Below are 57,671 nucleotides of genomic sequence, written 5' to 3' on the forward strand. Positions count from 1 at the left end.
AATCAAAAATAGAGGTTTACAAAATGTTGCGGTAGGAACTATCGTGATGAAACAGCCCAGTAATGGCGTTCTGTCAGGGGCGAAAGCCTAGATAAGAGTCTATATGGGAATCCCCTCGCCTTCAGGCAGGGGAGGTTCAAAAATCGTATTTAGCAGTAAGCACCTGCATTTTAACCATTAATTTGAGCAAAATTAAAAACTTTCTCCGACTCTTAAACTAAGGGATTGATTATTACGATTAATGATTACTTCATTGTCAAAAATACTGCCCAATGTCCATCCCGTAGAGGCGATCGCACCGCCCACAGCTACCCTTTCAGTGATATTATTAACATTAAAAAGGGCAAATCCGTTTCCATCGGGTAATTGAATCACACCGACTAAACCATTTTTCTTCTGACTATTATCTATGGGTGAATTTCTCGCCCCATTCTCCACGGAAGAATTAATCGGTGGTGGTGGCGGTAAACTACTTCCATTTAAGGTTGGCACGGTATCAGGACGACTAGGGGTTATGGGAGTAGGGGGAGGAGGAGTAGGTAAAGACTGGGGATTTTGATCGGGAATGATTATACTAGATTCTAATAGGGGAGGAGGTTGCATATCAATTCCTGTGGGTAATGGAGGGGGTACAGGGATTGGGAGGGCTGATATTTCGGGGGGAGACTCAGAGGAAGGAGAAGGTAAAGGGGGTATTTCTCCGGGGTTAAGGTTTGTGGGTGTTTCCCGTAGGAGGTTACTATCTTCTAAATTTTCTTGAGGGGGGTTAATATTTTCTTGGCTGGTTTCAGTCAGAGGTTGATTATTGGTAATTACTGATTGTCGATATTGTCTATATAACCAAGCACTAACAATAATTAGATAGGTAGCTGCACCTAAAAAAATTAGCCTATCAAAATAAGGAGGATATTTAATTTTTGTCTTTAACTTTAATCTATTCATTGCCTCTTCCTCGTACACCACAAAACTATAATAATCAATTTTTCAGCTTTGCTAAAATTTTAAACCAGATTATTTACACAAACAGTTTAGTCACAGAATTTGATTAATCATCCCTTGGGCTTGACTGGCATAACTTCCCCCAAAAAGGTTGTAATGGTTGAGGATGTGATAGAGGTTGTAAATAGTTTTTCTTTGTTGATAGCCAGAGTTTAATGGCCATTGTTGATTATATCCTTCATAGAAAGCTGAGGGAAAACCGCCAAAAAGTTCGGTCATGGCAATATCTACTTCCCTATCTCCATAATAGGTTGCGGGGTCAAAAATAATAGGGATTCCTCCTGCTAAAAAACTAGCATTACCACCCCATAAGTCTCCATGGACGAGGGATGGTGAGGGTTGATGGGGGGATAGTTTTGCCCGAATAGCTTCTACAATATCATTTTGATTACCGAAGGTTGCTCCTTTACGTTTGGCTAGTTTTAGTTGATAACCAATTCTTTTTTCGGCGAAAAAGTCTGCCCAGTTTTTTTCCCAGTCATTGATTTGAGGGGTTGAACCTATGGTATTATTATCATCCCAGCCAAATTTATCAGCTTTACCTTGTTGATGGAGTTGGGCGAGGTGTTTTCCCATGGTGTGCCATGATTGATTATTATTACTTCTGCCAAATTCAATCCATTCTAGGATGATGTAGCTATGGTTATCGGTGCTTCCCGTGCCGATGGGTTTGGGTACTCTAATGGTATTTGTATCATACATTTGCCTGAGGGCGATCGCCTCTAAGCGAAACATTTCCCATTGGTGAGGGGTATTGAGTTTGACAAAATAATTTTCATTTTCTCCTATCAGCTGATAGGCTTGATTGATACAACCTCCCCCCACACTACGAACATTTTTGAGTCTAAATTCTATTTTAGTATGGTTGCTAAGGGCGATCGTAATTTCTTTCCACATAGTACAACATTCAATAAAAAAGTCTTGTTATTAAAGTAGGGAATGATCATAATATCTCAAATACTGATTTATTTATATAATTCAGTCGTGTTCCATACCATGGCATACTAATGTCATAATTTTTATTATCAATTATCCATTAATCATCTTCCGTTTGAGGCTCAATGATTTCCATGGGTAAGGGTTTTTTCTCCTGTTTTCTATTTTCCAACTCTGCCCTTAACTCCACTTTAGAGGAATTATTAAAATTCACAGGCACTTTTTCCAACTCAGGCAAAGCAACCAATTTGCGACGGGATGGGGTACGTTTTTTCTTCGCAAAATTTGGTAATGGCTGTTGTTTATCTTCTTCATCTAACCAGTAATTAGCGACAGGTAAAGTATGCTCTAAATCTTCTAGTAAACGAGGAATAATCATCACCGAATTTAACTCCCCAATCCTTTCTGCCTCTGCCATACCTGCCTCGATAGCTACCGCCACATTGGCAACAGTGCCTCTTATGATGGCTGTACATAGTCCACTACCGATGGTTTCATAGGAAGCTAGTTGTACATCCGCAGACTTCAACATCATATCTGCCGCCCCTACCATGGCAGGAAAACCCCTAGTTTCAATTAAACCAATGGAGCGATTACTAAGACGACTATAACCCCTCTCCTGTTGAGCTAATTCTATTAAACGACTACCGATGGGAAATACTGCTTCTAGGTTGGGCATAGGACGGGCTATGACTAGCTTAGTATGTAGTTGTCCTATTTGTTCCGCCATTCTTGCCCCTTCTTCCACCGCTAGGCGTACATCTGCAATATTACCCCGAACAATAGCAGTACAATGTCCACTACCGATTTTTTCGTAACCCACCAAAATTACTTCCGCTGACTTCAACATCATGTCTGCCGTGCCGACAATGGCGGGAAAGCTGAGGGTTGAGACTAAACCGAGGGCGCTATCTGGGCTAATATGCTTTTTTCTCATTTAAAATATTTGAGAAACTGTTAAATTTCTGTAACTATATGAAGGTTAAGATTGGCATTAATCTTGTCCTATTATCATATCATTAATTTCACTCAAGTTCGGATCATCGTCCATAGAAAAGAAAAATACTATTAATATTAAATTTTTATGAGTTTATTTGCTTTCCGTTTTCAATCTCCGGGCTCAATTTTATTTGAAATAGGGCCTGTGGCAGTGCGTTGGTATGGTTTTTTGATTGCGATGGCGGTAATAGTTGGTTTACTGATTGCCCAAAATTTGGCTAAGAGAAAAAATATTGATCCAGAAATGATCAGTGATTTGGTATTGTGGTTAGTGATAGGGGCGCTACCTTGTGCGAGAATTTATTATGTTTTGTTTGAGTGGGAGAGATATGCCCGGCGCCCGGGGGATATGATTGCTATCTGGCAAGGGGGTATTGCTATCCATGGGGCAATTATTGGTGGTACCATCGCTACGATACTTTTTGCTAAGGTTAAAAAACAGTCTTTTTGGGCGTTAATGGATGTGGTGATGCCTTCTTTGATTTTAGGTCAAGCTATTGGTAGATGGGGTAATTTTTTTAATTCGGAAGCCTTTGGAGTGCCAACGAGTTTACCTTGGGGATTATATATTCCTTCTAATCGTCGTCCTGCGGAATTTTTGCAGTTTGAATATTTTCACCCTACTTTTTTGTATGAGTCGGTATGGAATGGGTTAGTTTTTGTGTTGTTAATGGCTCTTTTTTTCTGGGGTTTACGTCGCAAAAATAATTTAAAAACTGGTACTTTAGTTTTTGTTTATCTAATTAGTTACAGTGTGGGTAGGCTATGGATTGAGGGTTTTCGTACCGATAGCCTGATGTTGGGAGATTGGCGGGTGGCTCAAATTATTAGTGTAAGTGCGATCGCCCTTGGACTTTTTGGGTTATTCTGGTTATATATTGCCAAACGTCCTTTACCATTTAAGTTTGATCAAGAAACCCAGAAAAATATCTCCCATTAACGGTATTTTATAGCCCTATCCTGAAAAAAAATCGAGCTTGAGAGCCACTATTAATGAACTTGTCTATGGACGGGAAATAGCATTGTGTCTTATAATGAAAGATGCTGTTTTTTTACTAAGGATTAATGAGTAAACATACTTTAAACGGAACTAGACGTAAACAAAAAAGAACTTCAGGTTTTCGCGCTCGTATGAGAACCAAAGATGGACGCAAAGTTATTCTAGCTCGTCGTCGTAAAGGCAGACAAAGATTAGCGGTGTAAATACCATTGATTCTTTTTTCATCATTCGTCCAATTTATTTATCCTCTAAATTCAAGTGGGATTACCGTCACGACATCGACTTAAAAAGCGGTCGGATTTTCAAACTGTTTATCAACAGGGTGTTCGCCGCTATAGTCGTCATCTAATTATTCGGGCATTGCCCATGGTTTCAGACTCTTTGGTATGTCCCATTTCTACAAAGCTAGGGATTTCCATTAGTCGCAAAGTTAGTAAAAAAGCCGTAGTGCGCAATCGCATCAAAAGACAGATAAAATCTGCCTTCAGGTCTTTACTTCCCGAGATTTCTTCTAACTGGCTGATCGTGATTACAGTTAAATCTGATGCCGGGGAATGCAATTATGAGCATTTTTTGAGAGAATTAAAAGAGTTACTAATTAAAACAGATATTATCTATGGGAATTAAAGAAGAAGTTTATTATGAAGGTGGCCCTCATGTTGGGGATCTTATTTTTAATGTGTTATTAGCTTTTACGGTTATTTGTTTACCTTTGACTGTGGGTGCTATTGCCCGGGCTATTTGGTTACGTTATCGTATTACTGATCGTCGTATTTCTGTTACTGGGGGATGGCAAGGGCGCGATCGCACCGATATTATTTACTCTGAAGTGGTCAAAGTTGCTAAAATCCCTAGAGGTTTAGGTCTTTGGGGTGATATTGTTGTAACTCTCAAAGATAGAAGTCGTTTAGAATTGCGCGCTATGCCCGATTTCAGAAACGTTTCTGATTATATCGCTCAAAAAGCAGCCGATAAAACTGGTAGATCCCTAGAGGCGATCGCATCTTAAATAATTGAAAATGGATAGTTGAAAATGGATAATATTATTCTTTGTCTATGTTATGACTTACAAATGTGCTGAAAAAGTCGAGATCAATTTTAATAATCAATTATTAACTATCAATTATCCATTAATTTGTCAATTGCCCATCGTACATTGTAAATTATTAGCATATAGTAAGGAAATAAAATAAAAATGGATTTTGGTATAGGTTTTATATCAACAAATATCATGTTGCCAATCCTAGACTTTTTCTACGGGATTGTGCCAAGCTATGGTTTTGGAATTATCGCTCTGACATTAGTAGTACGTTTGGGAGTGTATCCCCTCAGTGCAGGGCAAATTCGCAACATGAGAAAAATGCGCATCACCCAACCCCTGATGAAGCAGAAACAAGACGAAGTCAGAAAAAAATATAAAGATAATCCCCAAAAACAACAGGAAGAAATGGGGAAAATTATGCAAGAATTTGGGAATCCCCTCGCTGGATGTTTACCCCTTTTACTGCAAATGCCCATCCTTTTCGCCCTTTTTGCAACCCTCAGAGGATCACCGTTTGCCAATATTAACTACAATGTTGACTTACAGATTTTCCCCCAAGAGCAAATAGAGCGCATCGTACCCCAATCCTATAGCACCAAAGCTCAAAACGTCTTTGTGAGCGATGGAGTACATAATAAAATTGCCGCTATCATCCCCACAGGAAATAAATTAGTAGTGGGTGAAACAGAAAAAATAGAATTTCAAACCCCCGAAGGTAAATCTCTCCAAGAATTATTAACCCAATACCCAAACGGTGAAGATATTTCTCCCCGTTGGGAAATTACCAAAGGACAAGAAAGAATTTCTATTGACGAAAACGGAAACATTACTGCCCTCGCCACAGGAGATGCCACCATTCAGGTAAGTTTACCCGGTATCGCTGCTGACAAGGGCTTTTTATTCATTGAAGCCTTAGGACGTATTGGAGTTACGGGAGAAAACGGTAAAATTCACTGGGATATTTTGGGCATGATCATCTTTTTTGGGGTTAGCATTTACCTCAACCAAGAGTTGTCTGGGGCTGCCACACCCAATACTGGTAACGATCAACAAAAAAATATCAATAAAATTACTCCCGTTATTTTTTCAGGAATGTTTTTATTCTTCCCTCTTCCTGCGGGGGTGTTAATGTACATTGTATTGGCTAACGTTTTTCAAACTATTCAAACCTTAATTTTGATGCGTGAACCTTTACCAGAGAATATCCAAAAAATTCTTGATGATCAAATTAAAGCCACCAAAGGCAGGGAAGTAATTCCATTTGAGAAAAAAAGTAAAAAGAAAGAGAAAACTTCAGGTTAAATAATACAGATTATGGATGAACAAGTCCAACGGGGCAAACAGTGGTTAGAAACTCTACTCAAGTTAATGAACATTCCTGCGGATGTGCAACTGGGTAGGGTAGAAGAAAATGATAAACAGGGAGTTTCTTGTTGGTTAACCATTGATGAGGCTAATCTGGAGCAAACTCAGATTAATGCTTTAGTGGGGAAAAAAGGAGATACCATCGATGCTATTCAATATTTGGCTAATTCTTTGTTAAATGTTGGCTTGGGTGATTCTTCTCCTTGTTTTTTCACGGTGGAGTTGAATGGTTATCGCATTCGTCGTCAAGCAGAATTAGTGGCGATCGCCCAAACTGCCGCTGCTAGGGTTCGGGAAACTGGTACACCAGAGGAAATCAAATATTTATCCTCCGTAGAAAGACGACAAATCCATAGTATCCTTGAATCTTCTGATGATTTAACCACAGAAAGCCAAGGGAATGAACCAGAAAGACGATTAATTGTTAAATTACGCTAATTTATACTTAAGACGGGCTTCTTGCCCGTTTTTTTTATGCACATCATACACCTTAGAAAATTAGCAATTTAACCCTGACGTAACTTTACACCTTAAGACTTAACCCAAATCTGCTAAATTAATGATTGACGAATCAATGATGGTTAAAAGGATGGAAAGAATATATATTCCCCAATTGCTAAAAATGCCCCAGCAAATGGATAAGTTTACCTTTAAGGAAAATATTAAGGGTTTTAAGACCTTAACCCCTATCAAAGGTAGTTTGGCCGTTTATCATCGGGGTGGTTTTTTAGAGGTGGAATTAACCGCTGATACTATTTTGACCCTAAAGTGCGATCGCTGCCTAAAAACCTTTAACCATCGCCTAGAAGTAGATACATCAGAAATTATCTGGCTTAGTGATCAATTTGAAGATCCAAATAATTTACCCTTAGAAAGAGAAATATCAGGGGATGATTTGTGTGAAAGTTTGCCCCCCGATGGTTATTTTGAGGTGCAAGAGTGGATTTATGAGCAACTATCCCTCGCCCTACCCCTAAGACAAGTTTGTAACAATGAAGATTGTGAACCTCCCACTATTAAGGAAACTTCCACTATTACCGATGGTCGTTGGGCTGCCCTTAGCACCCTTAAATCCATAGGAGATTAACCATTACCCTTTAAGGACTAAATTCTGCGTCCTCCCTGGGGAAATTTAATGAAGGGTTGCTCAGATGATCTTGCCACCATCACAATCTTTTTTTTACATTTAAGATAGATATAGTTATTTCAACTTATTTAGTGAATTAAGCCTTAGTACAAAAAATAGAAATGTTAAATCATAATTCCCGTAAAAGAAAAAAATCTAATCGAATCCTTACCCTAGTCATTAGTAGTCTTTTGTGGGGACAAGCCTTTGTCACGGGGGCTGGAGTTGCCGTTGCCCAAAATAGTAATCAAGAATTGAGTTATAGCGATTTACTCGATAAAGTGAGAAATCAAATACCCAATAACGAAACCCAAGAAGGAGGAGAGGATGATATTCAAGAGCAAATGGTGAATATAGAAAGAATCCTAATCGATCCTGAAACCAATGTGGCAAGAATATTTTTGGCAGGAGAAGATGAAAATAGCCCTAGGATAGTTAACCTATTCAATGACAATAGGGAATTAGTCAGTCTTATCGGCAGAACTAACATTGATTTTGCGGTACAATCTTCGGGGGCTTCGGCTTCGGCTGTCATAGGCAGTGTACAGTTAGCATTACTATTATTTTTAATAATTGGCTTATTTGTCTTAATCCGTAAATCGGCTAACTCCGCAGCGGGGGCGATGAATTTTGGTAAATCTAAGGCTAAATTTCAAATGGAGTCCCAAACAGGGGTAGAGTTTAAAGATGTGGCGGGGGTTGAAGAAGCCAAGGAAGAATTAGAAGAGGTGGTAACTTTTCTCAAAACTCCTGATAAATTTACTGTTATTGGGGCAAAAATTCCTCGGGGTTTGTTGTTGGTAGGACCCCCCGGAACTGGTAAAACCTTGTTAGCAAAGGCGATCGCCGGGGAGGCAGAAGTTCCATTTTTCAGCATTTCAGGCTCAGAGTTTGTGGAAATGTTTGTGGGGGTTGGGGCTTCACGGGTAAGAGATTTATTCCGTAAGGCGAAGGAAAATGCCCCTTGTTTGGTGTTTATCGATGAAATTGATGCGGTGGGCAGACAGCGGGGTAGTGGCATCGGTGGGGGTAATGATGAGCGGGAGCAAACCCTTAACCAATTGTTGACGGAGATGGATGGTTTTGAAGGTAATTCAGGCATTATTGTCATTGCAGCCACCAATCGCCCCGATGTCCTTGATAGTGCTTTACTGCGCCCCGGACGGTTTGATCGTCAAGTAATTGTGGATTATCCTGATTTAGAAGGACGTTTGGGTATTTTAGATGTCCATGGGGCTAATAAAAAAATTAGTGAAGAAGTGGATTTAAAGGCGATCGCCCAGCGCACCCCCGGATTTTCGGGAGCAGATTTGGCTAACCTCCTCAACGAAGCAGCCATCTTAACAGCCCGTAAACGTAAAGATGCCATCACCATGGCAGAAATTGATCAAGCCATAGATCGAGTTATTGCAGGAATGGAAGGTACTCCCCTTGTGGATAGTAAAAGTAAACGGCTCATCGCTTACCATGAAGTAGGTCACGCCGTCGTTGCCACCCTTACCCCCGGACACGATCCTGTGGAAAAAATTACCCTCATTCCCCGAGGACAAGCCAGAGGACTAACTTGGTTTACCCCCGATGAAGAACAGGGCTTAGTATCCCGTAGCCAACTATTTGCCCGTATTACGGGGTTATTGGGAGGTAGAGCCGCCGAGGAGATGGTTTTTGGGGAAGATGAAGTAACCACCGGGGCCAGTAACGACATCGAAAGAGTGACCAACCTTGCCCGTCAAATCGTTACAAAATTTGGTATGTCAGACTTAGGTCCCATCGCCCTAGAAGGGGATGAACAACCCGTTTTTCTGGGGAATGACTCCATGAGTCGTACGGAATACTCTCAGGATGTGGCTCAAAAAATTGACTTACAGATTAGGGCAATCATTAATCAGTGCCATGAAAATGCTAAAAACATCATCAATGAATATCGCCCCGCCATAGACTCCTTAGTGGATTTACTAATTGAGAATGAAACCCTTGACCGCAGGACTTTTGAGAAGGTTTTAAAAGTGGATGGATAATAATTCAATATCTAATAACTGAGAATATGAGTTAAATTTGAGATCAATAAAAAAAACGAATAATATCTTAACCCCAAAGAATAATGAAAGCTCTTTTAATTTATCCAATTTTTCCCCCTACCTTTTGGTCCTACGAAAAAATCTTAGAATTAGTCAATCGCAAGGTTTTATTACCCCCCCTAGGGCTAGTCACCGTGGCGAGTATTCTGCCCCAAGAGTGGGAGTTTAAGCTAGTAGATCGTAATATTCGAGCGGTTACAGAAGAAGAATGGGCATGGGCTGATGTGGTCATTATGTCGGCGATGATTGTTCAAAAAGAAGATCTCATCGACCAGATTAAGGAGGCTAAAAAAAGAGGAAAATTAGTGGCAGTAGGCGGCCCTTACCCTACTTCCGTTCCCCACGAGTTGGAAGAGGCAGGGGCAGATTTCTTTGTATTGGATGAAGGGGAAATCACTTTACCGATGTTTGTAGAGGCGATAGAAAAAGGAGAAACTTCGGGGGTATTCCGTACCACAGAAAAACCCGACGTGACTTCTACCCCTATTCCCCGTTTTGATTTATTGGAATTAGATGCTTACGATTCTATGTCGGTACAGTTTTCTCGAGGCTGTCCTTTCCAGTGTGAATTTTGTGACATTATCGTTCTCTATGGGCGTAAACCAAGGACAAAAAGCCCTGAGCAGTTATTGCAGGAGTTAGACTATCTTTATGAGTTGGGATGGCGCCGTAGTGTCTTCATGGTGGATGATAATTTCATCGGCAATAAGCGTAATGTGAAGTTGTTATTAAGGGCGTTAAAGGAATGGCAACAGGAGCATCAATATCCTTTCCGTTTTAATACCGAGGCTTCGGTGGATTTGGCGGATGATCCAGAGTTGATGGAGTTGATGGTGGATTGTTATTTTGATGCGGTATTTTTAGGCATTGAAACCCCCGACGAAGATAGTCTCGCCATGACCAAGAAGTTTCAAAATACCCGTAGTTCCTTGACTGATGCGGTAGATAAAATTATTCGTACAGGGTTACGCCCCATGGCTGGTTTTATTATCGGTTTTGATGGGGAAGAAAAGGGTGCGGGCGATCGCATCGTACGTTTTGCCGAACAAGTAGGCATTCCCACCACCACCTTTGCCATGTTACAAGCATTACCCAACACCGCCCTATGGCATCGCTTAGAAAAAGAAGGACGCTTAGGCTCAGGCAAGTACGGCAACATTAACCAAACTACCCTAATGAATTTTGTCCCCACTCGCCCCGTGGAAGACATTGCCAACGAATATGTAGATGCTTTTTGGCGACTCTATGATCCCCATGCTTACCTAGATCGCACCTATCGTTGTTTCCTCAAACTCGGCGCCCCCAAGGCACACCCTCCAGCCAAACTACCTACTCTAGTGGATTTAAAAGCATTGGCCATCGTTGTATGGCGCCAAGGCATAAAAAGAGATACTCGCTGGAAATTTTGGCACCATCTGTTTAGCATTATTAAAAATAATCCTGGAGTATGGGAACACTATCTCACCCTCTGCGCCCACAATGAGCATTTCTTGGAATATCGAGAAATAGTTAAAAATGATATTAATACTCAGCTAAAAGAGTATTTAGAAAACTATCGCTCTCCTGATGAAGTGGTTAATGATAAAGAACAATTAGTGGCATAACTACTAATAAAACGAACAATGGGCTTAAGCCCATTGCCCATAAACTATCATTAAATTTCGTTCACATCTTCAGAAAAACCATTATAGGCTTCCATGCCATGCTCTCCAATATCCAAACCAAAATATTCCTCCTCTTCAGAAACTCTCAACCCTAACAATGCTTTGAGAATAGACCAAACAACATAACTATATATCACCATAAACGCTCCCACACTCACAACTCCCAACAGTTGAGTACCCAAGAGAGAGAAACTACCCGTGGTAAATAAACCCTTGATATTGGGATCTTCTGAAATAATCGGACTGGCAAACAAACCCACCGCAATAGTACCCCAGATACCATTAACAAGGTGAACTGACACCGCACCCACAGGATCATCAATTTTAATACTATCTAGGTAGTAAACAAATACTACAACCAAAGCTCCACCCACGATACCAATAATAATGGCATCACCATAGCTAACAAAAGCACAACCGGCGGTAATCGCTACTAAGCCAGATAAAACACCATTGATAATGAGAGATAAGTCTGGTTTTCCTGCCAGTACCCAACTGATGATGGTGGCAGAAATAGCTCCCGAGGCGGCTGCTAGATTGGTAGTTAGGGCAATATAACCAATATTCTGTGAGAGTTCTAGGGTTGAACCAGCGTTGAAGCCAAACCAACCAATCCACAAAATAAAACAACCTAAGGTTGCTAAACTCAAGTTATGACCCGGTAAAGGCATTATTCCCCCTGATTCCCGATATTTTCCTCTTCTTGCTCCCAATAAAATTGAACCTGTTAGGGCGCTCCATCCTCCCACAGAGTGAACAACGGTAGAACCAGCAAAATCTTGGAATCCTAGTTGGGCTAACCATCCATCTCCCCAAATCCAATGTCCTACAAGGGGATAGGCGATCGCCACTAAAAACACACTAAATAGAATAAAATCAATAAACTTAATCCTTTCCGCCACTGCCCCAGAAACAATTGTCGCAGCAGTACCCGCAAAAGCCACTTGGAATAAAAACTTAGCCGCTAAAGGAATATTTACCGAAGCCAAAGAACTATAAACCCCAATATAATCACTACCAATGGCAGGGCTATTGTCTGCCCCCGCAAGGAAAAAACCACTAAAACCAAAAAAGTTCGTACCATCACCAAACATGAGGGCAAAACCTACCGCCCAATAGGCAATGGTAGAAATGGCGAACACAATCAAGTTTTTAGAGAGCATATTAACCGCATTTTTACGGCGACATAAGCCCGTTTCCAACATGGCAAAACCAGCGTTCATGAAAATTACTAAAATCGAAGCAAATACAACCCAAAAAGTATCTAAACCGACCTTTAATTCTTTACTAATATCTGCCAAATCTGCCAGACTATCCTGAGCCGAAACGGAACTAGCACAGGAAAGCAACAAAAATACACTTAATACGATACATCCTTGCCAACTAGGGGAAACATTTATTTTTCGAGCAATTCTTTTGATTCTCTTTTTTGTCGTCTGAAGTCTGAACATTCTATTTTTATTTCTCTAATAACCTAAATATTCTATGCTTGAAGGAAAGCAATTATAGCATCATTCACTACAAAATATAAATTGTAATAATATTGTTATATTTTCCTTTTCACAATATGAAAGTTATTCCTAAGCTAGGGCATATTTAAAATTAGTAGAATATTTGATAATGTCTTTCAGCACAAGCTGATTATTCTCTACTTTAGTTTTTTTACGGTATTGATGAATTGATCAATTTAAGTTACCGTCACTATTTTTTTTAGAGCAATGTTTGTTTTTCAGAAAATAAAATAAAAGTATTTTACCCTTAAGTAATTTCAAGTAAGTAAGGTGCCGCTAATTTACTTTATTTCAAAAATAATACTACTTTTAAAAATTAATATTTTCATAACTCCTATGGTACGAGAAATTATGATTAGTATATTAGTATTAATCATACCTAACAATAAGTATTTGTTGAGGGTTATAAACCTCTAGGGGCATTCCATATTTCGAGCTTAGATAACGATAATTTTTTTCTACTTGGCTGATGTGATTGATTAAAACATCGGTTTCATTATTTGCTCTATGGGCTGATTGCTCTGTAATTCTGGCAATATTTCGTAAATAATCACTAGTTAAGGTGACTTTCATGCGGTTGTTTTCCACGGAGTAGTCACAAATTTTTCCGCTACCTTCACATATTTTTGCTAATTCTTCTCTGGCATTTTGTCGGTTGATGGCTTGTTTTAATTCTTCTTGGGCTTGGGATAGTTTTTGTTCGGCGGTTTGTTTTACGTTTTCAAGTTGTGGTTGTTTAGATGTATTTTCAGGAAATTGAGCAATGAGGTTGGTAATTTCTTGCCAGTGGTTAACGGCATTTGTCCATTGATTATTGGTTTCTGCATTTTGGGCTTGGATAATTTTATTTTGTATTTGCCCATAAAGATTATTGGCTATTTCTTCTTGTCTAATGGTTGCTTGTATTTGAGTTAAGGACTGATTATATTGTTCTATTAAATCTTCTCTTTGGGTTTCGGCGGTGGTAAGGAGGGGAATTTCTCTTATTTTATCGATCGCACTTTGCCAGTTAGTTGCAACGATTTTTAATTCTTCTAAGGAGGATATATTATTAATTAATTCTTCATTTTGTTGAGCAAGTTGTTGGGCTTCTGACAGTAGCTGATCTGCAATTATTTCTTGTGCAATACTATCTTGTACTGCTATTAATATATTATTATATTCATCTAATTTATTATTGATCCATGGGGTTAAAAATGGGTTATTTACTGACTCCATAAGGGCGATCGCCTCTACCCAAAAATCCTCTACCCTAGTCCATTCATCCTTAGATAAAGGTAATTTTGCACTCATCTGTTGAGCATTTTCTGTTAACTGTAAAGATTGTAATAAAATTTCTAAATCATCAATAACAACTTGATTTTCTATAATTAAAGTTTGAGCTTGATCATAACTGTCTGACCAAGAGGGAATATTACCTAACTTCAAATTTATTGCAATTAAATTTAGCTGTAATTCTGCTAAATCAGCCCTAGTCATGTCCTCATTTATGGTCAATAAAGAATTATCAACACTTTCTTGGGCATCAGGAATTAAGAGGCATTCACCCACCACACAGGGACGGGTAAAATAAAATACAAGCGCACCCCCTATCATAAAAATTAGCCCAATAGTTAGGGAAATAATACCTACGGAAAAATTACTGGATTTGTATTTTTCTGCAGTAGTTTCTGATTCAAGGGATATATCTTTATTTGATAGGTTATCCATAAAAAAAATAATGAATAATAAACAGTTAATAATTAGTATTTGAAGAGAATATTTTAACTCTAGGGCATAAATTCTAGCATCTAATAGCTATTTTTTATAACGGGTTAAAAGTTCTAAACATTTTTAATAATTGCAGTAAAAAAATCGTGTGTCGTACATCCTCACTAAGGGCAGGAGAAAATTTTGACTTCCTCAAAGACTCTTGTAACTGTGCGTATTCCTGAGCCGACAGTGGTTTATTATCTAAGGGCGATCGCCCCTCCACAATAATTTCCGTGCGTAACACCTCCTCTGGAATATGCTCTGGGGGTGGTAAAGCCTTTGCCCCTTGCCCACAAAAACCTGAAAAAAGTATCAACAAACCAGACATTAAAACCAGTCTGCCAGACAAAACAACCAAAGAAAAATTAACTACCATAATTACTAATGTACCACTGCCCATCAAAACAAAAAACAAACAACCCACCCATTTTAACTTGAGTTTTAAAAATAAACCCTGCACGTGCAATAAACCGTTTGCATCTTAACGTCTTTGGAAATTAGAACCATAAAAACCAAAAAAACTGAGAAAATCATGAAAAACATCAGACTTAAGGACAAAAATATGATTAATTAGATATTTAGTTATATAATTTATAACTATCAACATCTTGAGCTACATAAAAAGTAAGGAGGTAGCTATTTCCGAACAACTAAACTTGACAGTGAGCCTTAGAGGGACTCGTGAAGTCAAAAAAAATTGCCAAATCTTTCATCTACTAGGTCAGTTAGATGCTTTTTCTGAGCCAACATTTCAGAAAGTTATCCTGAGTTACGTAAAAGAAGGAGCCAATCAAATTATCCTCGATTTATCTCAAATCGACTTTATCGATAGTTCTGGTTTAGGAGCCTTAGTTCGTATCGTAAAGGCGATCGAACCTATCAAAGGAAAACTACAAATCGTGACTAATCCTAGGGTTACTCAAACCGTAAAAATGGTGCGATTAGAAAAATTCCTCAACCTAAGAAACTCTCTTGACGAAGCCTTAGCGGATATATCCTAATCAAAAAAACAATGTTATTGTGACTCAGAACGAAATTGATGTGCGATCGCCACCTAAGTCTAACTTAAGAGAAACCGATGACAATGAGGTAATCAATGTGAGAGAAAATTACTCTCTTGCAAAAATACCTCAATCATCCCTAAAACAACTTTCCCCCGTCTCCCTAGCATATATCGGTGACGCAATTTATGAACTCCACGTCAGGACTCATTACCTAATACCCTACCTAAAAATAGTAGATCACCATCACAAAGTAGTCCACCAAGTAAGAGCCGAAAGTCAGGCAAAGCACCTACAAGCCATTTATCCCCTCCTCAGCGAAGAAGAAAGAATATGGGTAAAAAGAGGAAGAAACTCCGTCAAAAAATCTCCCCGCAGACTTGCCCCCGGAATCTATCAACAAGCCACAGGATTTGAAACCCTTTTAGGGTATCTATATATCGCTAAACCCTCCCGACTAGACTATATTCTTAGGCAAATAAAACTAACCTAAAAAGTAGGGTGGGCAATGCCCACCACAAAAAAATATTCTAAACTTAGATAGCCTCTAAATTTTTCTCCCCAGTTCTAATACGAATGGTTTGATCCACAGGAGAGATAAAGATTTTACCATCTCCAATTTCTCCAGTGCGGGATGCCTGAACAACCTTTTCTACCACCATATCAACCTGATCATCATCCACAACAATCTCAATTTTGAGCTTCTGTAAAAACTCTACAGTGTACTCAGAACCACGATAACGTTCAGTTTGTCCTTTTTGACGACCAAAACCACGAACTTCCGAAACCGTCATGCCAACAATACCAGCATTAACGAGGGCAATTTTGACCTCATCTAGCTTAAATGGGCGAATAATAGCTTCAATTTTTTTCAACTTAATAACTCCTCTTCAAAATTATTTACTTATATAGCTTAATCTATAGCTTATACAATTTTCCTGTTATTTTCTAACACTCTTATCCCATGGTTTTTTGTCAAATACACTACATTTCTCCAATTATCAAAAACCGATAGATATTACAATGTTAATAATATTTATCAAAATTTCATCCGTAAAAACCAGATTTACAAAACCTCGAAGATTTGATATAACTTAATAAATTTAAACGGAAAATCGTAAAAACTAAGAGGAAAAAGCTCTCTATGTATATTGTTCATATTGCTTCAGAGTGCGCACCTGTCATCAAAGCAGGAGGGCTAGGAGACGTTATCTATGGTTTAAGCCGAGAAGTAGAAAACCGAGGTCATTCCGTAGAAATTATCCTACCTATGTATGATTGTATGCGTTATGACCATATCTGGGGGCTTCACGATGCTTATAAAGATTTATCCGTACCTTGGTACGATGGCACCGTTCATTGTTCCGTCTATTGCGGATGGGTACATGGTCGCCTTTGCTTCTTCATAAAACCCCATTCTGAAAATAACTTCTTTGATCGGGGTTGTTACTACGGCTGTGATGATGACACCATGCGCTTTGCTTTTTTCAGTAAAGCAGCCCTAGAGTTTTTATTCATTACGAATAAACGCCCCGATATTATTCACTGTCACGATTGGCAAACGGCATTAGTACCAGTCATGTTGTACGAAATGTATAAATGGCACGGTATGGCAAATCAAAGGGTCTGTTTTACCGTCCATAACTTCAAACATCAAGGCATCACAGGCAAGGAGATTCTCGAGGCTACGGGATTGAATAATGAAAAATATTACTATGATTACGATCGCCTCAGGGACAACTTTAACCCCTTTGCCCTGAACCTAATGAAAGGAGGGATAGTCTATTCTAACCACATCAACACCGTATCCCCCCACCATGCTTGGGAAGCCAGATATAGCGACGTGAGCTATGGCTTAGGACATACCCTCAAACTGCATCACTACAAATTTGATGGCATCCTTAACGGTATTGACTACAATATTTGGAACCCTGAAATCGATACCCTTATTCCCCATAAATATACCATCGATATATTTGAAGGAAAAACAAAAAATAGAAAAGCCCTACGGGAAAGACTACTGTTAAGGGATGAAAATAAACCCATTGTGGCTTTTGTGGGTCGTTTAGACGGTCAAAAAGGGGTTGACCTAGTCCACCATAGTATTTACTACTCCATCCACCATAACGCTCAATTCGTCCTCTTAGGATCAGCCACCGAGCCGAGGATTAATAGTTGGTTTGCCCATGAAAAAGGTTTCCTGAACGACAACCCAGACTGTCATTTAGAATTAGGATTTAACGAAGAATTAGCCCACCTCATCTATGCAGGGGCCGACATTATTGTGGTACCTAGTGTTTACGAACCCTGTGGCTTAACCCAGATGATCGGATTGAAATACGGCACTATCCCCGTGGTGCGTGGGGTAGGAGGTTTAATGGATACAGTATTCGATAAAGACTATGATCAGTACCATAGCCCCGATAAACGTAATGGATTTGTATTTTATGAAAATGACCATCACGCCCTAGAGTCTGGACTAGAAAGGGCTATTTCCCTATGGCATCACTATCCCAAAGAGTTTGAACTACTGCAAAAACAAGGGATGGAGTATGACTATTCTTGGAATAACCCAGGAAGACAATATGTAAGTCTTTACGATTACCTGCGCCATAAGTAGGATTTTACCATTGAGAGGGTAGGTGAGGGTTAAAAATTATTCAACCCCCAACCCCAACTCCTAACCCCCACAGGGTGAGTTACTTATTATCTAAATCAGTGACAGCACCAAGACTACTAGAAGATACTAATTTAGCGTATTTCCCTAGGATACCTCTACGGTAACGAGGTTCGAAGGGTTGCCAATGCTGACGACGTTGATTAAGTTCTTCTTCAGATACATTAATCTGTAATAGTTTTTGTTTCGCATCGATGGTGATACTGTCCCCTTCTTTTACTAGGGCAATATTTCCACCCACCGCAGCTTCGGGGGCAACATGACCTACCACTAAACCATAGGTACCACCAGAAAAGCGTCCATCGGTGATTAAACCTACTTTATCCCCCAATCCAGCTCCAATGATAGCGGAGGTAGGAGCTAACATTTCTCGCATACCAGGGCCGCCCACAGGGCCTTCATTACGCACGATGACCACGTCCCCTGCCACAATTTTTCCATCAAGGATGGCATCGAGACACTCTTCTTCCGATTCAAATACCCTAGCAGGACCTGTGATAACGGGGTTTTTTACACCGCTAATTTTTGCCACAGAGCCTTCGGAGGCAAGGTTTCCTTTGAGGATGGCAAGGTGTCCTTCTTGGTATAAAGGATTATTCCATGGACGAATTACGTCTTGATTGCTGGGGGGGGTATCGGGGATGTCGGCTAAGACTTGCTCAAGGGTTTGTCCGCTAATGGTGAGGGCATCTCCATGGAGAATACCGTTAACCAGTAACATTTTCATTACTTGAGGAATGCCCCCTGCTTTGTGTAAATCTACGGTTACATAGCGTCCAGAGGGTTTTAGGTCGCAAATTACGGGAACTTTTTGACGGATGGCTTCAAAATCATCAAGGGTTAATTCTACGCCGATGGTATTGGCGATCGCCAATAGGTGTAGTACAGAATTAGTAGATCCCCCCACAGCCATAATAACTGCGATCGCATTTTCAAACGCTTTACGGGTAAGTAAATCTTTAGGTAAAATTTGCTGACGAATAGCATTAACCAAAGCCTCTCCAGACTTTCTCGTGCTTTCCACCTTCTCATAATCTTCCGCCGCCATGGTAGAAGAATAAGGCAAACTCATGCCCATCGCTTCAAAAGCAGAAGACATGGTATTAGCGGTAAACATACCACCACAAGAGCCAGCCCCCGGACAAGCATTTTTTTCTACCGCCGTTAATTGGGCTTCGTCAATCTTTCCAGCGCTATATTGTCCTACCGCCTCAAAGGCACTAACTACGGTCAAATCTTCCCCATTAAGATGCCCGGGTTTTATCGTACCCCCATAGACAAAAATTGCAGGAATATTCATTCTCGCCATGGCAATCATCGCCCCCGGCATATTCTTGTCACAACCACCGATGGCAATTACCCCATCCAGACTCTGCCCTTTACATACCGTCTCGATAGAATCCGCAATCACATCCCTAGAAACTAAAGAGTATTTCATCCCCTCCGTACCCATGGAAATACCATCACTAATGGTAATGGTACCGAACATCTGAGGCATTCCCCCAGCTTCCTTGATACTTTTTTGAGCTTCTATGGCAAGGTCATTTAAACCCATATTACAAGGAGTAATGGTGCTGTAACCATTGGCAACCCCGACGATGGGCTTAGTAAAATCATCATCTCCAAATCCTACGGCCCTGAGCATTGCCCGATTAGGCGCCCTTTGTACTCCCTTCGTAATCGCTTGGCTTTTAAGGTTTTCTGTCATTCTCTATAAATGTTAAATTAGATACTATTATTTTCCCATGTTCTGAAATACAGTGGCTATTATGGCACAAATATTTTTTTAAGATTCTACTTTTGCCTGTCTCAACCGTTGATGAACGTTGGCTAAATACCACATATAATCATCTGTTTTATATTTTATCGCTTCATTGATGTGAAAACGGGATTTTTCGATATTACTAGAGATGACTTTACCCACTTCTAGCATGGGAATTTCTCCCCGATGGGCTTCATAAAATAATCCTAGATAGAGATGAATGTAAAGATTATCTCGCACACTATTGGTTTTTTCCGAGAGTAATAAGTTTTCGGGGGAATAGTGACCAGCAAAAAGTTGATATATTTTTCTCATCACTGACCTAGGGTCATATTTTACAGGTAAAAGACTTTCCTTGGCTTCTTTTATGCCTTCGAGTTGAGCAATACAAAGAAAATTCCAGATAGTTTCTTCTATATCTTGGGAATTAACACTCAAATCAACTTCAAATTGCCTTGCCCCTTGGGCATATTTTCCTAAGTAATAGTAAGATAAGCCCCTTTGCCAAAGATAGGGGGTTAATTGAGGGTTTAATTCTTCTGCTTTATTGTAATCTCTCAGGGATTCTACCAGACGACCTAGTTTAAAATAAGTCATGCCACGATGGATGTAGTTACTGGCATCGAAGGGATAAATTCTTAATTTTTTATTCCACCGAGTTAATTCCTTTTCTATTTCATCGTTGTTATTCATTCAAGTAGTTGTTTTATAAGGTTTTAGCTTTATTTTATTTTACTTTTGAGGGCTAAAAAATTATTATATAAAGACATTTTTGATTATCTAACCATATTTTTCTGAAAAGATTTAAAAATGGGTAAAAAAATATAATATAACCATGAAAGGGTCTTTTTTTACAATTTATTTAATGGTACCGATAAAAAGATTGGGAAGATTTACATAAATCAGTATATCATTATAAGCAAAATTATTAATATCAACTAGTGTAGTGTTGAGGAGAGCGAAAAAGTGAATACCATAGATCTAAACGGGAAACCATTTCATTTTATCGGTGTGGGTGGTATCGGTATGTCTGCCCTCGCCCATGTTTTGGCAAAAAGAGGTATTCCGATTTCAGGCTCAGATCTCAAATCTACTCACATTACTGAACGTTTAGAGTCCATGGGGGCAAAAATCTTCTTTACCCAGCAAGAAAGTAATTTAGATCAACTGTACCAGATAAATGGGGGAAAAGAGCAAAAAAATCTTCAGGTGGTATGTTCAACGGCTATAGATGAAGATAATTCAGAATATCGAGCCGTGGTTGAGAGGGGTTATCCCATTTTTCATCGCTCGGATTTGTTGTCGGCTTTAATACAAGATTATCAGAGTATTGCGGTGGCGGGTACCCATGGTAAGACTACCACCAGTAGCATGATTGGTTATATGTTATTACAGTGTAAGCTAGATCCTACGGTGATTGTGGGTGGTGAGGTGAGCGCTTGGGGTGGTAATGCGAGGTTGGGGGATAGTGATTTATTGGTGGCAGAGGCTGATGAGTCCGATGGTTCTTTGGTGAAACATTGTCCTAGTATGGGTATCATTACTAATATTGAATTGGATCATCCTGATCATTACAAAGATTTAGGGCAGTTGGTAGATATTTTTAATCAATTTAGCCATCAATCGGATGTGACCATCGCTTGTGTGGATTGTCCTGTGGTGCAAGAAAATATTAAGGCTGATATTACTTATAGTATTAATCCTGATTCTGGGGCAGATTATATCGCTACAAATATCGTTCATAGCCCCACGGGTTCCCAAGCCCAAGTATGGGAAAATGGAGTGTTATTGGGTCATCTATCTTTGTTGTTGTCGGGTAATCATAATGTTAGTAATGCCCTAAGTGCGATCGCCATTGGACGTAAATTAGGACTTAATTTTGCTACCATTGCCAGTGCTTTGGCTACCTTTGATGGGGCGAAAAGACGTTTTGAATATAAGGGGAAATTTCAAGGGGCTACCCTCATCGATGACTATGCCCACCATCCTAGCGAAATCCGTTGCACCCTCGAGGCGGCACGTACCAGATTGCCTCAATATAATGCTAATCGAGTGGTAGCGATTTTTCAGCCCCACCGTTATAGTCGCACCGAAACATTTTTAGATGAGTTTGCCCAATGTTTTAAAGCGGCGGATGTAGTCATTTTGACAGACATATACAGCGCGGGGGAAAAAAATGAAACAGGTATTACGGGGAAAGTATTGGCACAAACCATGGAAAAATATCATGATAAAGTGTTGTATCATCCAGAATTATCTTCTTTGAAAGACTTTCTCACAGATTTTCTGCAATCCAAGGATTTAACCCTATTTTTGGGGGCAGGAAACCTTAACCAAGTAATACCCCAACTATCACCCATTGAGCAAGAATCCCTATTGGTTGCTTAACTTTTATTCTTACTCTGTTTTTTGTAATTTAGCTTAATAATTTTTGTGTAAAATGGCGATCGCACTTAATAAACCCATATCCGACTCTCTCACAAGTCCTATCACCCTCCCCCATACAGACTGTGTCATCCATCAAAAAGTTCATCTAGCCCCCTATACATCCTACCGAGTAGGAGGAAAAGCCCGATGGTATGCTGAACCAAAAGCATGGGATGATATTCAAGAAGTCTTTAATTGGGTAGATAAACAACAGATTCCGTTCACTTGTTTAGGAAAAGGTTCAAACTTGCTCATTTGTGATAGCGGTATAGAAGGATTAGTCCTCAACACCCGTCACCTCAATGAATATACCGTAGATGAAAACAACCAAACCATTACCGTGGGGGCTGGTTATTCTCTCCCTAAATTAGCTTGGCAGGTGGCAAAAAAAGGCTGGGAAGGCTTGGAGTGGGCTGTGGGTATTCCCGGTACCCTTGGGGGGGCTGTGGTGATGAATGCTGGGGCGCATAAAGGTTGTATCGCCGATGTTTTGCTAAGGGCGATCGTTGCATACCCCGATGGTACCATTAAAGAATTATCAGGCAAAGAATTACAATACTCCTACCGCACTTCCAAACTACAAAAAGAATCAGCCCTCGTATTGAGTGCCACTCTCCAATTAACCCCCACTTCCACCCGAGAAAACGTAATGGCTATTACGGGGAACAATTTCAAGCAACGCAAACAAACCCAACCCTACGATAAGCCCAGTTGTGGGAGTGTTTTTCGCAACCCCCAACCCCAAGCAGCGGGGTGGTTAATTGAGCAAATAGGCTTAAAAGGCTATCAAATAGGAGGAGCTCAAGTTGCCCATCGTCATGCTAACTTTATTCTCAATGCGGGAAATGCCACTGCTCAGGATATTTATAATCTAATTTATCATGTACAAGAGCAAGTACAAAATAGTTGGTCGATTCTCCTTCATCCAGAAGTTAGGATGTTAGGGGAATTTTAGATCATTTTGGGGGATAAATTTCCCCTCTATTAGAAGTTATCATTAAGCAACAAAGAGTTATAAAGACTGAATAACCCTACCATAACTCCATAACTCCTGATAATAGTTAAGACTAACTTGATCAAAATCATCCCTTAATTCATTAATACCAATACCATTATTTCCCATATCTTTCCCTGAACTATGGATATAGCGATTATCTCCTAGATAAAGGGCTACATGGGTTACCTTCTTGGTGCCAAAAAAAATTAAATCTCCCTTTTGCAACTCCTCTCTCGTAATCTTTTGACAAAAAGCCTCCTGTTGATAGGAATCCCTCGGTAACCAGATGCCTTCACTAGCAAAAGCTGACTGCATTAAACCCGAACAATCATAGTTAGGGGCAACGGTGCCACCCCAAAGATAATAGTTAGGTACTTTGTGGGCTTTTAAGCAAAAATCGATGATAGCAGGAATTTTCTGGGAAATATACTCACGAAAAATAGTCTTTTTTTGATAGGCTTCCTCCGCAGGTTGTAAATACTGTAAAGAGGATAATGGTAACCATGCCCGATAATTGTCTTCACATAAACATACTTCTACCGCTTCATTTTCTGGAATATTAGAAATCAATTTTAAATGTCTTCCCTTTGCCCCTTGGGTGGATAACTCTTGGCAATTAGGGTTAACAAATAAATCTATATCTTTTAAACAAATATATTCCCCAGTATTAGATGAAAGTACCAACATGGTTAATTAATAATTGATAAGGGATAATTGAGCATTATCAAGAATTTTGGGTATAAAACCCCGTCATTCAGGACGGCTTTATGTTAAAGTGTTAGCAAGGTTTTTAACCGATGTAGCTACGGACAGTAAATAGGCAAAAACCAAGCCAATTTCAAGTATAACGTCTGTGGTATTTTTGGCGGTAGGGCATATCGCTACGGCTTCACCGAGAGAGAGTAAGACCAAGTAAAAAGTTTACTTTTGAAAGGCATCACTTAGTGAAGGAAGAATCCTCTCGTCTTTAGGCAGAGGAGTTGTCAACTAGGGATTCAGTATCATCACCACTGAACTTGATAATGGTAGTTTAAGATTTATTAAGATTTCGTTAATATAGGATAAGTAACTCAAACGTAAATCACCCTACCATCAACCATGCTCGATTTAGATAATTTCGGTAACAGTTATTCTCAATCTGCGGAGAATGACACCTTGAGTCACGGTCAATCCCCCCTAAGTTTAAGACAAAATAATCAGTTTAAAGTCCGTCATATCGGTATCGATGAACCTAGTGCGAAAATAATGATAGATGCTCTAGGCTATGATAGTTTAGAGCAATTAATTGATCAAGCTGTACCCCCATCCATTCGCCTCAATCAGTCTTTAAAGTTACCTTCTGCTAGTTCAGAAAATCAAGCCCTTGACCAGTTAAAGGAAATTGCCCAACAAAATGAGGTATTCACTAACTATATTGGCATGGGCTACAGTAATTGTCTTACCCCCCCAGTTATTCAACGCAACATCCTCGAAAATCCTAACTGGTACACTGCCTATACTCCCTATCAGCCAGAAATTGCCCAGGGAAGGTTAGAGGCTTTGTTGAATTATCAAACCATGATTATTGATTTGACTGGTTTAGAAATTGCTAACGCTTCTTTGTTGGATGAAGGCACGGCTGCGGCGGAAGCGATGACCATGAGTTATGGTGTGTGTAAAAATAAGTCTAATAAGTTTTTTGTCGATATTAACTGTCATCCTCAAACCATTGCGGTAATTGAAACTAGAGCCAGATATTTGGATATTGAGTTAATTATTGCGGATTTTGCTAGTTTTGATTTTAGTACCCCTATTTTCGGGGCTTTGTTACAGTATCCTGCCACTGATGGGGCAATTTATGACTATCAAGGGGTAATTGATCAAGTTCATGGTCAAAAAGGTTTAGTTACCCTCGCCTGTGATTTGATGAGTCTTGCTTTGTTAAAATCCCCCGGGGAATTAAATGCTGATATTGCGGTGGGAAATACTCAACGTTTTGGAGTACCATTGGGTTATGGTGGCCCTCATGCTGCTTATTTTGCGACAAAAGATCAATATAAAAGACAGGTGCCGGGGCGTATTGTGGGGGTTTCTCGGGATGTCCATGGTAAACCCGCCCTACGGTTAGCTTTGCAAACTAGGGAGCAACATATTCGCCGTGATAAGGCGACGAGCAATATTTGCACGGCACAGGTATTGTTGGCGGTGATTGCTTCTACCTATGGGGTATATCACGGGCAAGAGGGTATCAGAAATATTGCTACTACTATCCATAATTTAACGAAGGTATTGGGTGCAGGGTTAGAAAGATTGGGTTATGGGTTAAGGAGTAATTGCACTTTCGACACTATTACTATTGATTTTGCCGATATTAAGTTAATTGATACTATTCGGGAAAAAGCTGAGGCTCATAAGATTAATTTTCGTTATTATGAAGGTGCTATTGGTATTAGTCTTGATGAAACTACTACCCTAGAAGATGTCCAAAAAATCTGGTCAATTTTTGCCCCTAATGGAGAGGTAGATTTTACCGTTGAGGAATTAAATACTTCTAAGTTTGATTTACCTAGTAGTTTTTTGCGTAAAACTCCTTACCTCACCGAAGCTGTCTTTAATCAATACCATTCAGAAACCGAGTTATTGAGATATTTACACCGTCTCGAAACCAAGGATTTATCCCTCACCACTTCCATGATTGCTTTGGGTTCTTGTACCATGAAACTCAATGCTACGGCGGAAATGTTGCCTGTAACTTGGGCTGAGTTTAATCAAATCCATCCCTTTGCCCCTCTTTCTCAAACGAAGGGGTATCAAGTCCTTTTTTCTCAATTGGAGGCATGGTTAAGCGAAATAACGGGGTTTGCGGGAATATCTCTCCAGCCCAATGCTGGTTCTCAGGGGGAATATGCAGGGTTACAGGTAATTCGCAAGTATCATGATAGTCGTGGGGAGGGCGATCGCAATATTTGTCTGATTCCTGAGTCTGCCCATGGTACTAATCCAGCTAGTGCGGTGATGTGCGGTTTAAAGGTGGTACCTGTGAAGTGTGATAGTCAGGGAGATATTGACATTGAAGATTTACAGGCTAAGGCGGAAAAACATCGGGATAATCTTTCGGCGTTGATGATTACTTATCCTTCTACCCATGGGGTTTTTGAGCAGGGTATTAAGGATATATGCGGTATTGTCCATAGTTATGGTGGGCAGGTGTATCTTGATGGGGCGAATATGAATGCTCAGGTGGGTTTATGTCGTCCGGGAGATTTTGGGGCGGATGTGTGTCACCTCAATTTACATAAAACTTTTTGTATTCCCCATGGTGGCGGTGGTCCGGGGGTGGGTCCTATTGGGGTGATGCCTCATTTAGTTCCTTTCTTGCCTTCTACGGATGCTCCCGTAAACCCCCTTGATAAGGACGAAAGATCCCCCCTAACCCCCCTTAATAAGGGGGGAATCAATGCTGATTCTATGGGGATGGTGTCGGCGGCGCCTTGGGGTAGTGCGAGTATTTTGCCTATTTCTTGGATGTATATTGCTATGATGGGGCCTGACGGGTTGACGGAGGCGACTAAGGTGGCGATTTTAAATGCGAATTACATTGCCCATCGTTTAGCTTCCCATTATCCAATTTTGTTTACGGGTAAGGCTGGTTTGGTGGCCCATGAGTGTATTATTGATTTACGTCCGTTGCGTAAGTCTGCAAACATTGAGGTGCAGGATGTGGCGAAGCGTTTAATTGATTATGGTTTCCATGCTCCGACTATGTCTTGGCCTGTGAATGGTACGATGATGATTGAGCCGACGGAAAGTGAGTCTTTGGCGGAGTTAGACCGTTTTTGTGAGGCTATGATTTCTATTCGTGATGAAATAAGGGCGATCGAGGATGGTAAGGTGGATATGGAGGATAATCTACTGAAAAATTCTCCCCATACTGCTTTGAGTTTGATTGCTTCTGATTGGAGTCATCCTTATTCCCGTGAGGAGGCGGCTTATCCTGATAGTTGGACGAAGGAGCATAAGTTTTGGAGTGCTGTGGGGCGTATTGATAATGCCTGGGGCGATCGCAATTTAGTATGTTCTTGTGTGGGTATGGAAAATTATCAGTAAAATGAAAAAAATCCCCTTCCGTAGAAGAAAGGGGGTTTCAACATATATTATTCAGCTTTACTATCCACTGAAATGCTGGAAGATTCTTCTATTTCTTCAGTTTTTTCTTCTTTTCCTTTTAACTTTAAATCTTCTAAAGTTTGTTCATAATCATCCTTGATGAAATCTTTAACGATTCCAATGCTTTGTCCTAGTCCTCTGCTATATTGAGGGGCATTTTCTATGGCTTGATTATCGGCAATAACACGCTTATCGGTAATGGTAAGTATATCTTCTGGGGCAAGGGAATAAATACCTTCTTTAATACCTTTCCAACCACTAGAGCTAAATAAATAGTTAATTACTTTTCCTGTTTCTTTGGATATGATATAGTCAACGATTTTACCTGCTTTATCTCCTGAGTTTGACCATAATTGAGCCCCTATCAAAAAAGTGTCCCATTCATCTAGTTGAATTTCTATTTCTTGATCGTAGTGGACGATGATACTATCTTTGCCGATACTTTCTATTTGTTTCCATGAAAAACCATGTTTATCTCTACCTAGTAGTCCAGCTTTTGAGATGATTCCTTTTACTTGATGGGTTTCTAGTTCAAGAACAAAATTATCTAATTTTCCAACGTTTTCTGTGGTGGAATAATTAATAATTAAACGGTCAATTAACTCACTGCGTTTTAATTCTAGGTTTGACATAATAATAGAAATTTTAATAAATGAAAAATATACTGTAATTATAGCTAAACATGATTATTTCTAGCGTTTTTTACAATAATGAAGTACGTTTTTTTATTGCCTTTTGCCTTTCAACTAAAATTTTTGGACAACACCAAAACGGGCATTTCTATATTTAGTCTTGCCAAAGATTACTCAGGGCTAAAAATATAAAACCGATCGCCGCTAGACTTTTTAATAGTTTAACAGGTAAAAATTCACCAATCCCTACCCCCACAATGACTCCGACAAAACTAGCAAGGATAAGGGCAGCAATGGAACCTAGGAAAACTGCTTGGGGTGATTTGGAACTACCGCTAAGGGCGATCGCCGCTAACTGACTCTTATCACCTATCTCTGCCACAAAAACCGTAATAAAAGTCAAACTGAAAATATCCCAATTCATATAAGATGATAACTATTTAATTAGTAAAAAATAAGGAAAAAAAGCCAATTCAAAAATAAAGATAAATAAAAAATAAAAATTGGCAAAAATCATCATAACCGCTAAAATTATATAACAAATTGAAATGATTATAAATAATTAAATGAAAATTTTAGTTACAGGGGGTGCAGGATTTATCGGCTCTCACCTCATCGATCGCCTCATGGAACAAGGTCACGAAGTATTATGCCTCGACAACTTTTATACAGGGGAAAAAAGCAATGTAGATCATTGGTTAGACCATCATAACTTTGAATTGATTCGCCATGACATCACCGAACCCATTCGCCTAGAAGTAGATCAAATTTACCATTTAGCTTGTCCAGCTTCCCCCGTTCATTATCAATTTAACCCCGTCAAAACCATAAAAACTAACGTGATGGGAACATTGAATATGTTGGGTTTAGCAAAAAGAACAAAAGCCAGATTTTTACTAGCTTCCACCTCCGAGGTATATGGAGATCCTACCGTACATCCTCAAACCGAAGAATATCGGGGTAATGTGAACTGTATCGGGCCTCGCTCCTGTTACGACGAAGGAAAAAGAGTTGCCGAAACCCTTGCCTTTGACTATTACCGAGAGCATAAAGCCGATATTAGGGTGGCTCGTATTTTTAACACCTATGGGCCTAGAATGCTCGAAAAAGATGGTCGAGTGGTTAGTAATTTTATCGCCCAAGCCATTAGGGGAATTCCTCTGACGGTTTATGGAGATGGTAGTCAAACCCGTAGTTTTTGCTATGTTTCTGACCTTGTGGCTGGATTAATGGCTTTGATGAATGGTGATTATATCGGGCCTGTTAATTTAGGTAATCCAGGGGAATATACCATCCTAGAGCTAGCTAAAACCGTACAAGAGATGGTTAATCCTGATAGCGAGTTGGTTTATAAACCTTTACCAGAGGATGATCCGATGCAACGTCAGCCCGATATTAGTAAAGCTAAACATTATCTTAATTGGGAACCCACTATTCCGCTACATGATGGCTTAAAGATGACCATTGAAGATTTTAAGCAAAGAATTGAAGGATAAAATAGCAATAATTAATGGACAAGGAATTTTAAATAGTTCTTTGTCCGTTTTTTTTCTGCTTGACATTCACAATAGTATTTTTTGTTATAAACTTCCATAATATGAAAGCCTTTTAGAAATGTAAATTTATTATGAAAGTTTGTGTTATCGGTACGGGTTATGTTGGTTTAGTAACGGGGGTATGTCTTGCCCACATTGGTCATGATGTTATCTGTATCGACAATAATGAGAACAAAGTTAATTTAATGAAACAGGGGCAGTCTCCCATTTATGAACCGGGTTTATCGGAGTTGATGCGCTCTTCTATGGACTCGGGGCGATTGTCTTTTTCTACGGATTTGGGAGCAGGGGTAAACCATGGCGAAATTTTATTTATTGCGGTGGGAACTCCTCCTCTACCTACGGGAGAAAGTGACACTCGTTATGTGGAGGCTGTGGCTAAGGGCATTGGGGCGAATTTGAATGGTGGGTATAAGGTCATTGTCAATAAATCTACGGTGCCTATTGGTTCAGGGGATTGGGTGCGGATGATTGTTTTAGATGGCATTAAGGAAAGGTTGGGGGTGACTCAGGGGGATGGCTTTACCATGAGGGAAGAGGCGGAAACTTGTTTTGATGTGGTGAGTAATCCTGAGTTTTTGCGAGAAGGTAGTGCGGTATATGATACTTTTAATCCCGATCGCATTGTATTAGGTGGCTCTAGTGATCAGGCGATCGCTCTGATGACGGAACTATATCAACCCTTGGTAAATAGAACATTTTCTGAGGATAAATCTTTGCCCCCTGTACCCGTGGTGGTAACGGATTTAAATTCTGCTGAAATGATTAAGTATGCGGCCAATGCTTTCTTGGCGACTAAAATTAGCTTTATTAATGAAGTGGCGAACGTGTGCGATCGTGTAGGGGCAGATGTTACTCAGGTGGCGAAGGGCATCGGTTTAGACTCCCGTATTGGTAGTAAATTCCTTCAAGCGGGTATTGGTTGGGGTGGTTCTTGTTTTCCCAAGGATGTATCAGCCCTCATCCACACGGCGGAGGACTATGGTTATAATACTGAATTACTCAATGCCGCCGTTAATGTGAACAAAAGACAACGGGTAATGGCCATTGAAAAATTACAGCAGGAGTTAAAAATTCTTAAGGGTAAGGTTGTTGGTTTACTGGGTTTAACCTTTAAGCCCGACACCGACGACATGAGGGATGCCCCCGCCCTAAATATCATTGAGGAGTTAAATCGCTTGGGGGCGAAGGTGAAAGCCTATGATCCTATCGTATCTCAAACGGGCATTAGTCATGGTTTATCGGGGGTCATCATCGAAAGTGATGCTTCTATGTTGGCTGATGGTTGTGACGCTCTGGTGTTGGTGACGGACTGGCAGGAGTTTTTGGAGCTTGACTTCGAGAAAATGGCTAAAGTTATGAAACAACCTTTGATTATTGATGGGCGTAATTTCCTTGATAAAAGGGCGATCGAGGAATTGGGTTTCCGCTATGTGGGTATGGGTAGATAGTCTTGAGAATGGACAATTATTCTTTTTCCTTTAATTCTTCCATTAGAGTGATCCATTAATTAGAATTTTTGTATAGTATTTCGGGCTTCTAGCCCGATTCTTGGATCGGCATATCAAAGAAAGTGAACTAAATCTGATTGGTAAAGTGTACAAAACTGAGGTTATTTTGCCTTTTTTTGTCCAATTAGCTGTAAGGCAAAGTCCGCCATGATTTGATGGGTTCTTGCCGTGGGGTGAATCTCATCCCAAAACAAAAACTGGTCAGGATTTTCACAACCAATCATCAAACATCCTTGGGTAGTGTTCACCAGTCCAAATTCTTCTGGATAGGTAGTTACCTCCTTAAAGATAGTCTCTAAATCGAGAATTTTAATCTTTTTGTCCAAATCTTGGTTAATCTCGTCTATGACTGTTTTTAGCCTATTATTATGGTTGGAGGACAGGGCATTTAAGGCGGTAGAAATTTCTGGATCATCGATGGTGGCGGGAAGTTGACCGAGGGCAGGAAGATTGGCGACCATAATATTTTCAGCTCCTTCTTCTATTAAGAGCAATATAGACTCTCTCAGGTTGTTGATGGTATGGTTAATGAGTTCTTCTGGTTCTTTTTCCCTATGGTCTGGGGAGAGGTAATCATTTGCTCCCCCTAAAATTATATATAAATGCTTCTCAGGGGCGATCGCCCTTGGATGATGCTGAACCTGTCCTAATACCCCCCTGACTTCGATGGGTTCAGGAAAATCATCATTCTGATAAAAATTAGTTAAGCCACTTTGGGCGCTAGCAATGGCAAAATTAGTGGCAGGGTTGACGGTTATACCTAAATATTGAGCTAATATTTCAACCCAAACAAACTCATTAGTAAATCGACCTTGGGGATAAGCCTCAGAAGGGGGAAAATCAATACTCTGTCCTAACTCCCTGTGAACAATTTGGGCTAAATTACCCGTATCAGAGAGGCTATCACCAAAAACATATATATCAGTATATGGAGATTGAGCTTTGACCGAAAATAGTGCAAAAAAAGCAGTGGTAAAAACAGAGGCAATAATTACTTTTAAAATCATCAATAATTGTTTATTTGGCTCGATACTTTATCTTATTCAATTTTCAAACAGAGAATAATTATATTATTACAAAATTTTAAGTTTCCTATAACGACTCTTAATTTGGTAAAGTATATTACGATAAATCTAACGACACTTAGATCAGCTAATTTGATTTTCATGGCAACCGGAAAAAAAAATTAGTCATCATAAGTAAAATACAAGATTTAAAATTAAAAATTTAGAAAAAATCAGAAGAGAGGTCAAATCATGAGGTTTCGCAACCTATTAGTAGCTTTCTTGATTGTATGCTTAGGATTTTTAGGAGCTTGTAGCGATGGACAAGCAAAAGCCTACGATCCCAAGACAATCACCTATGATGAAATTGTTAATACTGGATTGGCAAATAAATGTCCCCAAATTAATGAGTTTACCCGTGGTTCTATTGATATTAGCCCAGATCAGCCCCTAGCGGTATTTGATATGTGTTTAGAGCCTGAAGAGTATTTTGTTTTAGAAGAACCTGTTAGTAAAAGAAAAGAGGCGGAGTATATCCAAGCCAAAGTATTAACTAGAGATACCACCAGCTTAGAACAAATCAGAGGAAGTATTGTCGCTGATGAGCAAGGAGTTTTAACTTTTAAAGAGTTTGATGGTATCGATTTCCAAATCATTACTGTTTTATTACCCGGTGGAAAACAAGTACCCTTCTTCTTCACCGTTAAACAATTAACTGCTCAAACTGAACCCGGTTTTACTTCTGTTAATAGTTCCACTGATTTTAAAGGAGATTATAAAGTACCTTCCTACCGTGGTGCTTCTTTCATCGACCCTAAAGGACGTGGTTTAACCATTGGTTATGATAATGCTGTGGCTCTTCCTGCTGGTGCTGATAACTCTGAATATACCCGTAGCAACCTTAAGAAAGCGGAGAAAATGAAAGGTGAAATGTCTTTACAAATTACCAAAGTTGATGCTGAGACTGGGGAAATTGCTGGAATCTTTGAAAGTGAACAGCCTTCCTCCACTGACTTAGGTGCTGAAGATCCTGAAGAGGTTAAAATTCGTGGTTCTTTCTATGCTCGTTTAGAACCTCAAATTTAAGTTTAATATGGATTTGACAATGTACGCATAAAAAAAATAGTTGGGTTTTATATATTAAGCCCAACTTTTTTATTAAATTTTTGGTGTTGCTTATTTTTGGTATGCAACATTATTGGACTACAGCAAAGATATAATACTAGAACTATTATTACTATTGCCTATTGATGAACTAAGCTAAAAATCATAATTTAATTCACCAACGCCAAATTTTTATTTATAACCCCTGACGGTTAGATTATCTCTGTTTCTATGTCAAGGTTGGATTCAGAAGGTTGATATGGTTCGCTTTGTCGGTTTCTGACCGTTGCAAGTCCTTGTTGTAGGGCATAAAGGCGATCGCCCATCCAATTATGAGCAGGAATTAGTCCAGCCAAACCTAACTTTTCAAGACGACTTCTAACCTTACCCGTAGCCCCCACAATAATCACCTCATTATTTTGATCAATAGCTTCTTTGATGGCATTTTCGAGGGCGAGGGAAGATGTAACGCCCAAAATAGGAACTTCAGATAAATCAACAATTAACACATCATAATTATTAATGGCATTGTGTTCCCGCTCAATGGCCTTTGCCACCCCAAAAATCATTGGTCCACTGAGGTGGAAAAGTAACATCCGACCCCCAGCCAAATCCAATATCTGTTTTTCTTCACTATTCAAAACAATGCGATCATCCGCATCACTAACCATTTTCACTGATTTAGAACGGAACTCCGATAGTTTCTCAATGGTCATCACATTAGCGATAAATACCCCTACACCTACCGCTACCATCAAATCTACCAATACCGTTAAAAGAATTACCCCATAGACGATACCTGCGGCTTTCCAAGAAATTTTGTGAACCCTTTTAAGAAAACCCCAGTCCATAATATTAAGACCCACTTTAAAAGCAATACCAGCCAAAACAGCCAAAGGAATATTCGCCGTTAAAGGAGCAGCCCACACTACCACCACAAATAAAATAGAAGCCCTCGCAATACCCGATAGAGCAGTTTTACCCCCCGTTTGGATATTTACCACGGTTCCCATGGTTGCTCCAGCCCCAGCAATACCACCAAATAAACCAGAAAATAAATTACCTAAACCCTGTCCAATTAACTCCTTATTAGAATTATGTTCAGTACGAGTCAAGCTATCTGCCACCACAGAGGTAAGAAGGGCATCAATACAACCCAACATCCCCAATACCATGGCATCAATGACCATCACCCTAAACTGATCAGCCTCAAAGGTGGGTACTTGTAAAGTGGGTAAACCTGTGGGAATTTCACCAATACGACGAATATCCACATCTCCGAAAAACACCAAAGAAACCAATGTCCCCGCCACAAGAGCCAAAAGTTGAGGAGGACAATATTGACGATAACGACGAGGTACTACGTATAAAAGAACCACGGTCATTAGTGCTAAAACTGTTTCTAAAGGGTTAATGTCACCGATGAGAGCAGGAATGTTTTGAATCGTGCCAATGACTCCTCCAGAGGGGGTTCCCTGTCCCAAAAAAGGAGCTATTTGCAAAATTACGAGGATCAAACCGATACCTGTCATAAATCCAGAGATGACGGTATAGGGCATCATGGTGACGTATTTTCCGAGCTTTAACAAACCGAAGATGATTTGGAACAGCCCTGCCAACATAACTACGGTAAAGGCCATGGCCATACCATTTTCAGGGTTACTGGCGGTTAGGTTAGCAATAACAGCGGTCATAATTACGGTCATTGGGCCGGTAGGTTCAGAAATGAGGGTAGGAGTACCACCAAAAAGGGCAGCAAAAAATCCTACTAATACTGCACCCCATAACCCTGCGCTCGCTCCAGCCCCAGAAGCAATACCAAAAGCCAATGCCATGGGCAAGGCAATGACTGCGGCGGTTAATCCTCCTAATAAGTCTCCCCTTACATTGCGAAAATGTATTTTATTAGTAATTTGCATCCACTTTTTTCCCTTTCATTTTTATATAGGTATTTTTCTATGAGTCTTTGTTTAAATATTTTGTTATTGCTATGATAATGGAGTTTAAGCACAATAACAAATAAGTTTGACTTATAGCTTTATACAGAATAGGTAAAGAGAAAAAGGGTTTTAGGAATTTGGAGGATGGTTAAGACTAAAATCTAAATTTTAACAATTTATCCCCCCATTAATGCTTGGGCTAGTCCAATGTAAAGTGGTATTCCTAGGGCGATCGCCACGGGAGTCCCCACCGCCGTAGATGCTCCTATGTAAGCGGAAGGATTAGCCGAGGGGATACCTGCCCGTAAAGTGGGAGGGCCAGAAATATCTGAGCTAGAGGAGGCAATAACCGCCAAGATAACCACGCCCCCAAGACTAAATCCCGTAAGTTGATGAGCAATCATGCCAAAACCAAAGGCGATAAATCCGTGTAACAGGGGAGCAATAAAAGCATATACAGCATACCACTGAGCTACTTTACGCAGTTCCCCAATTCTTGCGGTGGCTTCCATACCCATTACCAGCATTAAGACTGATAGCAGACCACGAAAAAGAGGGTCATAAAAACTCTCATAAACGCTTTCAGGGCGGGTTAGTAAACCGAGGGCTAAACCAAGCAATAGCGCTGATAGGGCGGAACCTTGGAGACTCTCTTTGACGATAGGCCATATCTCTACTCTTTCTTTGCCAGAGTGAGTCCGTTGTTTAGCTAAATATTCTTGTCTGGTGGCAGGATAGTCTTGGTTACTAGAATAATCCCCTGCTGCCACTGGCTCTTTTTGGGGATACTCATCGACGATTTTATTTTTTTGTGTTTTGGTGTAAATACTAGCTAAAACGATCGCACCTACCAATGCAGGAATATCCATAAAAGGATAAAGTGCGCCCGCCCATGGCTCATATTGGATGCCTTGTTCTTCTAGTAAGGTTAATGCCGCTGCTAAGGTAGAACCACTGACCGCCCCAAATAAACCCGCCGTTGCGATCGCATCTACCACTTTTACACTGGGTAACTTAGCCAATGTATAACGCCCAATAAAAACAATTATAAGACCAATGGCCACGGCAAAAACTGCGGGTAAAAGCATTTCTGTCAGATTTGAATTGCGAATAGCAATACCTCCACTCAAACCTACTTTTATCAGCAACATAAATACAATAAATTTATAAACCGCATCGGGAATTTGCAGTTGACTATTAAAAGCAGCAATAACCATACCACCAATCAGAAAGCCAAGGGTTGGAGATTGTAACTGAGATAGAAAGTCACCCATGAAACGTGATAAAAAATCCACTTTATGATTCCTCCTTTTTTAGATACTTAAAATTACGCAGGATAATACACAACCAAAGCCCACTGTCTTGAAAACACCCCTTTAAGATGTATTTTTTTTGACTCACATTTACATAGATAAAAACCTATGCAAAATATATAACCTATATATTTATATATATCCCAAAAATCCTCGAAATAACAACTTCTAAAGCCAAAATAACTAAGTTATATTAAATTTAAAAGATAATTAAAACTTATACTTGAAGGGATTTCGCCTTGGAGTATTGATCACTGCGTTGAATAGAGTATTACAAAAGCTAGTTTTTTAACCTAAAACTTTTTCCATGGCAGAAAGAAGTTCCTATTTCAAAGGATAAGCGATAAGTTATTTTTATTAAAAACCTCTCTAAATCTGATAGGAGTTGTTCCACGAAATGTATTTTTATATATATACTTATGAGTATGGTTGCATTAAAAACCATAGATTTTTTATTATTTTTATTGCAAAATATCTTGGGAGGTAGTTCAAATGAGCCAGAAAGCCAATAAACTTGTCATTGTCACGGAAAAGCTATTGCTAAAAAAAATTGCCAAAATTATCGATGAAGCAGGAGCCACAGGATATACAGTAGTGGCAGCAGGAGGTAAAGGGAGTCGTAATGTGCGATCGTCTGGACAACCCACGGTTTCCGAGACCTATTCAAATATAAAAATCGAAGTCCTTACCCCCAGTCGGGAAATAGCCATAAAAATTTCTAATGAGGTTGCAGAACGTTTTTTTGAGGATTATTCAGGTATTATTTATCTCTGTGAGGCAGAAGTATTACACGCACATATATTTTAAATCAGCGTTACCAATTTTGGACATGATGCACTATTCAATTACATTACATACTCAATATTAAAACTATTGCCCATTCCCCAACGCCTTTAAATCTTCTTTCCTTCATCACCATCTCTGAAAATCTAATCCATAATAAGAGTTGATGAGTAAGAGTTTTTCATGAAGCAAAAAATGAGTTTGGGTACAAGGCTGTTTCTATCTCACTTGGCAGTAATGGTGGTGGGTTTAAGCACTTTTATTGGTGTAGCGAAAGTATCTTCTCCTCAATTTTTTGTGGTGAGATTGGAGCAGTTGGAGAGAAAGGGATTTTTGACGGTGAGATCTGCTAAAACCTATTTAATCGATGGTTTTGAGACGGCTTGGAATCGTAGTGCCATGTGGTCATTAGTTTTGGGGGGGGTAACGGCAGGGGGAGTTAGTTATTATTTGACTCTTAGGATTATGAAACCTTTAAAACAGATGAAAAATATTACCCATAATTTTGCGGCGGGCCATTGGGAGCAAAGGATGCCGGAGAGTGAGATTCCTGAGTTAAATCAACTTAGTGTTAGTTTTAATCGTATGGCCAGCAGTTTGGAGGATGTGGAGCGCCGACGAAGGGATTTGGTGGGGGATTTAACCCATGAGTTACGAACTCCTTTGACGGTGGTTAGGGGTTATTTGGAGGAGTTGGCTTCGGGGGATATTGATGGCTGTCCTCAGTTATATCTTAATTTGGTTAGGGAAACTAGGCGTTTGGAGAATTTGACCAGTGATTTACAGGAGTTATCGAAGGCGGAAGCGGGTTATTTGTCCATTGATGTTAAACCCATTAATCTTTTGCCTCTTTTGAGGGGGTTAATTACGAGGTTTCGGGATCAACTTTTGGATGATGGCCCTGTTTTAAAGTTATCTTGTCCTGATAGTTTACCATTGGTGATGGCAGATGCCGATCGCACTGAGCAGATTTTAGTTAATTTACTAGGTAATGCCATCCGTTACACTGAAGTAGGTTCCATTGAAATATCCACCAAGGTAGTTAATAAATATTTATGGATAACAGTGCAAGATACTGGAGTGGGTATTGCCCCCGAAGATTTACCCCATGTATTTGAGCGATTTTGGCGGGGCGATCGCTCTCGGAACAGTTATTCTGGGGGTAGTGGTATCGGTCTTGCCATCACTAAAAAGCTGGTAGAATTGCAAGTAGGGGCGATCGAAGTAACCAGTCAACTTCACCAAGGCTCAACCTTTCGCTTTTCCTTACCCCTTGCATAAAATGGATTAGTTTACCTGCCAATTTTTCCACGCCTGAAAACTGATAATATAGAAAAACCCCTCAAAATATATTGTTTCTGGATAAAAACTGATGAATCAAATGATAAATAGACAGTGGTGGGTAGAAAAATGGCTCGAATTATTAGACTCCTATCGCTTCAAAAAAAGATTAGAAAGGGCGCGCAACTACGCCAGAGAAGGAAACGTTCTCAACATTGAATTTAAACAAAATCACCTCATTTCCGAAGTACAAGGAAGCGAATCTCAACCCTATCGAGTAACCCTTTCCCTCGACGCATTTTCCGATGAAGACTGGGGCTATGTCATTGGAACAATGTCAGAAAAAGCCCTCCTCGCCGCCCAACTATTAGTGGGGGAAATGCCCTCAGAAATTGAGCAAGTATTTATCAAAAACGGTTTAAGCCTATTTCCCTTTAACCTAACCGATGTCAAATCCCGTTGCACCTGTCCAGACAAAGCAAACCCTTGTAAACATATTGGCGCCGTTTACTACCAATTAGCAGATCGTTTTAGCGAAGACCCTTTTATCATATTCCAGCTGCGGGGCAGAAGTAAGGAACAAATTTTAGAAGCCTTGAGGGTGTGTCGTGGCATGAAATTATTAGGAAAAGAGCCCCAACCTGAGATGTTAGGCAAAATTAAATCTTTACCCAAGAGGAAAGCTAAGGCAAATAAAACCTCCGTACCTCTTAGTATCGATAGTTTTTGGGAGTATGACGAACCCTTAGACTCCTCCTTAGTTGTGATTACTCCCCCCACGGATAATAAGAATATATTGGATGTATTGGGGGCAATTCCTCTACCCTATAACGATTCTCAGGCGGTAATGCAGTATTTACAACAGGTTTATAACGCCGTACCAATGAAGGTGATGGAAATCGCCCTAACGGACAATAGCTAGATAGGAAAACGCTTCATCTTGGCAAAGGCATCCCTTGCGGTGTCCGCCAATCGGGAATTAACCCCCGGCACTTGGGGTATTTGCCACAAAACATCAACGGTACGCCGTAAAATGCGGACAATATCCCCCTCGTCAAGGGTAGTATTAGAACAAAGTTCATCCCAGGTTACCCCCAAACACCAAGCCTCGGATAAGCCGATTACATCCCTTTCTAGGTAAACGGGCATGGTAATATCTTTTTTGGTTTGGGCTTGATATAGTTTACGGCGGGTTTCGGTTAATTGCTCTTCGGGATTATATTCATCATCTATTTTCACCAAACCCAAAGCATCTAATACCTGCGCTGAGGGCTGGTAAGCCACCCAAGTATCGAACCTAGGGGGATCTGTAATGAGGGCCGTAATGGCAGGGGCGAGGTAGTGGGGGGGTAAAAAGTCTAAATGTCCAGAGGTAAGGGCGAGGGCTAACCATAGTTCATTTTCTCCCCTGATGACGGCGGCCGCTTCTCCGAGGGTGGTGGGTTCAAATTCTTTTAATGCCCCAAATTCTCGCAATATTTCCACGAGGGCTAAAAATTCTTGCCAATAGTAAGAACTATTAGATTTTACTTTTTGATATTGATTTTGAATGGTGGTCAATTCTTGTTTAAGGGTTTGACGTTTGCTGTTGTTGCGCATCAACTGCCCTATTTTTTCGACTTTGTCGAGGGGATGTTGTTTGATTAGGTTTTCTACTGCTTCGATGCGTTTTTCTTGGGCGCTGATTTCTTCATTAACGGGGGTATATTCTTTTTCATAATCAGCAATGATGGTACTTATGGCTTCACTGGCACTATCTCCTGCACACAGTGGCCCTGCACAGATATTTTCGATGTCGGGCAAATAAAGATTTTCTACTAGGTTGGGGGGCATTGTACCTGAGTTAATATCAATGATGTCACTGATAGAGGCGATGTACCAATGGTTATCTTTCCCTAAACACAGGAAAAATTCTTGGTTATTGTTAGATATTTTCGCCACCATGATTCCTTCGGCTACATAGGCATTTTTTTTGCCTTGGCGGTTAAGGCTGAGAATATTCCCCGGAATTAGTTTTTCGATAGAGGGTTTTAGGGTTTCTACTCTTTGTTGGCGCCAGTTTTTTTGGAATAGTTTGAGAATTTTTTTCTCTTGTTTTAGTCTTTCTTTTAGTTTTTCGTAAGAGGCTAATTCTTTACTGTTATATCCTGCTAAACCTACATCTAATCTGGTTATTTCTCTAGTGTAGGATGCGATCGCCTCTTCCTGGGGATTTAGTTGCTCTTGGGCTAAATATTCAGCGAAACTTAATTCTAGTAGCTGTTTAGCTTCCTCAATGGTATGTTTTTGTAGGAGATTTAACACCATACCATAACTAGGGGTAAACCAACTACGCAACGCCTCTGGCTCTGCTTTTGCTAACTTAGAAGCAATTAACACCCCTTCATAGGGAGTTTGTACCGTCACCACATAACCCACATCATCCATGCCTCGGCGCCCAGCCCTTCCTGCAATCTGTAAAAATTCTGAGGGGGTAAGGGTACGAATACCATCATCACCCCTTTTGCGTAGGGCAGAGATAACGGTGGTACGGGCGGGCATATTTATCCCTGCGGCGAGGGTAGCGGTGGCAAAAACAATTTTGATCAAACCTTTTTCAAATAAACGCTCCACTAATTCTTTCCAAGCGGGTAAAATTCCAGCATGGTGGGCGGCGATACCTCTGGTAAGGGGTTCGATTTGGCTACTTCTAACTAATTCGCTATTATCTCCTAAAAAGCGTAAAATTCTCTCTTTTAATAGGGGTTTTTCGGTCAAAAATTCGATTAATTCTACTTCTGCATTTTCTTTTTTGTTAATAAAATTAGTAATTTTGTCATAGGTAACTTCATGCTCTTTTCTAGCAAATTCAACTATTTTATCTTGTAATTCAATGCTTTCTAAAAGTAAAAATCTTAGTAAGTAAGATAATATTTTTTTGCTCTCTTCTATGGAAACTAAGTTAACATAGTTTAAAGACTCTACCGATTGATCACAGCCTTTTCTACTAAATATGATATAAATAGCAGGAAGCATTTTTTGGTTGTTTAACTGCTGAGTTAATCCTTTAACCGTGGGGCAAGTTTTACGGTCAAATCTTCCCCTTTTATTGGGGCGTAAAAGACTTTTTAATTGAGGGTTGATTTTATCAGTTTTATCTTTAAATAAATTTTGTAACCCCTTACTATGGCTAAAGTAAAATTTGAGTGGTACGGGGCGAAAATCGGAGTTTACTAACTCACAACGGCTAAAATCTCCCTGTTGAAAGTGACAGCGTCTCACATGGTTTATCCAGTCGCACAGTTGTTGGGGGTTGCCCACGGTGGCGGAAAGGGCGACTAATTGGATATGGGGGGGGCAATAAATAATGGACTCTTCCCACACTGTACCCCTACCCGGATCATTGATATAATGACATTCATCAAGGACAACACTTTGGACGTTGCGAACCGATGTACCTACTTCTCCGATGGGGGTACTATACAGCATATTACGGAAAATTTCGGTGGTCATTACCACAATGGGGGCTTCGGGGTTGATGGAAACATCCCCTGTAATTAGACCGATTTCTTTGTACAATCCCGATTCGGGAATTATAGTTTGACCAAATTTTTCTTGAAAGTCTCTAAATTTTTGGTTAGAAAGGGCTTTTAATGGTGTGGTATAAAATACCCTTTGTCCACTGTTTAAGGCTCGATAGATGGCATACTCCCCAATGAGTGTTTTTCCTGAGCCAGTAGGCGCGGTTACTAAGACGGATTTTCCTGCGTCCAAAAGTGCGATCGCATCTACCTGAAAATCATCTAATTGGTAAGGAAAAACGGTTTTAAAATCTAAATTCAAGGGAGGCATTTTTATTGCTTGACTATGCTGTATATAATGATTCTAACGACTTTTTCCTGTAAAATGGAAAACAATTATTATTTCTGACATTCTAACAGGCAAAAAAAAATACCCCTACCATATTATTGGGGGGTTTGCAAGTAATAAGAAACAATCAATTGCCCGAAAAACGACAATCAATTGCTTCCCCGACTCAAAAATTACCTAGTACAAATCTTCTTCTTTGTGGGTTTCGATTTTACAATCAGAAGTAGGATAAGCAACACAGGTTAAAACATATCCAGCTTCAATTTGATCATCATCTAAGAAAGACTGATCAGACTGATCGATAGTACCAGAAACGATTTTACCAGCACAAGTAGAACAAGCACCAGCACGACAGGAGTAAGGTAAGTCAATACCTTGTTCTTCAGCTACATCAAGGATATACTCATCATCGGGTACTTCAATAGTTTGTTCGCCGTCTTCAGTTACTAGGGTAACGTTATAAGTTGCCATGTTTTGTTTCCTTTAATAAATAGTTTGCAAATGCTATTTCTTACTATATTAGTAAGCCTATTATGAATATTAAAGGATAAATGTCAATTATGCTCTACACATTAGCAATGAAATTCTTATCCCTTTAACACATAAGTTTTTTTAATATTATAATTTCAGTCTCAGTTGTCCTAATGAATATATTTGTTTTTCTAATAAAGTACGGTAGATAGGGCTTTACAGGTTCGGTTATCCTCACAGATTACTTTTTTTATTACTGATTATGTATATTAGTTTTTTTTATTGATAAAAGGCTATGGAATCATTGATAACACCAATTAAATTAATCCTTAAATAGTTGATTATGTAAGGCATTTGTAAAAGCTTGTGCTTCTTTTCTTTGCCAAGGCCATCCACTTGAATGAGTTGTTATTCGTTTAGTAGTAACGACATTAACGGTTGGAAAACCCCATAACATAAAAATACCAAAAATCAGAGGAATGATACCAATAATACTTTCTAAAAATACTAACCCTAAAATAATTGAGAAAAGACCTGGAAATATCATCTTATCGGTATAGCATTGAACTGAAACAACTTGTTTAATTGGAATAGTTTTCTTAACCACAGGCGTATAATTTTCTTCGATCTTGTAAGTAACTGTTTTGGTAGTGACTATACCGAAACAATTCTCAATTATTATTTGCTCTGATGAACCTGAAGTCATTTTTCCTTATGATTTAAAGTTTGCAAAATTTAGGAAGCCAGTTCTCTTGGTTGCTTTCTGGGTAACACCTTCTCTACCGCCATTTTAATTACTATATAAAGAATAGGAACCACAAATAGGCTGAGGAAAGTTGCGACTAACATTCCCCCAAATACGGCTGTACCAAGGGATTGACGACTACCAGCCCCCGCCCCTGTGGCAATAACGAGGGGAAAAATACCTGTGAGGGTAGAAATGGCTGTCATGAGGATGGGGCGTAGTCTTTGCTTTGATGCTTCGATGGCGGCTTTAACGGTGGACATCCCTTCATCCCGTAGTTGGTTAGCAAATTCCACAATCAGGATGGAGTTTTTACTGGCTAAACCGATCAACATTACTAAACCGATTTGGCAATAAATATCATTACTAAAACCCCTCAAACTTTGGGCAAGTAATGCCCCTAATATAGCTAAGGGTACCGCTAGAATGATGATCAAGGGATCTATATAATTTTCATATTGGGCAGACAAGACGAGGAAGACGAAAACGATACCTAAACCGAAGATGATTATAGCCACATTTCCTGCGCTGATTTCCTCCAAAGAAATCCCTGTCCATTCGTAGCCGAAGCCTTGGGGTAATACTTGAGATGCGATCGCACCTACCGCCTCAATGGCATTACCCGAACTAAACCCGGGGGCAGGAGAGCCGTTAATTTCGATAGAACGGAATAAATTATAATGGTTAATAGTCTGGGCGCTCACCGTAGGAGTAAGAGTAACAAGGTTTGAGAGAGGTATCATCTCACCATTGCCAGAGCGCACAAAAAAGTTTTTCATACTCTCAGGATTTGCCCTAAACTCCTTATCTCCTTGTACATAAACTCGGTAAGAACGTTGTTGCATGGTGAAATCATTAACATAAGAGCCACCCATCATGGTTGCCATGGTGCTAAACACATCATCCATATTGACATTCAACACCTTCGCCCTTTCCCGATTCACCTCCACAATTAATTGAGGACTATTGGCCGCAAACTGAGTAAACACCCCAGCCAAAGCATCATCTTGGTTAGCCGCCCCTAAAAATTGTCCCATCACCTCCACCATGGACTCCAAATCAGGACTAACCCTTCTATCTTGTAAATTAAGGGTAAAACCACCAAAAGTTCCTAATCCTTGAATAGCGGGGGGATTAATGGGGATAATTCTTGCTTCAGGGATCATAGCAAACTTGGGAAACAGTTGCCCTATAATGGCTTGAACCGATTGATTTGGATTAGGGCGATCGCCCCAGGGCTTAAGGGGAGTAAAAATAACCCCCTGATTAGGAGAACTACCCCCAAAAGAAAAACCACCGATAGCAAAAGTACCCAACACATCAGGAATCGCCAAAATTTCCTCCTCCGCCTTGCGCATCACCTCGCTAGTATATTGAAGGGAAACCCCTTGGGGTGCTTGAATAATAGTGATAAAAAACCCTTGATCTTCTTGGGGTACAAAAGCCGTCGGCACAGTATTATATAACCAGCCAGTAACGGCAATTAACACCGCAAAAATTCCCACCACAAACAACTTAAAACGAGCTAAAAATTTTAAAGAGCCTTCGTATTTCAGGGTTAACCAATCTAAAATAGAATTAAACCCATTAAAAAACGGCTCAATCCAAGCAGGGGGATGTTGTCCTTTCTTCAGCAACAAAGCACAAAGGGAAGGAGTTAAAGTTAGAGCCAAAAAAGTAGAAATAACAATAGAAAAGGCAATGGTTAAAGCAAACTCTCGATATAAAGCCCCCGTAGTACCCGGGAAAAAAGTAACAGGAATAAACACCGCCATCAACACCAAAGAAGTCGCAATAACAGCGCCCGTCAACTGTTTCATCGACTCACTGGCCGCCTGATGGGATTCCATATCCCGATCCTGAATATAACGGTAAATTTGTTCTACCACCACAATGGCATCATCCACCACCAACCCTGTCGCCAGAGTTAAGCCAAAAAGAGTGAGACTATTAATCGAAAAATCAAACGCCCTCACAAAAGCAAAAGTACCCACCAAAGAAAGAGGAATAGTTAGAGAAGGAATTAAAGTGGTACGCCAATCTTGCAAAAATACCAAAATAATGAGAATTACCAACCCCACTGCCATCAATAGAGTGACAATAACCTCATTCAAAGACTCCTCAATAAAACCCGTCGTATCAAAAGCCAATTGAACATTAATACCATCGGGAAACTGTTGTGCCAACTCCGCCATCTGGGTTTTTACATTTTCCGCCACCTCAAGGGCATTAGAACCGGGTAACTGATATACCCCAATCCCCACCGCTTCTACCCCTCGAAAACGCACAAAAGAATTATAATCCTGCGCCCCTAACTCAACCCTACCCACATCTCGAAAACGAATCAAAGACCCCGTTTGCTCATCGGTACGAAGAATTATATCCTCAAACTCCTCTGGCTCAGTCAACTGACTCACTGCCCGTAAGGAAATCTGTACTTCCTGCCCCTCCACCGCAGGTTCAGCACCCACAGCACCAACCCCCACCTGAACATTTTGTTCCCGCAGGGCATTTTCCACATCCATTGTGGTTAAACCACGGCTACTAAGGCGATTGGGATCAACCCATAAACGCATGGCATAACGTCTTTCGCCAAATACCGTTGCATCGGAAACCCCATCAATCCTTTTGAGGGCATCTACTAAAAATCTTTCCGCATAGTTACTTAAAAAGTCATTGTCATACTGTCCATTTTCACTAAACAGACCAAAACCCATCAAAATATTGTTAGACTGTTGGCTTACCCTTACCCCCGTGCGTTGTACCACATCGGGTAACTGCCCTTCTACCACTGAAATTTGATTCTGCACATCAACGGCGGCCAAATCTTTATCCCGTGAAGCATCAAAGGTGGCGGTAATACTGCTTGTTCCTGTGCTGGTACTACTAGAGGATATATATTTTAACCCTTCTACACCATTAATTTGCCTTTCGAGAATATTAGTAACGGTATTTTCTACCACTTCCGCATCAGCCCCGGGATAATTAGCGATTACTTGGATTTGAGTGGGTGCTATTTCTGGAAAACGAGCAATAGGTAGAGTGACAATACTGATACTTCCAATCAAAAGGATGATAAAGGCACAAACGGTGGAAAATACTGGTCTGCGAATAAAAAAATCAACGAACATCTTTTCTTAATGGATAATGAATAATGAATAATTAAAACTTGGGATAATGGACTATTTAATATCTCGGTCTTATCTGTTCATCTCTCCATTTTGCTGAGGGGGTAGGGGCATGATGGGGGCGCCATCTCGAATGTTTAAAATTCCCGCACTAACTATCTGCTCTCCTTCTTCTAAACCATTTAATACTTGATAACTGTTGCCCTGTAAACTACCCAATTCTATGGGGCGTTGTTCGGCAACTAATGAGGGTTCATCCCCTTCCCCATTTTCTGCACTTTTAGCGACAAAAACAAAGTTATTTCCTCCCATTCTTGAAATAGCGGAGGATGGCACGAGAATCCCTAAACTTTCTTCCCAGATAATTCTAGCTCTTACGGAGGTTTGATTAAATAAACTTCCTCTACTTTGATTGAGGGTGGCTTTGGTGAGAACTAATTGGGTGGAGGGATTTACATCGGGGGAGATAAAACTGATTTCTCCTGTGGTAAGAATTTCCCCTTGATTATCGAGAATTTCTACGGGTAAACCTAGTCTTAGTCTTTCGGTTTGTTCTAGGGGTAGGGAAAAGTTTGCTTCTAGGACATCGTTTTCGGTGATGGTGGTTAATTCTTCCCCAGAGGTAATAAAGTCTCCTACTCTTACGGGAATATTACCTACGATGCCTGTAAAGGGGGCGGTAATTTGAGCTTTTTCTAGTTGCACTTCCACTCGGTTTACCCTAGCGGTGGCTTGGGATACTTCTGCTTGGGCTTGGTCTATTTCTTCTGTCCTTGTGCCATTTCTGACAAGTTGTAGGTTTTGCCTAGCTTCTTCTACGTTGGCGTTAAGTTCTGTTAAATCGGAGGTTCTACCCCTAGTTTGACCGTCTAAACGTCTTTGGGCTTGGGTAACGGCGGAGGAGGCTTGACGTTCTATTTTGACAAATTCTTGGTATTCATCCTGAGAAATTGCCCCTTCTTCAAATAGTATTTTATATCTTCTGGTTCTTTCTTGGGCTAGTTCTAATTCTGCTCGGGCGGAGTCTAATTCTGCTCTTGTTTCTGCTATTTCTTGGGGACGGGAACCTTCTCTGGCGTTGTTTCTACGGGCGATCGCACTTTCTAACCGTGCTTGGGCTTGGGCTATCTCTTCGGGACGACTCCCTGCCCTGAGTTGAGCTAGACGGGAACGGGCGCTTTCTAGTTGGGCTTGGGCTTCCCTCAATTCCGCTTCTAGTTGCTCACTTTCCACCGTTGCAATTAACTGCCCTGCGGTAACTGCTTGTCCTTCTGTTACCAAAATACTCCTAATTCTGCCATTAATTTCTGACCTAGCGGTGACAGCCCTAGGGGCATCTAGCCTTCCGACAATGGTAGTAGTATCTTGGACTATTTCCGCTTCTAAGGTACTTAGACTTACGGGGGAGGCTTGGGGTTGCCCTGCCATTGCTCCTCCTGCGGGGTTATTTTCGTTGCCATTATTAAAAAGTAACATTCCGCCACCTCCGAGAATAGCGAGGATAGCCACTGTACCCACTATCCACCAGGGAGATAATTTTTTCTTTGACTCATCGGGGTTGGGGGTAATGGCATCTACTTCTTTTTCGTCAACATTGGATGTTTCACTAGGAGCAGAATTAGGATTAATCATATTTGGTACAGATTAATTGATGTTGATGGTAAAGTTTTATTAAGTTCCCATTATATCAATAAAATATATCAATCTGATATAAAAAAGTAAAAAAAAAGAAATATGTTAGAGTTGGCTACCCTTGGTTTATTACAAAAAGAGCCGTTACATGGTTATTTGCTCAAAAAACAGATGGAGTTGTTTATGAGTGGTTGTATCAGTGTTAATTATGGAGCTATTTATCCTTTACTAAAACGGTTGTTGGATAGGGGATTAATTGAGGAGCAGGAAGATGATCATAATAATCGTAAAATTTATAGTATTACTTCTGTCGGAAAAGCGAAATGGTTGGAGAAAATGTTGGAACATCCCCACGAAAGTTGGGTTAATGCCCGTTCTCGTTTTATGATTAAGTTTTGCTTTTTTAGTTATTTAAAACCTAGTCAAAGATTGGAATTAATGGAGCATCGCTTAAAGGTTTGTCAGTTAAAGTTGGACGATGAAGATTTACAGATAGTCTATGATGATTCTTTTCAGGCAAGGGCTTTAGAGCGTTATAAATCAGAAATTGGGAAGGAAATTGACTGGTTAAGGGAACAGGTTAACATGGAGAAGGTTAAGACAACTCGATAAGCCATGGGTTATTGTCAAAAATGGCGTTGCTGATTTGAGATATGATTTCTCGTTTACTGGGGCATCTCGACTTTCCCCGATAACCATAGAAAATAACAAGATTTGAAAAAGGTGCAGATAACCGTATTAGCACTCAGACCAGAAGAGTGCTAAATTTATTTATGGAGAAAAAATATATCCCTATGAGAATTATTATTTATGTCTAAAATTGTATCTTTTAGAGAAGAGTCAAGAAGAGCCTTGGAAGAAGGCGTTAACGCTTTAGCTAATGCAGTTAAAGTAACTTTGGGCCCTAAAGGTAGAAATGTATTATTAGAAAGAAAGTTTGGAGCTCCTGAAATTGTTAAAGATGGTATCTCCGTTGCCAAAGAGGTTGAATTAGAAAACCCTTTACAAAATGCTGGAGCAAGATTAGTTAGAGAAGTTGCTTCCAAAACTAATGATGTGGCTGGAGATGGTACTACCACCGCTACGGTTATCGCTCAGGCTATGATCCATGAAGGATTAAAAAATGTTACCGCAGGGGCTAATCCCGTGGCTTTACGTCGTGGTATCGATAAGGCGATCGCCATTGCCGTTAAAGAAATTTCTGACATGGCACAACCTGTACAGGGTGATGTCATTGCCCAAGTGGCTTCCGTGTCTGCGGGTAATGACCAAGAAATTGGTGATATGATTGCCCATGCCATGGATAAGGTAACTAAGGATGGGGTTATCACCGTAGAAGAATCCAAGTCTTTAGCTACTGAATTAGAAGTAGTAGAAGGGATGCAACTAGACAGGGGTTATATGTCCCCCTACTTTATCACTGACCAAGAAAAGCAAATCGTTGAGCTTGAAAATGCTTTAGTCTTAGTTACTGATAAAAAAATAAATGCGATCGCCGATCTCGTCCCCGTATTAGAAGAAGTTGCTCGCGCAGGCGCTCCTCTATTAATCATCGCCGAAGACATCGAAGGGGAAGCCCTTGCCACCCTCGTAGTAAATAAAGCCAGAGGTGTGTTAAATGTAGCAGCTATCAAAGCTCCTAGTTTTGGCGATCGCCGTAAAGCCATGTTAGAAGATATTGCCATCCTCACAGGGGGTAGAGTAATTTCTGAAGACATCGGTTTAAGTTTAGATACCGTCAAACTAGACGAACTAGGCAAAGCCCGTAAAATTTCCATCGAAAAAGACAACACCACCATTGTTGCCGACTCCGGTAACACCGCTGACGTACAAAAAAGAGTTGCTCAAATCCGTAAACAACTCGAAGAAACTGACTCCGAGTATGACGCAGAAAAATTACAAGAGCGTATCGCCAAATTAGCGGGTGGTGTCGCTGTTATCAAAGTAGGTGCTGCCACCGAAACCGACCTTAAAGAGCGTAAATTACGCATCGAAGATGCTCTCAATGCTACTAAAGCGGCGGTAGAAGAAGGTATCGTACCTGGGGGCGGTTCAACCCTTATCCACATGGCAAGTAAAATCTCCGCCTTCAAAGATACTTTAACCGATGCAGAGGAAAAAGTAGGTGCAGAAATTGTCATCAAAGCCCTAGAAGCACCCTTACGCCAAATCGCCACCAATGCAGGGGTAGAAGGCTCTGTGGTAGTAGAAAAGGTAAGAGAATCCGCTTCTAATATTGGTTACAATGCCCTCACTGGGGTATATGAAGACCTCATCGCCGCTGGAATTGTTGACCCTGCCAAAGTAGTTCGCTCTTCTTTGCAAAATGCTGCCTCCATTGCTGGAATGGTATTAACCACCGAAGCATTAGTGGTTGAAAGACCTGCCCCTGAAGCCCCTGCTCCCGATATGGGCGGTATGGGTGGCATGGGTGGCATGGGAATGCCCGGCATGATGTAATCCAATACCAATTTAATTTAATTTTTGGGTGTACTACGGTACACCCTTTTTTATTGTTGAAAAATAAAGTCTAATTTAATCTGATATTCTTTAGAGTTTATGGGGTTAGGAATGATATAAATTTGCTTGATAAACTCTCGAAGGTAAAATCTTTTTTCTTGTTCTGAAAGGTCATACCAAAACTGTTTTAAGGATAAATTATCAATCATTTCTTTGAGATCATTGGGAGGTAAGCTATTAATTTGACTGTTTAATTCTGAGATCTCATTTTCTATTTTTAATCCCCTGATTTTGGCTGTTTGCTCATCTAAGATATTCTCTGCTACTAATGAGTTTAGGCTACTAATTATATTTTTCTTTTCTTTTATTACGCTTTTGATTTGTTCAATGATAGAGTTTATTTTAGGAGCATTTATTTTATTAACAATAACGGGTAAATCAGAGCAAATTATATTAATAGATTTTTCTAAAACTTGTTGATAATTCCAAGAAGGACAGGATTTTATTTGAGAGCAATTAACAGGGGTAATGTATAAATATTTTGCTTTTTTTCTTCTTTGACTGACGCTGGTAATTTTGCAAGAGGAATTACAGATTTTACACTTGACTAAACCTGAAAGACAATGGGGAGAACTGGCACTGCGGGAAGAAATACGACTATGGCTTTTTAATAAACGGTCAATTTGGGAGGCTTCTTCTCGAGAAATGATGGGGGTATGAGTATTGGAAATTATACAGTTATTTTTATAGGCTAAATCTCCTCGATAAACAGGATTTTTTAACCATTGTAGGGCGGTGGAATGGGAAATTTTTTTATTATATTTTTCTTCTAAATATCGAACACTATCTCTAAGGGAAGCGTATCGGAGGTAGTATTCAAAAAAATCTTTGACAATGGGGGCGCTACTGCGATTAATGATATATCCTTCTTTTCCTTTTTGATAACCGTAGGGGCTTCTACCTGGAGGGGGAAGGTTTTTTAGTCTATTTTTTCCGTGACCTTTTCTTAGTTTTCTTTGATAAATTATTTTTTCTATTTGCTGCCAAATATGATGCAATTGTTCTGCTTGATTAGGACTATCAATTGTTTTGAATTTACTAGAATTATAGGGTTGATCTATGGCAATTATTTCGATATTTAAGGATTCGATAAGGGCGATCGCCCTTAATATTTGAGCAAAACTATCTCCAAATTCATGCAAACTACGAATTAAAAGATAATTAGGACTATTATTTTGACAATCATTAAATAATTGATTTAGAACTTTTCGACTATCAATATCTTGATAATTTTTATCAATTTCTAGCCCCCATAAAAAAGATTCTGGAACATCATCGATAATTGAGTCAGTGTAGCTATAGGTAATAATAAAAGTCATACAAATAGTTGACAATTAGCCTTTAATATTAAACCATTGAGCAATGAGTAATTTATGACCAAATAATTTTTTAAAACAACTAAGAATCGGAAAAAAGATCTGAATAAACTTTAATTATCCATTCTCAATTATCCATTATCCATTATTCATCACTTCCCCAAAACCTCCTTACCCACAGCTTGATAATTTTTCCATGCTTGTTTAGCACGAAAATCACCGTAATCTTTTACCGTCAAACCATGTTGAGAAGCCTTTTCAAAAGCCACAAGTAAAGGAATTTCAGTCTTAAAACTAGGTAATTGATTATCTTCCAAAAACTTTCTCGCATTTCTACCATTAACCGTACGAGAATCAACCTTAGTTAACAAAATTTTATAATTAGTTCCTAAATCCTTCAATATATCCACCGCCTTCACCGTAGCATCTAAATCAAGATGATTGGGAGTTGTGGGCAAAATAATCAAGTCACTACCCTGGGCTAATTCCTTTAAATCATCAATTTCAGGACGAGCCTTCATATCCGTAATAATGTGCTTAAACTTTCCCACCAAAGGTGCTGAACCAGCCTGAGAAGCCACTGTGAAAGGTAATTTTTCATCCCTTGCCCATACTAGCGCCGAACGGTTACGATCTGCATCAATGAGTAAAGTGCGATCGTGTTCCTGTAAATAAGTTGCTAAATGGATAGCCGTTGTTGTTTTGCCTACCCCACCCTTCAAAGAAATAATAGCTATAAACATTTCAAAAATTAATTTTTAAATTCCCATAACGTTGTAATTATATTACCTTCGAGGTCTATCGACAAAACAATCAGAAATAGAAGCCTAATATATATTTACTTCCTGTTTGTGGCTTTTCCCTTTTCCCCAACAAGGGGTTTAAACCCCCTGCCTGATAATCAAAAAATAGATATTCTATCTAGTTAATAATGGGTTCAATTTTATCAACTACCTCAAGGCTACCATCAGAATTTACCTGCCAAACATCATAAACTCCAACCACATCACCATTTTCATCAATATCAACATTACCACTAGCACCCTGATAGTTAATAGTCTCTCCGTTGCGAATTAATTCCATAGCCTCACAGGGATCAGTAACCTCTATACCATCACCCCCAGCAACCTCTAAAAGGTTGTCTCTGATGACTTCACCACTATTACTTCCCCCAGCTTCTGCCGCCAACATTAACAACACCGTAGCATCCCAAGTATGGGGTACAAAGGCGGTTAATTCCGTACCAATATTTTCTTGCCAAAGAGCCCTCAAACTATCTAGGGCTTGACCATCAGCACCCGGTACAGTTCCCAAAGCCCCGGCAATAATAGAAGTACCATCTGCCCTTGTGCCAACTTGTTGGGTAAAGTCTTCAGAATAGACACCATCGGTTAAAAGAATGGTAACACCATCGGTTAAGCCCTGTTGAAAGGCGGATTGGAGTAATAAACTACCTGTTTCTGCGTATAAAATGGCAGCTACCGCATCGGGGTTATTGGCAAAGGCTGCCGCTGCTTCTGAGTCAAGGGTTGTGGCTCTAGGGTCATATCTTACTCCCCTATCTTTATTAAGCACATTTCCTCCTAAGTCGGTGAAAGAGTCGTTAAACTGTCTTTCAAATCCAACTCCATAATCATTATTAATGACCACCGTAGAAACATTACTAAATCCTCGCTGTCTGGCAAGGGCAGCCAAGGCTTGGGCTTGGTAAGTATCGGGGGGAGCGGTACGCGCCCAGAACCCCTCGAACTCTCCATTTTCTGCCCTTTCAGTAAATACGGGGCTAGTGCTTCCGGGGGAAATCATCATTACCCGATTTCTTACGGCTACATCGAGGGCGGCGGTGGAAACACTACTGGCAAAAGAACCCACTACGGCATGAACTCGATCTACTTCGGCTAGTTTTGTCATGGCGGCACTACCTGCGGCGGGATCGGTTTGATCGTCTTCATTGATGAGGGTTACAGGCTCACCATTTACCCCTCCACAAGCGTTAATGGTATCTACGGCTAGTCGGGCGGCGATGGGCATATTTTGACCGATGGAAGCTAAATCTCCTGTGGTGGGAAAAAGGGAACCTAGTCTTAAGCCACCTTCTTGGGATGTGGGGGGTTGAGAGGGGGTTTGTCCATTATCTACGGGGGTTTCGGTGGTGCCGAAAATTCCACAGCCAACGGTAAACCAATTTAGGGTGATGGCGAGGGTTAAAAATAGTTTTATTTTATTGTTTTTCATATTTGTTTTTATGGTGGTTAAGATTTAGTTAAAATTTTATCCCTAAATGTGATTTTATGAACATTTTCAAGGTAGGGGGCTTAAATCTCTTGTTAAATAATAGATGTATTTATTTTTACTGTTGTTAAATATTTGACAAAAAACCTAGCATTATTATGCTTTATTAATTAGTTTTTCTTTGTCTTTGATTCTGGGTGCTTGGTTGGGGGGAAATTTTTGATAACGAACTCTCAAGTCGCTGAGGTTGATGGTCATGGTTGCTTGTACTAATGGTTCTTTTTCGGTGTCAAAATCGGGAACATTTAAGTAACCAATTTGGGGTAAGTTAAAATAAAATCTAATAAGAGTTGCTCCTTCCATTCTGCCGATGGTACGACTGGCACAACCTTCAAAGAGTCTTAGGAGGGTAGGCAAGGTGTTAAGTTCGTTGATATGTACTAGGAAACTTTTTTCAAATACTTTTCCAACGGGACAATTTTGTTGACAAATTTGTTTGATGATGTCTAAGTTTCTTAGGCTAATTAGCATTTCATCGGCTAAAAAACAGGCGGCTTGATAGTTACCAAATAGGGCTTTTATATCTTCTTTTAGGGGGGCGGATAGTTGTCTGATGGTTGGTCTTTTTTCAAATCTACTTAGGGCTAAGTATAGTAAGATGTCTTGTCTGCGTTGATCGGCGATCGCCTCCCATTCGTCTTCCTTGGTTACCTGTAAAATCACTCTAAAAGCCCGTTTAAATGAGCTAAATTCAGCCTTTATAGCTTCTTCTTGAACAATTTCCCCTTTTACGGGTAATCTACCCCTTTGAGCGTAAAATTCCATGAGGGGTTGTAATAATTCTTGGTAATCAGCAAATTTTTTCAGGGGTGATAAAACCCGGGGCGATCGCACCTTAGAATGAAAACGAGACGCTCGAAAACTATTACCTTTAGTAGAATCTCGAAAAACAAAATAAACCCCCAAACCAGCGGGAATTGCTTCCGTTTTTAATATTTGTTCAATATAAATCTTTAATTCTTCTTGCTCATAATATTTCTGAAAAGTATTACGTTCGGTGATAATACCATCAGCATAAGCCATAAAACCCCGCTGACGATCATCCACTAAAACTTGAGCCGAAACAATCAAAACTTCCTTTGTTAACTCCCAAGCCTTCACTAAAGATTGTCGTCTTTCTTGCAAATTTTCAATGACATTGATAATATAACCAAGGTTAACCACATCCGCTGATTTTAACTCATTATGTGGTTGATAATAAGGATCCCACCCCGCACTCTCAAAACCTTCCTTTGTCATCACCTCTACATCTTTTCCGTGACCACAACCATAATCAAAAAAAGTATATTCAGGTAAAAATAAACCAGCTTCAAGGGCTAGCCTCACAGGGCGAGAAAGTCTATTTCTCACCATTGCCGCTCGATGACGGTCAACTTTATATAAATCTTCTTCTGTTTTATTTAAAAAACAAACTAATTGATGATCAATAAATGACAGATTATGATCTCTTAAAAGATTTTGCCATTCTTTTTTAGTACCGATGTATTTTGAATTGTCTAATAATCCTAATTTTTCTTCTACCGTAGTTAAATCTGCAAATTTTTTATAGTGGGGATAGTTTTTAGTAATAAAAGTTTCTTTTCGATGTAAAATAGCGGGATTTTCTGAAGAAGAATAACTATATATTTTGCTATTTTTTTCTTGAAGATTAACTAAAATACTTTTCTCGATAGCAGGGTGAGGATTTATATCAAAATCAGGATAAAAAAGATAAGAAATTTTTGGTTCTTGAAGATTAAATTTAACTAAAGTAAAATCATCTATATTCTTAATTATTTCCCTCGCCTTTTTTTCGTATGCTTGTAATGTAATATCGAGGGATTGTAGAGCCGAAATATGAACATAAAGATGATTCGGTAAGTGTTTACCGATCGCACTTTGACGGGCTAATTGAGTTATTTTGACAAAATCATTAACCCAATCTAAAGATAGATTAATTGTCATAATACTTTAAGATGTGACCTGTTATATTTTTTTTAGGCTAGAATAAAAGATTGATTCTAAAATATTAATTTTTATAAACAGTCTTTAAAAATGCCCTACGCTAGAACTATCAGTACAATAATTGGGATTCCCCTTGCTCTTATCATGATTATTGTCGGTGGATGGTACTTCACCATAGCCTTTGGTGTACTGGTATTTTTAGCACAATTAGAATACTTTAAGCTAGTAAAAGCAAAAGGTATCGAACCCGCCGTAAAAACAACTCTGATAGTTTCTCAACTACTCATCATCACCGCCACCGTTGTTCCTAGTTTAACAGATGCCGTCTTCGCCTTAGCAGGGGGACTAATTTGTTTTTATCTCCTCTTTCAACCAAAACTTGCCACCATTGCCGACATCTCCACCTCAATTTTAGGACTCTTTTATGCGGGGTACCTTCCTAGTTACTGGATTCGTCTGCGGGTTAGCCTAGGGGAAAACTCTAGTTATATTCACACCATCCCCAACATACATAACCTTCCCCTCGATGGTTACTTTCCCCTCAATCCCATGGACTTTGACAGCTTTCCCGATGCCCTTAAAATTACCTTCATCGCCATGGCTTGTATCTGGGCTGCGGACATTGGAGCCTACCTTATCGGGAAAAACTTCGGGAAAACCAAACTATCCCCCATCAGTCCTAAAAAAACCGTGGAAGGAAGTCTTTTCGGAGTCACGGGGAGTATTTTAGTGGGCATCTCCGGGGCATGGTTTTTACATTGGGCGCATTGGATTCTCACAGGGATTATTTTAGGACTTCTTATCGGTGTTGTCAGTCTTTTGGGTGACTTAATGGAATCCATGATGAAAAGAGATGCAGGGGTAAAAGACTCAGGGGAACTAATTCCGGGTCATGGTGGTATCCTAGATCGTACGGATAGCTATATATTCACCGCCCCCGTTGTCTATTACTTCATTACCCTATTTTTACCCTTCTTTAGCAAGTGGGGCTGAAACCAAGGACAATTAAGGATTATTTAATGATCTTGCCCTATTTATTGAGGGGATTTAGTGGCGATCGCCAAGGTCGCCCCTTGTACCTGTCTAAGTTGATCCATTACCGATACCACGATACCATGGGATACTTTCTCATCAGCGTTGATAATGACCATGGCTTGTTGATTTTCAG

The 57,671-nt window shown here is 39.9% G+C and carries 50 protein-coding genes (1 of these 50 running past the window's edge); 24 read left to right on the plus strand and 26 right to left on the minus strand.

The window, feature by feature from the left end; genetic code table 11:
* Positions 1-192: 192 nt before the first annotated feature.
* From ACXITR_RS08355 to ACXITR_RS08365, 3 genes are all read right to left on the minus strand, one after another.
* Positions 193-942 carry a hypothetical protein gene (locus ACXITR_RS08355; RefSeq protein ID WP_457996771.1) on the minus strand — a complete coding sequence of 250 codons (750 nt, stop codon included), beginning with the start codon at positions 940-942 and terminating at the stop codon, positions 193-195.
* 90 nt (positions 943-1,032) lie between these two features.
* A complete protein-coding gene (locus tag ACXITR_RS08360) occupies positions 1,033-1,896 on the minus strand; it encodes a fructosamine kinase family protein (protein ID WP_457996772.1) in 864 nt (287 codons plus the stop codon).
* A 139-nt stretch (positions 1,897-2,035) separates the two neighbouring features.
* Positions 2,036-2,872 carry a carbon dioxide-concentrating mechanism protein CcmK gene (locus tag ACXITR_RS08365; RefSeq protein ID WP_457996773.1) on the minus strand — a complete coding sequence of 279 codons (837 nt, stop codon included), beginning with the start codon at positions 2,870-2,872 and terminating at the stop codon, positions 2,036-2,038.
* 147 nt (positions 2,873-3,019) lie between these two features.
* On the opposite strand from ACXITR_RS08365, the gene lgt reads away from it, so the two are divergent.
* The 9 genes from lgt to ACXITR_RS08410 all read left to right on the plus strand — a co-directional run bounded on the left by lgt (position 3,020) and on the right by ACXITR_RS08410 (position 11,149).
* The gene (gene lgt, locus ACXITR_RS08370) at positions 3,020-3,874 is read left to right on the plus strand and encodes a prolipoprotein diacylglyceryl transferase (RefSeq protein WP_457996774.1); all 855 of its coding nucleotides are present in this window, start codon (positions 3,020-3,022) and stop codon (positions 3,872-3,874) included.
* 125 nt (positions 3,875-3,999) lie between these two features.
* Complete coding sequence (gene rpmH, locus ACXITR_RS08375; RefSeq protein WP_457996775.1) at positions 4,000-4,137, plus strand: 50S ribosomal protein L34; 138 nt, start codon at positions 4,000-4,002, stop codon at positions 4,135-4,137.
* A 55-nt stretch (positions 4,138-4,192) separates the two neighbouring features.
* Positions 4,193-4,561: a ribonuclease P protein component gene (gene rnpA, locus ACXITR_RS08380; RefSeq protein ID WP_457996776.1), complete on the plus strand. Its 369-nt coding sequence runs from the start codon at positions 4,193-4,195 to the stop codon at positions 4,559-4,561.
* Entirely contained in the window at positions 4,551-4,943 is a 393-nt protein-coding gene (locus ACXITR_RS08385) for a PH domain-containing protein (RefSeq protein WP_457996777.1), read from the plus strand. The genes rnpA and ACXITR_RS08385 overlap by 11 nt, the downstream gene beginning before the upstream one ends.
* A 186-nt stretch (positions 4,944-5,129) precedes the next feature.
* Positions 5,130-6,278, plus strand: coding sequence for a membrane protein insertase YidC (gene yidC / locus ACXITR_RS08390; RefSeq protein WP_457996778.1), 1,149 nt, complete (start codon positions 5,130-5,132; stop codon positions 6,276-6,278).
* 12 nt (positions 6,279-6,290) lie between these two features.
* Positions 6,291-6,779, plus strand: a complete 489-nt coding sequence (locus ACXITR_RS08395) for a Jag family protein (RefSeq protein ID WP_457996779.1) — start codon at positions 6,291-6,293, stop codon at positions 6,777-6,779.
* A gap of 151 nt (positions 6,780-6,930) precedes the next feature.
* Positions 6,931-7,428, plus strand: coding sequence for a YceD family protein (locus ACXITR_RS08400; protein WP_457996820.1), 498 nt, complete (start codon positions 6,931-6,933; stop codon positions 7,426-7,428).
* A 161-nt stretch (positions 7,429-7,589) separates the two neighbouring features.
* On the plus strand, positions 7,590-9,485 hold the full coding sequence (ftsH, locus tag ACXITR_RS08405) for an ATP-dependent zinc metalloprotease FtsH (protein WP_457996780.1): 1,896 nt from the start codon (positions 7,590-7,592) through the stop codon (positions 9,483-9,485).
* An 83-nt stretch (positions 9,486-9,568) separates the two neighbouring features.
* Positions 9,569-11,149, plus strand: a complete 1,581-nt coding sequence (locus ACXITR_RS08410; protein ID WP_457996781.1) for a B12-binding domain-containing radical SAM protein — start codon at positions 9,569-9,571, stop codon at positions 11,147-11,149.
* Between the two features lie 50 nt (positions 11,150-11,199).
* On the opposite strand, the gene ACXITR_RS08415 is transcribed toward ACXITR_RS08410, so the two are convergent.
* The 3 genes from ACXITR_RS08415 to ACXITR_RS08425 form a co-directional block, all read right to left on the minus strand.
* Positions 11,200-12,630, minus strand: a complete 1,431-nt coding sequence (locus ACXITR_RS08415; RefSeq protein WP_457996821.1) for an ammonium transporter — start codon at positions 12,628-12,630, stop codon at positions 11,200-11,202.
* Between the two features lie 459 nt (positions 12,631-13,089).
* Positions 13,090-14,430, minus strand: coding sequence for a hypothetical protein (locus tag ACXITR_RS08420; RefSeq protein ID WP_457996782.1), 1,341 nt, complete (start codon positions 14,428-14,430; stop codon positions 13,090-13,092).
* Between the two features lie 94 nt (positions 14,431-14,524).
* The gene (locus tag ACXITR_RS08425) at positions 14,525-14,848 is read right to left on the minus strand and encodes a hypothetical protein (protein ID WP_457996783.1); all 324 of its coding nucleotides are present in this window, start codon (positions 14,846-14,848) and stop codon (positions 14,525-14,527) included.
* A 280-nt stretch (positions 14,849-15,128) separates the two neighbouring features.
* Between ACXITR_RS08425 and ACXITR_RS08430 the strand changes: the two genes are divergently transcribed.
* On the plus strand, positions 15,129-15,473 hold the full coding sequence (locus ACXITR_RS08430; protein ID WP_457996822.1) for an STAS domain-containing protein: 345 nt from the start codon (positions 15,129-15,131) through the stop codon (positions 15,471-15,473).
* 19 nt (positions 15,474-15,492) lie between these two features.
* The gene (locus ACXITR_RS08435) at positions 15,493-15,966 is read left to right on the plus strand and encodes a Mini-ribonuclease 3 (protein WP_457996784.1); all 474 of its coding nucleotides are present in this window, start codon (positions 15,493-15,495) and stop codon (positions 15,964-15,966) included.
* A gap of 43 nt (positions 15,967-16,009) precedes the next feature.
* Here ACXITR_RS08435 and ACXITR_RS08440 read toward each other — a convergent pair whose 3' ends face one another.
* Positions 16,010-16,348 (minus strand): P-II family nitrogen regulator, encoded by a 339-nt coding sequence (locus ACXITR_RS08440; protein WP_069789602.1) that lies wholly within the window; start codon positions 16,346-16,348, stop codon positions 16,010-16,012.
* A gap of 269 nt (positions 16,349-16,617) precedes the next feature.
* Here ACXITR_RS08440 and glgA point away from each other — a divergent pair, with 269 nt between their 5' ends.
* Positions 16,618-18,093: a glycogen synthase GlgA gene (gene glgA, locus ACXITR_RS08445; protein ID WP_457996785.1), complete on the plus strand. Its 1,476-nt coding sequence runs from the start codon at positions 16,618-16,620 to the stop codon at positions 18,091-18,093.
* Positions 18,094-18,172: 79 nt separating this feature from the next.
* Here the strand turns inward: glgA and ilvD are convergent, their stop codons facing one another.
* Both ilvD and ACXITR_RS08455 read right to left on the minus strand, forming a co-directional pair.
* A complete protein-coding gene (gene ilvD / locus ACXITR_RS08450; RefSeq protein ID WP_457996786.1) occupies positions 18,173-19,858 on the minus strand; it encodes a dihydroxy-acid dehydratase in 1,686 nt (561 codons plus the stop codon).
* A gap of 78 nt (positions 19,859-19,936) precedes the next feature.
* The gene (locus ACXITR_RS08455; protein ID WP_457996787.1) at positions 19,937-20,605 is read right to left on the minus strand and encodes a tetratricopeptide repeat protein; all 669 of its coding nucleotides are present in this window, start codon (positions 20,603-20,605) and stop codon (positions 19,937-19,939) included.
* A gap of 273 nt (positions 20,606-20,878) precedes the next feature.
* Here ACXITR_RS08455 and murC point away from each other — a divergent pair, with 273 nt between their 5' ends.
* Both murC and murB read left to right on the plus strand, forming a co-directional pair.
* Positions 20,879-22,300, plus strand: a complete 1,422-nt coding sequence (murC, locus tag ACXITR_RS08460; RefSeq protein WP_457996788.1) for a UDP-N-acetylmuramate--L-alanine ligase — start codon at positions 20,879-20,881, stop codon at positions 22,298-22,300.
* 52 nt (positions 22,301-22,352) lie between these two features.
* Positions 22,353-23,294 carry a UDP-N-acetylmuramate dehydrogenase gene (gene murB, locus ACXITR_RS08465; RefSeq protein WP_457996789.1) on the plus strand — a complete coding sequence of 314 codons (942 nt, stop codon included), beginning with the start codon at positions 22,353-22,355 and terminating at the stop codon, positions 23,292-23,294.
* Between the two features lie 57 nt (positions 23,295-23,351).
* Here the strand turns inward: murB and ACXITR_RS08470 are convergent, their stop codons facing one another.
* Positions 23,352-24,023, minus strand: a complete 672-nt coding sequence (locus tag ACXITR_RS08470) for a C40 family peptidase (protein ID WP_457996790.1) — start codon at positions 24,021-24,023, stop codon at positions 23,352-23,354.
* Positions 24,024-24,101: 78 nt separating this feature from the next.
* A complete protein-coding gene (locus tag ACXITR_RS08475; protein ID WP_457996791.1) occupies positions 24,102-24,248 on the minus strand; it encodes a hypothetical protein in 147 nt (48 codons plus the stop codon).
* Positions 24,249-24,434: 186 nt separating this feature from the next.
* Here ACXITR_RS08475 and gcvP point away from each other — a divergent pair, with 186 nt between their 5' ends.
* Positions 24,435-27,422, plus strand: a complete 2,988-nt coding sequence (gene gcvP / locus ACXITR_RS08480; RefSeq protein WP_457996792.1) for an aminomethyl-transferring glycine dehydrogenase — start codon at positions 24,435-24,437, stop codon at positions 27,420-27,422.
* 47 nt (positions 27,423-27,469) lie between these two features.
* Here gcvP and ACXITR_RS08485 read toward each other — a convergent pair whose 3' ends face one another.
* Both ACXITR_RS08485 and ACXITR_RS08490 read right to left on the minus strand, forming a co-directional pair.
* Positions 27,470-28,114, minus strand: a complete 645-nt coding sequence (locus tag ACXITR_RS08485) for a PRC-barrel domain-containing protein (protein ID WP_457996793.1) — start codon at positions 28,112-28,114, stop codon at positions 27,470-27,472.
* Between the two features lie 154 nt (positions 28,115-28,268).
* Positions 28,269-28,538 (minus strand): TMEM165/GDT1 family protein, encoded by a 270-nt coding sequence (locus ACXITR_RS08490; protein ID WP_457996794.1) that lies wholly within the window; start codon positions 28,536-28,538, stop codon positions 28,269-28,271.
* 142 nt (positions 28,539-28,680) lie between these two features.
* Here ACXITR_RS08490 and ACXITR_RS08495 point away from each other — a divergent pair, with 142 nt between their 5' ends.
* The gene (locus tag ACXITR_RS08495; RefSeq protein WP_457996795.1) at positions 28,681-29,610 is read left to right on the plus strand and encodes a UDP-glucuronic acid decarboxylase family protein; all 930 of its coding nucleotides are present in this window, start codon (positions 28,681-28,683) and stop codon (positions 29,608-29,610) included.
* Positions 29,611-29,741: 131 nt separating this feature from the next.
* Positions 29,742-31,121: a UDP-glucose dehydrogenase family protein gene (locus ACXITR_RS08500; RefSeq protein WP_457996796.1), complete on the plus strand. Its 1,380-nt coding sequence runs from the start codon at positions 29,742-29,744 to the stop codon at positions 31,119-31,121.
* A 161-nt stretch (positions 31,122-31,282) separates the two neighbouring features.
* Here ACXITR_RS08500 and ACXITR_RS08505 read toward each other — a convergent pair whose 3' ends face one another.
* The gene (locus ACXITR_RS08505; RefSeq protein WP_457996797.1) at positions 31,283-32,188 is read right to left on the minus strand and encodes an SGNH/GDSL hydrolase family protein; all 906 of its coding nucleotides are present in this window, start codon (positions 32,186-32,188) and stop codon (positions 31,283-31,285) included.
* Between the two features lie 249 nt (positions 32,189-32,437).
* Between ACXITR_RS08505 and psbO the strand changes: the two genes are divergently transcribed.
* Positions 32,438-33,271 carry a photosystem II manganese-stabilizing polypeptide gene (gene psbO, locus ACXITR_RS08510; RefSeq protein ID WP_457996798.1) on the plus strand — a complete coding sequence of 278 codons (834 nt, stop codon included), beginning with the start codon at positions 32,438-32,440 and terminating at the stop codon, positions 33,269-33,271.
* Between the two features lie 230 nt (positions 33,272-33,501).
* Here psbO and bicA read toward each other — a convergent pair whose 3' ends face one another.
* Positions 33,502-35,208, minus strand: coding sequence for a bicarbonate transporter BicA (gene bicA / locus ACXITR_RS08515; RefSeq protein WP_457996799.1), 1,707 nt, complete (start codon positions 35,206-35,208; stop codon positions 33,502-33,504).
* Between the two features lie 197 nt (positions 35,209-35,405).
* Positions 35,406-36,524, minus strand: coding sequence for a sodium-dependent bicarbonate transport family permease (locus tag ACXITR_RS08520; protein WP_457996800.1), 1,119 nt, complete (start codon positions 36,522-36,524; stop codon positions 35,406-35,408).
* Between the two features lie 510 nt (positions 36,525-37,034).
* Between ACXITR_RS08520 and ACXITR_RS08525 the strand changes: the two genes are divergently transcribed.
* From ACXITR_RS08525 to ACXITR_RS08535, 3 genes are all read left to right on the plus strand, one after another.
* Positions 37,035-37,349, plus strand: a complete 315-nt coding sequence (locus tag ACXITR_RS08525; protein ID WP_457996801.1) for a P-II family nitrogen regulator — start codon at positions 37,035-37,037, stop codon at positions 37,347-37,349.
* Positions 37,350-37,508: 159 nt separating this feature from the next.
* Positions 37,509-38,606, plus strand: a complete 1,098-nt coding sequence (locus tag ACXITR_RS08530) for a sensor histidine kinase (protein ID WP_457996802.1) — start codon at positions 37,509-37,511, stop codon at positions 38,604-38,606.
* A 100-nt stretch (positions 38,607-38,706) separates the two neighbouring features.
* Entirely contained in the window at positions 38,707-39,528 is an 822-nt protein-coding gene (locus ACXITR_RS08535; RefSeq protein ID WP_457996823.1) for an SWIM zinc finger family protein, read from the plus strand.
* On the opposite strand, the gene ACXITR_RS08540 is transcribed toward ACXITR_RS08535, so the two are convergent.
* From ACXITR_RS08540 to ACXITR_RS08560, 5 genes are all read right to left on the minus strand, one after another.
* Positions 39,525-42,437: a DEAD/DEAH box helicase gene (locus ACXITR_RS08540; protein ID WP_457996803.1), complete on the minus strand. Its 2,913-nt coding sequence runs from the start codon at positions 42,435-42,437 to the stop codon at positions 39,525-39,527. The two genes, ACXITR_RS08535 and ACXITR_RS08540, sit on opposite strands and share 4 nt — an antisense overlap.
* 195 nt (positions 42,438-42,632) lie before the next feature.
* Positions 42,633-42,926 carry a ferredoxin gene (locus ACXITR_RS08545; protein WP_193801028.1) on the minus strand — a complete coding sequence of 98 codons (294 nt, stop codon included), beginning with the start codon at positions 42,924-42,926 and terminating at the stop codon, positions 42,633-42,635.
* A 322-nt stretch (positions 42,927-43,248) separates the two neighbouring features.
* Positions 43,249-43,632 (minus strand): hypothetical protein, encoded by a 384-nt coding sequence (locus ACXITR_RS08550; protein WP_457996804.1) that lies wholly within the window; start codon positions 43,630-43,632, stop codon positions 43,249-43,251.
* Between the two features lie 29 nt (positions 43,633-43,661).
* Positions 43,662-46,802 carry an efflux RND transporter permease subunit gene (locus ACXITR_RS08555; RefSeq protein ID WP_457996805.1) on the minus strand — a complete coding sequence of 1,047 codons (3,141 nt, stop codon included), beginning with the start codon at positions 46,800-46,802 and terminating at the stop codon, positions 43,662-43,664.
* A 69-nt stretch (positions 46,803-46,871) separates the two neighbouring features.
* The gene (locus ACXITR_RS08560; protein WP_457996806.1) at positions 46,872-48,431 is read right to left on the minus strand and encodes an efflux RND transporter periplasmic adaptor subunit; all 1,560 of its coding nucleotides are present in this window, start codon (positions 48,429-48,431) and stop codon (positions 46,872-46,874) included.
* A gap of 102 nt (positions 48,432-48,533) precedes the next feature.
* On the opposite strand from ACXITR_RS08560, the gene ACXITR_RS08565 reads away from it, so the two are divergent.
* On the plus strand, positions 48,534-49,043 hold the full coding sequence (locus tag ACXITR_RS08565) for a PadR family transcriptional regulator (RefSeq protein ID WP_457996807.1): 510 nt from the start codon (positions 48,534-48,536) through the stop codon (positions 49,041-49,043).
* Positions 49,044-49,241: 198 nt separating this feature from the next.
* Positions 49,242-50,891 carry a chaperonin GroEL gene (gene groL, locus ACXITR_RS08570; RefSeq protein ID WP_457996808.1) on the plus strand — a complete coding sequence of 550 codons (1,650 nt, stop codon included), beginning with the start codon at positions 49,242-49,244 and terminating at the stop codon, positions 50,889-50,891.
* 50 nt (positions 50,892-50,941) lie between these two features.
* Here groL and ACXITR_RS08575 read toward each other — a convergent pair whose 3' ends face one another.
* The 4 genes from ACXITR_RS08575 to ACXITR_RS08590 form a co-directional block, all read right to left on the minus strand.
* Entirely contained in the window at positions 50,942-52,270 is a 1,329-nt protein-coding gene (locus tag ACXITR_RS08575; protein WP_457996809.1) for a recombinase family protein, read from the minus strand.
* A gap of 149 nt (positions 52,271-52,419) precedes the next feature.
* Entirely contained in the window at positions 52,420-53,010 is a 591-nt protein-coding gene (locus ACXITR_RS08580; protein ID WP_457996810.1) for a nucleotide-binding protein, read from the minus strand.
* Positions 53,011-53,188: 178 nt separating this feature from the next.
* A complete protein-coding gene (locus tag ACXITR_RS08585; protein ID WP_457996811.1) occupies positions 53,189-54,502 on the minus strand; it encodes an ABC transporter substrate-binding protein in 1,314 nt (437 codons plus the stop codon).
* A 153-nt stretch (positions 54,503-54,655) separates the two neighbouring features.
* On the minus strand, positions 54,656-56,503 hold the full coding sequence (locus tag ACXITR_RS08590; RefSeq protein WP_457996812.1) for a DNA phosphorothioation-associated putative methyltransferase: 1,848 nt from the start codon (positions 56,501-56,503) through the stop codon (positions 54,656-54,658).
* A gap of 90 nt (positions 56,504-56,593) precedes the next feature.
* On the opposite strand from ACXITR_RS08590, the gene ACXITR_RS08595 reads away from it, so the two are divergent.
* Positions 56,594-57,496, plus strand: a complete 903-nt coding sequence (locus ACXITR_RS08595) for a phosphatidate cytidylyltransferase (protein WP_457996813.1) — start codon at positions 56,594-56,596, stop codon at positions 57,494-57,496.
* A 41-nt stretch (positions 57,497-57,537) separates the two neighbouring features.
* On the opposite strand, the gene ACXITR_RS08600 is transcribed toward ACXITR_RS08595, so the two are convergent.
* Positions 57,538-57,671: the 3' end of an ExbD/TolR family protein gene (locus ACXITR_RS08600; protein WP_457996814.1), read on the minus strand. Its footprint extends 271 nt past the window's final position; the window shows 134 of its 405 coding nt (coding positions 272-405); the start codon falls outside the window, past its right edge — the gene reads right to left on this strand; the stop codon is at positions 57,538-57,540.

Source organism: Cyanobacterium sp. (genome assembly GCF_054166785.1).

Excerpts from the sequence above, each read along its gene's own strand:
- ACXITR_RS08565 (WP_457996807.1), top strand. The coding sequence starts at position 48,534 with ATGTTAGAGTTGGCTACCCTTGGTTTATTACAAAAAGAGCCGTTACAT.
- ACXITR_RS08410 (WP_457996781.1), top strand. The coding sequence starts at position 9,569 with ATGAAAGCTCTTTTAATTTATCCAATTTTTCCCCCTACCTTTTGGTCC.
- ACXITR_RS08490 (WP_457996794.1), bottom strand. The coding sequence starts at position 28,538 with ATGAATTGGGATATTTTCAGTTTGACTTTTATTACGGTTTTTGTGGCA.
- ACXITR_RS08355 (WP_457996771.1), bottom strand. The coding sequence starts at position 942 with ATGAATAGATTAAAGTTAAAGACAAAAATTAAATATCCTCCTTATTTT.
- gcvP (WP_457996792.1), top strand. The coding sequence starts at position 24,435 with ATGCTCGATTTAGATAATTTCGGTAACAGTTATTCTCAATCTGCGGAG.
- rpmH (WP_457996775.1), top strand. The coding sequence starts at position 4,000 with ATGAGTAAACATACTTTAAACGGAACTAGACGTAAACAAAAAAGAACT.
- ACXITR_RS08555 (WP_457996805.1), bottom strand. The coding sequence starts at position 46,802 with ATGTTCGTTGATTTTTTTATTCGCAGACCAGTATTTTCCACCGTTTGT.
- ACXITR_RS08545 (WP_193801028.1), bottom strand. The coding sequence starts at position 42,926 with ATGGCAACTTATAACGTTACCCTAGTAACTGAAGACGGCGAACAAACT.
- ftsH (WP_457996780.1), top strand. The coding sequence starts at position 7,590 with ATGTTAAATCATAATTCCCGTAAAAGAAAAAAATCTAATCGAATCCTT.
- ACXITR_RS08500 (WP_457996796.1), top strand. The coding sequence starts at position 29,742 with ATGAAAGTTTGTGTTATCGGTACGGGTTATGTTGGTTTAGTAACGGGG.
- ACXITR_RS08400 (WP_457996820.1), top strand. The coding sequence starts at position 6,931 with ATGGAAAGAATATATATTCCCCAATTGCTAAAAATGCCCCAGCAAATG.
- ACXITR_RS08385 (WP_457996777.1), top strand. The coding sequence starts at position 4,551 with ATGGGAATTAAAGAAGAAGTTTATTATGAAGGTGGCCCTCATGTTGGG.
- ilvD (WP_457996786.1), bottom strand. The coding sequence starts at position 19,858 with ATGACAGAAAACCTTAAAAGCCAAGCGATTACGAAGGGAGTACAAAGG.
- ACXITR_RS08425 (WP_457996783.1), bottom strand. The coding sequence starts at position 14,848 with ATGGTAGTTAATTTTTCTTTGGTTGTTTTGTCTGGCAGACTGGTTTTA.
- yidC (WP_457996778.1), top strand. The coding sequence starts at position 5,130 with ATGGATTTTGGTATAGGTTTTATATCAACAAATATCATGTTGCCAATC.
- ACXITR_RS08595 (WP_457996813.1), top strand. The coding sequence starts at position 56,594 with ATGCCCTACGCTAGAACTATCAGTACAATAATTGGGATTCCCCTTGCT.
- ACXITR_RS08395 (WP_457996779.1), top strand. The coding sequence starts at position 6,291 with ATGGATGAACAAGTCCAACGGGGCAAACAGTGGTTAGAAACTCTACTC.
- ACXITR_RS08580 (WP_457996810.1), bottom strand. The coding sequence starts at position 53,010 with ATGTTTATAGCTATTATTTCTTTGAAGGGTGGGGTAGGCAAAACAACA.
- ACXITR_RS08540 (WP_457996803.1), bottom strand. The coding sequence starts at position 42,437 with ATGCCTCCCTTGAATTTAGATTTTAAAACCGTTTTTCCTTACCAATTA.
- ACXITR_RS08495 (WP_457996795.1), top strand. The coding sequence starts at position 28,681 with ATGAAAATTTTAGTTACAGGGGGTGCAGGATTTATCGGCTCTCACCTC.
- ACXITR_RS08560 (WP_457996806.1), bottom strand. The coding sequence starts at position 48,431 with ATGATTAATCCTAATTCTGCTCCTAGTGAAACATCCAATGTTGACGAA.
- ACXITR_RS08550 (WP_457996804.1), bottom strand. The coding sequence starts at position 43,632 with ATGACTTCAGGTTCATCAGAGCAAATAATAATTGAGAATTGTTTCGGT.
- bicA (WP_457996799.1), bottom strand. The coding sequence starts at position 35,208 with ATGCAAATTACTAATAAAATACATTTTCGCAATGTAAGGGGAGACTTA.
- ACXITR_RS08455 (WP_457996787.1), bottom strand. The coding sequence starts at position 20,605 with ATGAATAACAACGATGAAATAGAAAAGGAATTAACTCGGTGGAATAAA.
- ACXITR_RS08535 (WP_457996823.1), top strand. The coding sequence starts at position 38,707 with ATGATAAATAGACAGTGGTGGGTAGAAAAATGGCTCGAATTATTAGAC.
- groL (WP_457996808.1), top strand. The coding sequence starts at position 49,242 with ATGTCTAAAATTGTATCTTTTAGAGAAGAGTCAAGAAGAGCCTTGGAA.
- ACXITR_RS08420 (WP_457996782.1), bottom strand. The coding sequence starts at position 14,430 with ATGGATAACCTATCAAATAAAGATATATCCCTTGAATCAGAAACTACT.
- ACXITR_RS08590 (WP_457996812.1), bottom strand. The coding sequence starts at position 56,503 with ATGACAATTAATCTATCTTTAGATTGGGTTAATGATTTTGTCAAAATA.
- murB (WP_457996789.1), top strand. The coding sequence starts at position 22,353 with ATGGCGATCGCACTTAATAAACCCATATCCGACTCTCTCACAAGTCCT.
- ACXITR_RS08585 (WP_457996811.1), bottom strand. The coding sequence starts at position 54,502 with ATGAAAAACAATAAAATAAAACTATTTTTAACCCTCGCCATCACCCTA.
- ACXITR_RS08525 (WP_457996801.1), top strand. The coding sequence starts at position 37,035 with ATGAGCCAGAAAGCCAATAAACTTGTCATTGTCACGGAAAAGCTATTG.
- ACXITR_RS08360 (WP_457996772.1), bottom strand. The coding sequence starts at position 1,896 with ATGTGGAAAGAAATTACGATCGCCCTTAGCAACCATACTAAAATAGAA.
- glgA (WP_457996785.1), top strand. The coding sequence starts at position 16,618 with ATGTATATTGTTCATATTGCTTCAGAGTGCGCACCTGTCATCAAAGCA.
- lgt (WP_457996774.1), top strand. The coding sequence starts at position 3,020 with ATGAGTTTATTTGCTTTCCGTTTTCAATCTCCGGGCTCAATTTTATTT.
- ACXITR_RS08575 (WP_457996809.1), bottom strand. The coding sequence starts at position 52,270 with ATGACTTTTATTATTACCTATAGCTACACTGACTCAATTATCGATGAT.
- ACXITR_RS08530 (WP_457996802.1), top strand. The coding sequence starts at position 37,509 with ATGAAGCAAAAAATGAGTTTGGGTACAAGGCTGTTTCTATCTCACTTG.
- ACXITR_RS08470 (WP_457996790.1), bottom strand. The coding sequence starts at position 24,023 with ATGTTGGTACTTTCATCTAATACTGGGGAATATATTTGTTTAAAAGAT.
- ACXITR_RS08505 (WP_457996797.1), bottom strand. The coding sequence starts at position 32,188 with ATGATTTTAAAAGTAATTATTGCCTCTGTTTTTACCACTGCTTTTTTT.
- psbO (WP_457996798.1), top strand. The coding sequence starts at position 32,438 with ATGAGGTTTCGCAACCTATTAGTAGCTTTCTTGATTGTATGCTTAGGA.
- ACXITR_RS08365 (WP_457996773.1), bottom strand. The coding sequence starts at position 2,872 with ATGAGAAAAAAGCATATTAGCCCAGATAGCGCCCTCGGTTTAGTCTCA.
- ACXITR_RS08485 (WP_457996793.1), bottom strand. The coding sequence starts at position 28,114 with ATGTCAAACCTAGAATTAAAACGCAGTGAGTTAATTGACCGTTTAATT.